Raw genomic sequence first — 57,149 nt, 5'->3', positions numbered from 1 at the left:
GGTCCGTACCGCAGCGCCAGCACACCGGCGAGGAGCAGCAGCGCGCCGCCCGCCGCCGACACGTACGGCCAGGCGCTGACCTGCACCGCCTCGACACCGGTGCGGGCGAGGCCGCTCGCCTTGGCCGCCTTCTCCTCCAGCGCGCCGCGCTCGCCCGCGCCGAGGAGCGCGGCGGCGAGAGTGCCGGTGCCGCAGAGCGTGAGCAGCGCGGCGACGAGTACGCGGCCGGCGCGCCCGACCGCGAACACCGCGACGAGAGCGGCCAGTCCGACGAGCGCGAGGGCGCTGGGCAGCCCGGTGACGTCGCCGCCCTTGGCCTTCACGGGAAGCCCGCCCTGCGCGAAGGACGCCGTGGCGTGACTCCACACCTGACCGCTGGCGAGGAGTGCGAGCGCGGCGCCCAGCGCACCGCACAGCAGCGCGAGGGCGAGGGCGCGGCGCGCTGCTCGTGCGCCGGCCGGCGCGGCGGGAGCGTGCACAGAGGTGTCCGGTGCTGCGGGAGCCGACTGCCCGGTGCGGCTTTCGTGGTCCTGTGCGGCGTCCGAGGAGCGTGCCTTTGGTACGGAAGTCACCCGTCCACGCTACCGCCGAGCCTTTCGGCGGAGGCGACCGCCCTGAGGACCGCGGCCGCCTTGTTCCGGCACTCGGTGTCCTCCGCGGCGGGGTCGGAATCGGCGACGACGCCGGCGCCCGCCTGTACGTATGCGGTGCCCTCGCGCAGCAGGGCGGTGCGGATGGCGATGGCCATGTCGGCGTCCCCGGCGAAGTCGAGGTAGCCGACGCACCCTCCGTAGACGCCGCGGCGGGTGGGCTCCAGCTCCTCGATGATCTGCAGGGCACGGGGCTTGGGCGCGCCCGAGAGCGTCCCTGCGGGGAAAGTGGCGGTGAGCGCGTCGAAGGCGGTGCGGCCGCGGGCGAGCCGGCCGGTCACGGTGGAGACGATGTGCATGACGTGGCTGTAGCGCTCGACGGACATGAAGTCGACGACCTCGACGCTGCCCGGCTCGCAGACCCGTCCCAGGTCGTTGCGTCCGAGGTCGACCAGCATCAGATGCTCCGCGCGCTCCTTGGCGTCGGCCAGCAGTTCGTCGGCGAGCGCCGTGTCCTCCTGCGGGGTGTGGCCGCGGGGGCGGGTGCCGGCGATGGGGTGCATCATCGCCTGCCCGTCCTCCACCTTCACCAGTGCCTCGGGGCTGGAGCCGACGACGTCGAAGCCGCCGTTTCCGTCCGCGGCACCGGCCGGGCCGCCGAAGCGGAAGAGGTACATGTACGGGCTGGGGTTGGTGGCGCGCAGCACCCGGTAGACGTCGAGGGCGCTCGCGGAGCACCCGGTCTCGAACCGCTGCGAGGGCACGACCTGGAAGGCCTCGCCCGCGCGGATGCGTTCCTTGATGTCCTCCACCCAGGCCCGGTAGGTCGCGCCGCCCGAGCGCGCCGTGAACTCCGGCAGCCGGGAGGGAGGCAGGACGACGGGGGCAGCCGGCGCGGGCCGGGCCAGGTCGGCGGCCATCGTCTCCAGCCGGGACACCGCGTCGGCGTAGGCCTCGTCGACGCCGGTGTCAAGGTCGTTGTGGTTGATGGCGTTGGCGATCAGCAGCACCGTGCCGTCCCGGTGGTCGAGGACGGCCAGGTCGGAGGCGAGCATCATGGTCAGCTCGGGCAGTGCCAGGTCGTCGGCGGTGGTGTCGCTGTCGCCGACCTTCTCCAGCCGCCGCACGATGTCGTATCCGAGGTAGCCGACCATGCCGCCGGTGAACGGCGGCAGTTCCGAGTCCTCGTGGAGGTCGCGCGGGGTGTGCAGGGCCTCGACCGTCTCGCGCAGCGCCCGCAGCGGGTCGCCCCCGACCGGAACCCCGACTGGCGGTGCGCCGAGCCACTGCGCCGATCCGTCGCGCACGGTGAGGGTCGCCGCGCTGCGTACGCCGATGAAGGAGTAGCGCGACCAAGTACGCCCGTTCTCGGCCGACTCCAGCAGGAAGGTGCCGGGCCGCTCGGCGGCGAGCTTGCGGTACAGCCCGATGGGGGTGTCGCCGTCGACGAGCAGGCGCCGCGTCACGGGGATGACGCGGCGGTCCTTCGCGAGCGTACGGAAGGTGTCGAGGTCCGGGGTCGTCATGGTCGGTGACCTTACTGGCCGTCACCGCTCGCCGGCGTGCGGCCCGCCTCGGGTCGCGGCCCCGCCGGAGCCGTGGCGGCCGGCAGCACATCCGCGTCGAAGCAGGTGCGGTCACCGGTGTGGCAGGCGGCGCCGACCTGGTCGACCTTGACGAGCACGGTGTCGCCGTCGCAGTCCAGCGCCACGGACCGTACGTGCTGGACGTGGCCGGAGGTGTCGCCCTTGACCCAGTACGCCTGGCGGCTGCGGCTGAAGTAGGTGGCGCGGCCGGTGGTGAGGGTGCGGTGCAGGGCCTCGTCGTCCATCCAGCCGAGCATCAGCACCTCGCCCGTGTCGTGCTGCTGGGCGACGGCGGGGAACAGGCCGTCCGCGTTGCGCTTGAGGCGTGCGGCGATCTCGGGATCGAGCGACCCCGCGGAGGAACGTGCGGGCATGGGGACCATTCTCGCGCATGCCGCGCGGGCGTGCACGTGGTGGCGGTGATGCACGTGGTGCAGGAGGTGCACTGGTGCACGTGTGCCGCGCACGGTGCTGCCGCAGGTGCACGGATCCGGTCGCGCTGAGCATTACCGGCGGCCGGTATAGAGGGAATCTATGGCGATTCTTTGATTTTTCTATTCGACAGCGTGAGCTTCTCTCGCTCATTGTGTGGCAGAGAGTCCGGCGAATGGAAATGGGGTACTCCCCCTGGCAATGCCGGGGGGACCCCCACCCACGCCGGAGGCGTAGGGGGAGGGAGGAGTGGCAGATGACACCGATGCTGACGCCCGGCGAAACGGACCCCTGGGCCAAACCCGTCAAGGCGCCGCTTCCACGGAAGGATCTCAAGGGGCTGCAGCGGCGGCGCAACGGCCCGGCGCTGCGCTACATGGCGGGCCACCTTGCGGCCGGTGCCGCCACCACGGCCCTGATCGCGTGGAGTTGGGGCACCTGGTGGATGCTTCCGGCGATGTTCGCGCAGGGAGTCGTCGTGGTGTTCCTGTTCGCGCCGATGCACGAGTGCACACACGGCACCGCTTTCCGTACACGCCGCCTGAACAGCACGGTGGCGACATTCTGCGGCGTCCTGATGATGCGGCCCGCGCTTTATTTCCGCTACCGTCACGCCGCACACCATTCCTACACACAGGACCCGGAACGCGACCCGGACCAGGTGCCCATGCCGGACGGCATTTCCGGGTATCTCGGCGAGGTTTTCGGAATGGAATTCTGGCCGAAAGTCGTGGGCACGCTCTACCGGGGCTGCACCGGGCGCTTCAACGACCGGGAGCGGTTCTTCCTCCCCGAGTCCGAACGCCGCCGTGTGGTGTGGGAGGCCCGGCTGATGGTCGGCCTGTACGTGCTCGTCGGCGCCGTCGGCGCCGTCACCGGGACGTGGGCCGCGCTGCTCGCGTTCTGGCTGGTCCCGCGCGTCATCGCGGAGCCCGCACTCCGCCTCGTACGCATGGCCGAGCACACCGGCATGGCCGAGGGTGCGGATCCGCTGACCAATACGCGGACCACGCTCACCAATCCGGTGATCCGCTTCCTGTACTGGAACATGCCGTACCACGCGGAGCACCATCTGGCGCCCTCCGTACCGTTCCACGCGCTGCGGCGGCTGCACCAGGCGCTTCCCGACGCGCCTGCCGAGCGGCAGTACGTGGTGAGCAAGGGGTATGTACGGGCCCACCGCGACATCGTCGGCAACCTCGGCAACGGGTCCGGATCGACGGTGCCGACCAGTACGTCCGCTGCGGTGACCGGCTAGAGGGCCGGCCCGCGCGGGCACTTCACGCGGCGCGGCGGCCAGGCCTCGCCGCCGCGCCGCTTCCCCTCCGCTGATCTCCGTGATGCAAAGGAGCATCCGTTGTCCGGACACCTCTCGCTCGGCATCGACATAGGCACCACCAACGTCAAGGCGTGCATCCTCGACACGGCGGAGGGCACCGTCGTGGCCTCCGCCGCGGCGGAGCACCCGCTGTACCACCCGCACCCGGGGTGGGCGGAGCAGGACCCCGACGACTACTGGCGGGCGGTCTCCTCCTGCATAGCCCGCTGCGTCAGCCAGTACCCGGGTCCGGCCTCGGACGTGGCGGGGGTGTCGATCTCGGGGCTGGTCGGCGTGACGCTGCCCGTGGACCGGGACGGACGGCCGCTGCGGCGCGCCATGATCTGGATGGACAGCCGCTCGCACCGCGAGTGCGACGAGATCCGCGAGCAGGTTGGCGAGGACCGGATCAAGGCCGTCAACGGCAACCGCGTCGCATCCTGGTTCATCGAGCCGAAGGCGATGTGGCTGCGTACGCACGAGCCGGAGGTCTTCGCCGCGACCCACAAGCTCCTCTCCCCCGCCGGCTACTGCACGATGCGGCTGACCGGCGAGTACGCCATGAACCACGGCGACGCCGGGCTGTTCTACCCGTACGAGCACCGCCACGCGCGCTGGGACCACTCCCTGACCGAAGCGCTCGGCCTCTCCCCGGACATCTATCCGGACATCCACACCTCCGACACGGTCATCGGCGCCGTCACCCCGCAGGCGGCCCGCGAGACGGGCCTGCGGGAAGGCACCGCGGTAGTGGCCGGCGGCACCGACATCGGGGCGGCCGCGCTGGGGGCGGGCGCGACGGAGACCGGGCAGGCGTACTACTCGATGGGCACCGGCTCCAACTGGGGCGTGCTCGTGCCGCGGGACGAGCTGCCCGAGGAGTACCGCATCCTCAAGTGGCCCCATGTGCTGGACGGGATGACGCTGTTCGACGCGCCGATGGCCTTCACCGGGGCCTCCCTGAAGTGGTTCCGCGACAAGTTCGCCGACCCCGAGAGCGCGCTGGCGGAACGCATGGGCCGCAACGTCTTCGACCTCGTCACCGCGCAGGCCGAACGCATCTCACCCGGCGCCGACGGGCTGATGTACCTGCCCTACCTCGGCAACTCCCTCTCGCCGCGCTGGAACGGGCAGGCGTGCGGCGTGTTCTTCGGGATGCAGCCGTTCACGAGCCGCGCCCACGTGATCAGGGCGCTGATCGAAGGCGTCGCCTACGACCTCTACTCCAACGTGCGCATCGCGGAGGACGGCGGCGCCCACTTCCCCGAACTCGTTCTCAACGGAGGCCCGGCCAAGAGCCCGCTGTGGAACCAGATCACCGCCAACGTCACCAACCGGCGGCTGCTGATCCCCGACGTGGACGAGGCGGCGCCGCTGGGCGACGCCGTGATCGCCGCCTCGGGCGCCGGGCTCTACGCGAACATGCGCGAGCCGATGAAGGACCTCGCCCCGGTGCGCGGCGTGGTGCAACCCGATCCCGAACTGCACGCCATGTACGTCGACTTCTTCGAGCTGTGGTCGCAGCTCTACGACGACCTCAAGCCGAGCATGAGCCGCCACAACGCCCTGGTGAACCGCTACAGCGACCCGGAGCCCAGCGCCATCAGCGGTGCGGGCGGCAGCACTTGAAGTCCGTGGCCGCACACTGCCCGCCCCGCCCCCTGCCGGGGCGGGCTGCCACGGTCCGTACGACGCCGGACCGGCGAGGAGTGAGATGAGCGAGATGAGCGACACCGAAGAGGGCTGGTGCGCCCTGACCGACGCGTCCGAGGTCGAAGAGGACGACGTCGTCTGCGTGAATCTGCGCGGTCATGCGTACGCGGTCTTCAACATCGGCGGCGACTACTACGTCACCGACGACTGCTGCACCCACCAGGAAGCATCCCTGTCCGAGGGCTACGTACAGGACGACACCGTCGAATGCCCCCGCCACCAGGGCGTGTTCCACATACCGACCGGAAAGGCCATGGGCCCTCCGCTGACGCGGCCCTTGCGCGTCCATCAGGCACGGGTCGACGATGGAAAGGTCTGGGTCCGCGTCTCGGAGTACGTTTCGGAGTAGGGGTGACGGAGCTGATGCCCGAGGCCGTCCCCGTCCCCGTCTCCGTCCCCGCCGGCACGACGTCTGCCGGTCCTTCGAAGACAGCCGGAACGCGCCCGGACGCGCTGCCGTACGTGTCCTTCAACCAGCTCCGCTCCTTCCACGCGGTGGCCGTCGCCGGAAGCATCACGGCGGCGGCCTCGCTGCTGCACGTCAGCCAGCCGACGGTGACGATCCAGCTGCGCCAGCTCGAAGCCCACTACGGCGTCGAGCTGGTGCGCCGCACGCCTCGCAGGGTCCGTCTCACCGAGCTCGGGGAGTCGCTCTTCACCATCACCAGGCAGCTCTTCGCCCTGGAGGGCGAGGCGGTGGAGCTGCTGAACTCGGCGGGCAGCACCCTGCGGGGCCGGCTCCGGGTGGGCGGTGTGGCGCCGTACTTCGTGATGCGCCTGCTGTCCGCGTTCAACCGGGCCCACCCGGGCGTGACGCTCTCGCTGCTGCTGGACAACTCCGCCACCGTCATCAGAAGACTCAACGAGCAGGAGATCGACGTCGGCATCGTCGGCCAGACGACGCTGGACAGCCGGCTGCACGCCCTGCCCTACAGCAGACAGGACGTGGTGCTCTTCTGCCGCGACGACCACCCGTGGGCCGCCCGTGACGGCGTGCGGCTCGCCGAACTCGCCGACACGGCACTGGTGTTGCGTGAGAAGGGCTCCACCTGCCGCCTCACCCTGGAGCAGGCGCTGCAGGAGCGCGGCATCGTCCCGCGGGTCGCTCTCGAGGTGTGCCGTGAGGGCGTACGGGAGGCGGTCGTCGCCGGATTCGGCGTGGGCATCACCACCGACATCGAGTACGTCCCGGACCGCCGCACCCGTATGCTGCGCATCCTCGACGCCGACATCTTCACCGAGGCCTTCGCCGTGTGCCTGCGCGAGCGCCGCGCGGTCTCGGTGACCCGCGCCTTCATGACGACGGCCGAGGAGTTCTTCGACCGCGACCGCGAGGAACGCGGCCGCGCGGAGTGCAGTCGCGAGGGCACAGGCGGCGAGTAGACCGTCCGCCGGGGGCCCTGGGGCCCCCGGGGCACCGGGGCCGCCGGGGCGACGCCTGCCGCGCGGGCCCGAAATCAGCGCTCCGGCGGGCGTCCCGCCGTACCCTTGGCGGCATGTCGACCCATGCCAAGCGTGAACGTCTCATCCTGGCGGACCTGTTGGAGAGCGGCGGACCGGAGGCTCCGACCCTCTGCGACGGCTGGAAGGCCCGCGACCTCGCCGCGCACGTCGTGGTGCGCGAACGGCGGGCGGACGCCGCCGGCGGGCTCGTGCTCAAGGCACTCGCCCCCCGACTCGACCGAGTCCAGGGCGAGTTCATCTCCAAGCCGTACGAGGAGCTGATCCAGCTCATCCGCACCGGGCCGCCACGGATGTCCCCGTACGCGCTCAAGCAGGTCGACGAGGCCGCGAACACCGTCGAGTTCTACATCCACGCGGAGGACCTGCGCCGCGCCGTCCCCCAGTGGACGCCGCGGGAGCTGGACTCCGTCTTCCAGGACGCGCTGTGGAAGCGGATGGAGAGCATGGCCCGCGTCTTCGGCCGCAAGTCGCCGGTGGGACTGGTGCTGCGCCGCCCCAACGGCCAGACGGTCGTGGCCCGCAAGGGCACTCCGGTCGTCACGGTCACCGGCGAGCCGAACGAGCTGGTGCTGTACGTCTCGGGACGCCAGCGCGTCGCACAGGTCGAGGAGGAAGGCGAGAAGGAGGCCGTCGCGCGGGCGCACGACGCGGACCTCGGCATCTGAGACCGCCGGGAGTGCCCGAACGCCTACTGTGCGACTGACCTTTCGATGATCCGCTGAAGCTCCCGCGCGGCCCGCGGCGGCGACACGTCGCCCCGGTGCGCGACCGAAATCGTGCGGTGCAGGCCGGGCTTGGCGAAGTGCGTCGTACGCAGGCCGGAGCGGTCGGCGACCATGCGCGGGACGACGGCGAGTCCCAGCCCCGCACGCACGAAGCCGAGTACCGCGTCCATCTCGCCGCCCTCGACGGTGAAGGCCGGTTCGAAACCCTCCGCACGGCAGACCGCGATGGTGAACTCCCGAAGGTCGTAGCCGCGCCGGAACATCGCCAGTGGCCGGTCCCGCAGATCGGCGACCCGGAGGGCGCGGCGCCGCACCGGCGGGGGTTCGTCCGGGGCGGAGACGGCGACCAGCTCTTCGTGCAGCAGCTCGGTGGTCGTCAGCGCCGGAGCCTGCACCGGGAGCGGGGTGATGATCAGGGCCAGGTCGAGTTCGCCGTCGGCCAGCACCCGTACGAGGTCCTGCGAGGCGTCCTCGTGCACGTGCAGCTCCACGCGCGGATAGCGGGCGTGGAAGTCGCGCAGCACGTCCGGGACGAGGCTGGCGCAAAGGCTCGGCGGCGCCCCCAACCGCACCCGGCCGCCGCGCAGTTGAGCCACCTCCTGCACCTCGCGGTGTGCGGTCTCGGCGTCGGCGATGATGCGCCGGGCCAGCGGCAGCAGGGCCTCGCCGGCGTCGGTGAGGCCGATGTGCCCGCGTGCCCGGTGGAACAGCTCGGCGCCCAACTCGCGTTCGAGGGCCCGGATCTGCTGCGAGAGCGAGGGCTGTGCGACGTGCACGGCCTCGGCGGCACGCGTGAAGTGCCGGGTGTCGGCGACGGCCGTGAAGTAGCGGAGCTGATGGAGCTGCATGCGCCGAGGATAGGGCACGATAGCCATTGCCTATCGAATGAAGCCGTATCATGTCTTGGACTTATCGGGAAGGCATCCTTACGGTCGGTTGTCATGGCACAAGCGACAGGGACCAGCCCGGGGGCGCGGAGCACCGGCGGCAGCCGAGGGGGACGGGCGTCGACGGCGCTCGGGCTGGTGTGGGGATCGACCATCGGCAAGAAGTCCGTGATGGCGGTCAGCGGCCTGATCATGCTGATGTACCTGGTCGTGCACATGCTCGGCAATCTCAAGATCTTCTTCGGGGCCGCCGAATTCGACGGCTACGCGCACTGGCTGCGCACCATCGGTGAGCCGCTGCTGCACCAGGGGTGGTTCCTGTGGATCGTCCGCCTGGTGCTGGTGGCGGCCCTCGTCGCGCATGTCGTGGCTGCCTGGCAGCTCAGCCGGCGCGATCTCGCGGCGCGCCCCGAGTCGTACGTGCACAAGCGGCGCCGCGCGAGCTACGCGACCCGCACGATGCGCTGGGGCGGGGTCGTCCTCGGCCTGTTCGTCGTCTGGCATCTGCTCGACCTGACCACGCTGACCGTCAACGAACACGCCGCGCCCGGACACCCGTACGCGAACGTGGTGGCGACCTTCTCCACCTGGTATGGCAACGCCGTCTACATCGTGGCGATGCTCGCGCTGGGCCTGCACATCCGGCACGGGTTCTGGAGCGCCGCCCAGACGCTGGGAGCGGGCCGGGCACGCCGCGACCGGACGCTGAAGGCCGCGGCGAACGGGCTGGCGCTGCTGCTGACGATCGGCTTCATCTCCGTGCCCGTGGGCGTCATGACCGGATTGGTGGGCTGACCGACATGACCGGTACGAACAGCGCGAGCATCGCAAGCAGCTCATTCGACCGCCCCAGCCCGGGCCGCCACGACCCCGGCCACCACGACCCGGGCCGTCACGACCCCGGTCTCGGCCACCTCGGCTACGCCGACTACCGCACAGGAGAACCGCTCTCCGACACCAGGGCGCCCTCCGGCCCGATCGCGGACCGCTGGGACACCCGCCGCTTCGCCGCGAGGCTGGTCAACCCTGCCAACCGGCGCAAGTACACGGTCATCGTGGTCGGCACCGGTCTCGCGGGCGGCTCCGCGGGCGCGACACTGGCCGAACAGGGCTACCACGTCGTGCAGTTCTGCAATCAGGACTCGCCGCGCCGCGCGCACTCCGTCGCCGCGCAGGGCGGCATCAACGCCGCGAAGAACTACCGCAACGACGGCGACTCGACCCGGCGGCTCTTCTACGACACCGTCAAGGGCGGCGACTTCCGTGCCCGGGAGTCCAACGTGCACCGGCTGGCGCAGATCTCCGCCGAGATCATCGACCAGTGCGTGGCCCAGGGGGTGCCCTTCGCACGCGAGTACAGCGGGCTGCTCGACACCCGCTCGTTCGGCGGCGTGCAGGTCTCCCGTACGTTCTACGCCCGCGGCCAGACCGGGCAGCAGCTGCTGCTCGGGGCCTACCAGGCGCTCTCCCGGCAGATCGCCAACGGCAACGTGGAGATGCATCCGCGCACTGAGATGCTCGACCTCGTCGTGATCGACGGCCGCGCCCGCGGCATCGTGGTCCGCGACCTGGTCACCGGCAGCCTCGACACGTACTTCGGCGACGCCGTGGTGCTGGCGACCGGCGGCTACGGCAATGTCTTCCACCTCTCCACCAACGCGAAGAACTCCAACGCCACGGCGATCTGGCGCGCGCACCGGCGCGGCGCGTACTTCGCCAACCCCTGCTTCACGCAGATCCATCCGACCTGCATCCCGCGTTCCGGCGATCATCAGTCCAAACTGACGCTGATGAGCGAGTCGTTGCGCAACGACGGCCGCATCTGGGTGCCGGCGGCGCGCGGCGACACCCGCCCGCCCGAGCGGATCCCGCCGGAGGAGCGGGACTACTTCCTGGAGCGGACCTACCCCGCCTTCGGCAATCTCGTGCCTCGCGACATCGCCTCCCGGGCGGCCAAGAACGTCTGCGACGAGGGCCGGGGCGTCGGCCCCGGCGGCCAGGGCGTCTACCTCGACTTCGCCGACGCCGTCGCCCGCATGGGACGCGCGGCCGTCGAGGAGAGGTACGGCAACCTCTTCGAGATGTACGAACGGATCACCGCCGACGACCCGTACACGACGCCCATGCGGATCTATCCCGCCATCCACTACACGATGGGCGGCCTCTGGGTCGACTACGACCTGCAGACCACCGTCCCCGGCCTGTTCGCGATCGGCGAGGCCAACTTCTCCGACCACGGCGCCAACCGGCTAGGCGCCTCCGCCCTGATGCAGGGTCTCGCGGACGGCTACTTCGTGCTGCCCGCGACCCTGGGCGACTACCTGGCGCGGCACCCGCACGACGAGGTGCCCGCAGGCCACCCCGCCACGGCCGAAGCGGTCGCCGGCGTCTCCGCGCGCCTCGACGCGCTGCTGGCCGTGGGCGGCGACCGCAGCCCCGAGTCCTTCCACAAGGAGCTGGGCCGGCTCCTCTGGGACGAGTGCGGCATGGCCCGTACGGACGCCGGGCTGCGCAAGGCGCTGGAGCGCATCCCGTCGCTGCGCGAGGAGTTCTGGCGCCGCGTCCGCGTGCCGGGCACCGGCGAGCAGCTCAACCAGTCCCTGGAAAAGGCGAACCGGGTATCGGACCACCTCGAACTCGCCGAGCTGATGTGCCTGGACGCCCTGCACCGCACCGAGTCCTGCGGCGGCCACTTCCGCGAGGAGAGCCAGACCCCTGGCGGCGAGGCCCGTCGCGACGACGAGGAGTTCGGCTACGCCGCCGCCTGGGAGCACACCGGCACCGGCACCGCGCCGGTGCTGCACAAGGAACACCTGGACTTCGAGTACGCACATCCCACTCAGCGGAGCTACGCATGAGGTTCACGCTCAACATCTGGCGCCAGGAGGGACCCGGCTCCCCCGGCGGAATGCGCACGTACCACGTGGACGGCGTCTCGCCCGGGATGTCGTTCCTGGAGATGCTCGACACCCTCAACGAGGAGCTGACCCTCAGCGGTGCGGAGCCGGTCGCATTCGACCACGACTGCCGTGAAGGCATCTGCGGCGCCTGCGGCATGGTCATCAACGGCCAGGCGCACGGGCCGGAGCGCACCACCGCCTGCCAGCTGCACATGCGGCAGTTCGCGGACGGCGACACCATCGACATCGAACCCTGGCGTGCCGCGGCCTTCCCGGTGGTGAAGGATCTTGTGGTGGACCGCGGAGCCATGGACCGGATCATGGGCGCGGGCGGCTACATCAGCGCGCAGACGGGCTCCGCTCCCGACGCTCATGCCACACCCGTACCGAAACCCGCGGCCGACCGAGCCTTCGAGCACGCCGAATGCATCGGCTGCGGCGCCTGCGTGGCCGCCTGCCCGAACGGCTCGGCGATGCTGTTCACCTCCGCCAAGGTCAACCACCTGGCGGCGCTGCCGCAGGGCGCACCCGAACGGGAGTCGAGGGTGCTGGAGATGGTGGAGCGGATGGACGACGAAGGCTTCGGCGGCTGCACGCTGGCAGGTGAGTGCGCGACGGCCTGCCCGAAGGGCATCCCGCTGTTCTCGATCTCGGCGATGAACCGGGAGTATCTGCGGGCGGCGCGCGGCAGAACCCGTTGACGCGCAGCAGCACCCGTCGACCCGCAGGCGCCGGGCCCGCGGCGGCGGAACTCAGACCGCGGCCGTGCCGATCAGGCCTTCGCGGGTGACGAGGGCAGCGAGCTGCTCCTCGGTCGACTCCTCGGTGCCCGGCGGGCGTTGAGGAAGCACCATGTAGCGGCTCTCCGCGCTGGAGTCCCACACCGTGACTTCCTGCCCGTCCGGGATGTCGAGCCCGAACCCGGCCAGCACGGCGCGGGGTTCGCGCACCACGCGCGACCGGTACGCCTCGCTCTTGTACCAGGAGGGCGAAGGACCGAGGAGCGCCACCGGATAGCACGAACACAGCGTGCACACCAGCACGTTGTGACGCTCCGCGGTGTTGGCGACGACTTTAAGACGCTGCTCCTGCAGACCGCCCGCCATGGAGAGACCGACCTCGGGCAGGGCGGCGTTCGCGTCTTCGAGCAGCCGCTCGCGGAAGCCGGCGTCCGTCCATGCACGGGCGGCGACGCGGGCCCCGTTGAGCGGTGAGGCGTTGCGCAGTACGGCGCCGAGGATGGCGTCGAGTTCGTCGTCCGTCACACGCCCGGCGGCGACGAGCCGCTCCTCCAGACGGCGCACGCGCGCCGCGACCGGGTTGCCGGTGTGCGTTCCGCTCACGATGCGGCCTCCTCGGAAGGCTCCAGATACGACTGCCACAGGTCCAGCGTCACCTCGTGATCGCCCTCGCCCCACAGGTCGCGGGCGGCGAAGGCCACCGTGTACACGGGTTCGACACGCGGCTCGGCGCGGCCCCGGGCGACATCGTCGGCGAGCGGCCAGCTTCCGGTGACGGCGAGGATCCGTCCCGTGCGGCCGCGTGCATAGCGCGGCAGCCGCGTGTGCCCGTCCGGGTCGACGGCGCGGGTACGGACCGGGTCGCCGGGGGCGAAGAGCGCTGACGCGGGCTCACTCATCGCTTCCCACGCCGCGTTCCGCGGTGAGCTCTTCGATCGCGTGGAGCCAGCGTTCGTAGTACGAGGCCGCCAAGTACTCCTGCGGCGGCATGCGTTCGATGGCGTCCCGGAATTCGTCGAGGGTGTAGACGCCGCGCCGTACCAGCGCGGTGTTCAGCGCGTAGACCCGTGCCTCCCAGTCCGCGTGGAAGACCGGCTCGTTCTCCTCCCGCACGACGGGGCCGAAGCCCGTCTGCCCGCCGACGTCGTTCACCCTGCTCATGCGCCGCAGCCTATGCGCCCCGGCGGGGCGCCGGGAACCGCCCGGGGATGTCCCGGCGCGCCCTGCCGTGTGCCTGCTGCCTGACGCCGACGTACGGGAGACGGTGCGGGCGGCTCCTTTCAACATCCCCGTTGCCTTGAGCATCGAATTCGGCGCCGGCTCGACGGGGCCGAATTTCGCGCGGTTTTGTCGGGCTGGTCGAGAACGTAGTCCGGCGATGGAAAAGACCGGTGAGCGCACGAGGCGTCATATGTCCGGCCAGGTCCGTCACTAGGAGCGGTACGGTGCAATCCCCAGGTCAAGTTCTCCTGCCAACTGTCTTGAATTCAAAGACTGCTGACGTATCTTGACTTACCACCCTTGCCCTCCTGCGGACCGGCTCGTGACGTGCTTGCCCCGTCTCCCGACCGGCGAACTCGCTCCTGCTTGAGGATCTGATGATGCGCATCTCGGACGTAGCGATCTGGCTCGCGCCGTTCCTGGCGGTGGCCGCCGCCGTGGCCGTCGGCGCGGCAATCCGGCACCGCAGGAACGCCGCCCGGAGTGCGGAGCGGGCTCAGGCCCTCGAAAAACACGTCCGCATGCTCGAACAGGAGACGCTGTACCTCGTGCAGCAGCGCCTCAAGGCAATGGCGGAGGCCCAATGGCGGGGACCGCGCTCAGGCGTCCCTGGCCCCTTGTACGAATCCCTTGCCGGTACGGAGTTCGCAGAGGCCCACGACTCCTTGCTGGAGATGTTCAGCCACGCGACGGAGCGAGCCGAGCAGGGTGCCGAAGGACTGCTGCTGGCCGTCGCCAGGAAGCTTCAAGGGCTGGCGAACGGGCAGCAGTTGAAGATCAACGAAATGACGGGGCGGCACGACGACTCCGTCTTCCTCGAAGACCTGATGCAGCTCGACCACACGAACGCCCAGATCCTGCGCCGTGCGGTCGGCATGGCGGTGGTCTGCCGGGCATGGCCGGGCCGTCAGCACAACGCGACACCGCTCCACGACATCGTCCGCGGCGCCATCGGGCGAATACTGGACTACAAGCGCGTCCACATCGTCCGGATCGAGGACACCCGGGCCGTGACGGGCCGTGTGGTCGAACCGCTGGTCATGACGATCGCCGAGCTGCTGGAGAACGCAACCCGCTCCTCGCACCCGCAGACCCCCGTACAAGTGCACGTCCAACTCACCCACAGCGGGCTGGCGTTCGTGATCGAGGACGCCGGAGTGGGCCTGAACGCGGCGGAGCAGGAGAAGGCCACGCGGCTGCTGAACGACGACTCCCTGAGCATCGCGAAGCTGGGAGACCCCCCGCGCTTCGGGCTCGCCGCCTGCGGTGCGCTGGCCCGGCGCTACGGATTCACGGTCTCCGTCGACACCGCCTCGGCGTTCGGCGGGGTGCGCGCGGTGGTCAATCTTCCCAGGACCCTGCTGACGGACCCCGTACGGCCCTCCGCCGCGCCGGCCGCGTCGGCGCCTCCCCGCGAGACGGTCCCGGACCAGGCCCCGGACAGGGCCGCGGACAAACCGCAGGAACCTGCTCTGGAGACCGTCCCGGAGACTGCCGCGCCCACCCGCGACGACGAACCCACCCACGACGACGAACCCGCGGCACCCCTCACGACCACCGCCAACGGGCTGCCCAAGCGGACCCGGAAGCAGGCCGCCCCGAGCGCCGGCCCGGCCGGGCAGCCACTCCCGGCTCCGAGGCCGGCCGCGGAGCGCACACCCCGCGAAGCGGCGGCATCGATCGGTGCGTTCCAGCGAGCAGGCAAGGCGGCCGACCGCCTCCGTCCGTCCACTGAAGGGACCCCCGAGTCATGAACCAGAACCGGGACGCATGGATGCTCAACCAGGTGCTGGACCAGCCCGAGGTCCACGACGCGATCCTCATCACCGCCGACGGCCTGGTGAAGGCGTTCTCCCCGGGGCTGGACCAGGACCAGGCCGACAGCATCGCCGCCGCTCTCGCGGGTGTTCAGTCCACCAGCAGTGCGACCGCGATGTTCTGCCGCGCCCCGGCCGACTCGTGGCGGCAGAGCATGGTCGAGTTCGACGGCGGATTCGTCGTCACCATCCGCGCGCACGACTCGACGTTCCTGTCCGTTGCGACCTCCGGGGCCGCGGACGTGGGGCAGGTCGCGTACCGGATGCACGAGGTCGTGGCCCAGCTCGGACGGGAGATGGGCACCGGACTCCGCGAGGACGTCGGCAGCAGCACATGACGCACCGACACAGGCATGACCTGGTGAGATCGTTCGTGCTGACCGGCGGGCGCGCCCAGCCCACCGGGACCGCCGACGAGCTGGACGTGATCACGATGGTCACCGCGGTGCCGGGTCGGCCCCGGACCGGACTGCAGCCCGAACATCTGCGGGCGATCGACCTGTGCCGCGGCGGCTATCTGACCGTCATCGAGGTCGCCGGGCATCTCGGGCAGCCGCTCACCATCACCCGCATCCTGCTCGGCGATCTGATCGACTCCGGTCTGCTGTCGGTCAAGAGGGACCAGAGCGATCAGACGGGTTCCGGGAGCGGGCAGGCCGCCGGCACGCCCACGGGCCCCGACCATCTGCGAACCCTGGAGAGGATGCTGCATGGGCTCCAGGCTCTCTGACGGCGTCTATGTCCGCGACAGCGTGCAGATCACTGCCAAGCTCATGGTCGTGGGCCCGTTCGGCGTCGGAAAGACGACCCTCATCGGAGCGGTCAGCGAGATCGAGCCGCTGCGCACCGAGGAACTCATGACGCAGAACGGCGCCGGGGTGGACGACCTGACGGGAGTGCCGGACAAGCACTCCACCACCGTGGCCCTCGACTTCGGCCGGCTCACGCTCGCCGAGGACCTCGCGCTGTACCTGTTCGGCACGCCGGGCCAGCAGCGCTTCACACATATCTGGGAAGACCTCTCCCGCGGCGCCTACGGGGCCCTCGTGCTCGCCGACTCCCGGTCCCTGGACCAGTCGTTCGAGGCCCTGAGCCTGGTGGAGAAGAGCGGGCTGCCGCACATCGTCGCCCTCAACACCTTCCCCGGCACCCCGGACTACCCCGACGCCGAACTCCGCGAAGCCTTCGATCTCGATCCCGGTACACCGCTGATCACATGTGACGCACGGGACCGACCGTCCGCGAAGGCCGCACTGATCGCGCTCGTCCAGCACCTGTACGCCGGCCACCAGGAGTCGTCGTGACCTCCTCGCCCCTTTTCGAAACGGACGCAGCGGCGTCCGGCTGCCCCGCTCACCGGAGCCCTGCCGCGTCCACGGCAGGACTGCCGAAGCTGTACGACGACGACTTCGCCGCGGATCCCAACGCCCTCTACGAGCGCCTGCGTTCACAGGGCGGCCCCGCGCAGTGGGTGGAGCTGGCGCCCGGTGTCGCGTCCATCCTCGTCACCGGCTACCAGGCGGCTCTGGAAGTGCTCCGCAGCCCCTACTTCAGCAAGGACGCCAACCGCTGGAAGGCGCTGGCAGACGGAAGCGTGCCCAGCGACAGCCCGATCCTTCCCATCATGGGGCCGCGCAAGAGCCTGTGGTTCGCGGACGGACAGGACCATCTGCGGCTGCGGACCCCGGTCGACCGCGCTCTGGGCGGGATCGACCCCCACCAGCTGCGGGCCTGCGTCCAGCGCAGCGCGACCCTGCTGATCGACGAGTTCGCCTCCGACGGCACAGCCGACCTCGTCTCCCAGTACGCGGCACGGATCCCGGTCATGGTCCTCACCCAGCTCTTCGGCTGCCCCGACCATCTCAACGGCCGCATCTCCACCGCGTTCCTGCAGATGGTCAACGCCGTCGAACCGGCCGCGGCCCAGGAAGGCGTCCAGGACCTGGTGGCATGCCTGACCGAACTGATCGCGATCAAGCACCGGGCTCCCGGCGACGACGTGACGACGCGGCTGCTGCAGCACTCCGCCGACGTCACCCAGGAAGAACTCATCGACCAGCTCGTGGTGATCACCGGAGCGGGCCAGGTGCCCGGCACCGCCTGGATCTCCACCGCCACGATGATGCTCCTCTCCGACGACCGCTTCGCCGGCGATCTGACGGGCGGGAACCTCACCGTCACCGACGCACTCAACGAGGTGCTGTGGCTGCACGCACCGCACTCCAACTACTCGTTCGTGTACGCCATCGAGGACTACGTCCTGCGCGACCCGGACGACGGATCGGAGACCCTCATACCCTCCGGCGTCCCGGTGACGATCAGCCACGCCGCCGCCAACCTGGACCCGGCTCTGCCGACCAGCCAGGAACAACGGGCCGCCAACACCGCGCATCTCGCCTTCAGCGCGGGCCCGCACGCCTGCCCCGCTCAGGACACCGCCGGCGTCATCGCCGAAGTGGCCGTCGACACGCTTCTCGACCGGCTGCCCGAGATGGAGCTCGCCGTTCCCGCCGGCGAACTCACCTGGCGGCCCGGCCCGTTCATCCGCGCACTGACCGCTCTGCCCGTACGGTTCGCCCCGTCACCGGCGACGCGGACCGCGCCGTACGGACCGGGAACGCCGTCCGGATCCGCGACGCCCTCCGAACCGCCGGGCACGGCGCCCGGCCCGGCCGAGGGGAACGCCACCAGGTCCTCACCGCAGACGCCCGGTTCGACGGGGCCGGCGGGGCCGGCGGGGCCGGCGGCTTCCGAGGCCGGGAGCGGACGGCGCCGATGGGGCTTCGCGGCCCGGCGCGGCGGCCGGTGATCCGCCCCGCCGCACCGCGCGGACAGGTCCGGCCCGCTGCGCATACACCGGACGCACGCGTGCGCCCGGCGCTCAGCGCACGGGAGCGCCCGCCTCGCGCAGCGTGTCCTTGACCTGGCCGATCCGCAGATCGCCGAAGTGGAAGACGGACGCGGCCAGCACCGCGTCCGCGCCCGCGGCGACCGCCGCGGGGAAGTGCTCCAGGCGGCCGGCGCCGCCCGAGGCGATGACGGGGACCGACACGTGCCTGCCCACGGCGTCGATCATCTCGGTGTCGTAGCCGTCCTTGGTGCCGTCGGCGTCCATGGAGTTCAGCAGGATCTCCCCCGCGCCCAACTCCGCGGCCCGCTGCGCCCATTCGACCGCGTCGATGCCGGTGCCGCGCCGGCCGCCGTGCGTGGTGACCTCGAAGCCGGACGGCGTGGCCACGCCCGCGGTGTCCGCGTCACCTGCGGGATCCGTCCCGCCATGCCCGGCCCGTACGCCCGGCCCGTCCGCCCCGCCCGGGACAGCACCACGGCAGCGCCGCGCGTCCACCGAGAGCACCAGCACCTGGCTGCCGAAGCGTTCGGCGATCTCCCGGATCAGCTCGGGCCGGGCGATCGCCGCCGTGTTCACGCCGACCTTGTCCGCGCCCGCGCGCAGCAGCCTGTTCACGTCGTCCCCGCTGCGTACACCGCCGCCGACCGTCAGCGGGATGAAGACCTGCTCGGCGGTGCGCCGCACCACGTCGTACGTCGTCTCGCGGTCTGAGGAGGAGGCGGTGATGTCGAGGAAGGTCAGCTCGTCGGCGCCCTCCTCGTCGTAGATCTTGGCCATCTCGACGGGGTCGCCCGCGTCCCGCAGGTTCTTGAAGTTCACGCCTTTGACGACCCGTCCGCCGTCCACGTCCAGGCAGGGAATCACTCGTACGGCCACGGACATGCTGTGCTTGCTCCTTGCGGGGACGGTGCGTCGAAGAGGTACGGCGGCGGCCCGCAGGGGCCGCCGGTGGGCAACGGCCGTGTCACGTACGGCTGTTGCCGCGGAAGGCTTCCAGCTCCACCTCCACCAGGACCCTGGAGTCCACGAAGCCGGAGACGACCACGACGGTGGCGGCGGGAGAGACGTCGCCGAAGATCTCGCGGTGGGCCCGCGCCACGTCCTCAACGTCACGCCCGTGCGTGAGATACATCCGCGTGCGGATCACGGACGACGCGTCGAGCCCGAAGGGCCCGAGAGCCTCCAGGGCGTTGCCGAAGGCCGCTTTCGTCTGCCCGTACGGTGAACCCTCCCCGAGCAGCTTGCCGTCCGACAGCGGCATCGTGCCCGCCACCAGCACCCGGTCGCCCGCCGCGACGGCGCGTGCGAAGCCGATCGTCTCCTCCCAGGTGCTGCCGGAGCGGTCCCGCTGCACGTCGAGGTCACGCCGTTCGGACGGGGTCATGACGACACGGCCTCCAAAGCCTCTTCAAGTGTGAACGCCTCGGCGTAGAGGGCCTTCCCCACGATGGCGCCCTCGACGCCTTCCGGTACCAGCGTGGCGATAGCGCGCAGATCGTCAAGGGAGGAGACGCCGCCGGACGCGACGACGGGACGGTCCGTGACGGCGCAGACGTTGCGCAGCAGTTCGAGGTTGGGGCCCTTGAGGGTGCCGTCCTTGTTGATGTCGGTCACGACGTAGCGGGCGCAGCCCTCCGAGTCGAGCCGGGCGAGCGTCTCGTAGAGGTCGCCGCCGTCGCGCGTCCAGCCGCGGCCGCGCAGCGTCGTACCCCGTACGTCCAGACCCACGGCGATCTTGTCGCCGTGCTCGGCGATGACCTTGGCGACCCACTCGGGGGTCTCCAGCGCCGCCGTGCCCAGGTTGACGCGGCGGCAGCCGGTGGCGAGGGCGGCGGCGAGACTGCCGTCGTCGCGGATGCCGCCGGACAGCTCGACGTCGATGTCCATGGCGCGGGCCACCTCGGCGATGCGCGCGCGGTTGTCACCCGTGCCGAACGCGGCGTCGAGGTCGACCAGGTGCAGCCAACGGGCGCCCGCGCGCTGCCAGTTGAGGGCCGCGTCCAGCGGGTCGCCGTAGGCGGTCTCGGACCCCGACTCGCCGTGCACGAGGCGCACGGCCTGACCGTCGCGTACGTCGACGGCGGGGAGGAGCTCCAGCGTGCGGGCGATGGGGGCGGACTGTCCGGACGGCGCGGACGGAGGCGTGGACGGGGGCGTGGACACAGGCTCTCTCGGCTCTCTGGTGGGGCGGAACGGTGTCGTGGAGAGGTTCACAGGGTCACGGTTCACGGGCTCACAGGGTCGCAGCCCAGTTGGACAGCAGCCGGGCGCCGGCGTCACCGGACTTCTCCGGGTGGAACTGGGTCGCCCACAGCGGGCCGTTCTCCACCGCGGCGACGAACGGCGCACCGTGCTCGGTCCAGCTGACCTTGGGCGGGGTCATCGCCGGGTTCGTGACCGTCAGTTCCCAGTCGTGCACGGCGTAGGAGTGGACGAAGTAGTAGCGGTCGGCGTCCGAGTGCCCGTCGAAGAGGCGTGAACCCTCAGCGGGCGTGACGGTGTTCCAGCCCATGTGGGGCACCGCGTGGTCGGCGTCCGCCTTCAACGGCCCCACCGTGCCTGGCCATTCGCCCATGCCTTCGGCCTCGACGCCGTGCTCGATGCCGCGCGAGAAGAGGATCTGCATGCCTACGCAGATGCCCAGTACAGGACGCCCGCCCGCGAGCCGTCGCTCGATGATCCAGTCGCCGCGGGCCGCACGAAGTCCCTCCATGCAGGCCGCGAACGCGCCGACACCGGGCACCAGCAGCCCGTCGGCCGCCATGGCCGCGTCGTAGTCGCGGGTGATCTCCACGTCCGCGCCCGTGCGTGCGATGGCGCGCTCGGCCGAACGCACGTTGCCGAAGCCGTAGTCGAAGACGACGACCTTCTTGCCCTGCGCCCTCTCGCTCTGCGTGCTCACGTCCACACCTCCAGCCGCAGGATCCCGGCGAGCAGCGCGAGCCCGGAGCCCGTGCCGAGCACCGCGACCACGCCCTTGGGCAGCTTCTGCTTCCAGAAGGAGACTGCACCGCCGAGCAGGAAGAGACCGACGAAGATGAGAAGCGCCGACAGACCCGTCACAGCGCGCCCTTCGTCGACGGGATGCCGCTCTGCCGCGGGTCGATCTCGCTCGCGTAGCGCAGCGCCCGTGCCAGCGCCTTGAACTGGCACTCCACGATGTGGTGCGCGTTGCGCCCGTACGGCACGTGTACGTGCAGCGCGACCTGCGCCTGCGCCACGAAGGACTCCAGGATGTGCCGCGTCATCGTCGTGTCGTATTCGCCGATCATCGGCGCCATGCCCTCGGGCTCGCTGTGCACGAGGTACGGGCGCCCCGACAGGTCGACCGTCACCTGAGCCAGCGACTCGTCCAGCGGTACGGACGCGTTCGCGAAGCGCACGATGCCGCTCTTGTCGCCGAGGGCCTGCTTGAAGGCCGCGCCGAGCGCGAGCGAGGTGTCCTCGATGGTGTGGTGGCTGTCGATGTGCAGATCGCCCTCGGTCTTGACCGACAGGTCGAAGAGGCCGTGGCGGCCGAGCTGGTCGAGCATGTGGTCGTAGAAGCCGACGCCCGTGGAGATGTCGGCCTTGCCGGTGCCGTCGAGATTGATCTCGACGAGGACCGAGGTCTCCTTGGTGCTGCGCTCAACGCGGCCCACACGAGCCAGAGTCATCGGGTCTCCTTTGTCACTGCACGTACCGCGTCGAGGAACGCGTCGTTCTCTTCGGGCGTGCCCGCGGTCGCCCGCAGCCGGCCCGGCACTCCGTTGTCGCGTACGAGCACGCCGTGCTCCAGCAGGGCGCGCCACGTCGCGTGCGCGTCGTCGAAGACCCCGAACTGGACGAAGTTCGCGTCGGATTCGGTGACTTCGAGGCCGAGGGCGCGCAGCTCCCGCACCAGCCGGTCCCGCTCGTCCTTGAGCCGCTCGACGTATCCGAGCAGCGTATCGGTGTGTTCGAGGGCGGCCAGCGCGGTGGCCTGCGTGACCGCCGAGAGGTGGTACGGCAGCCGGACCAGCTGCACTGCGTCCACGACGGCCGGGTCCGCGGCGAGATAGCCGAGCCGCAGCCCCGCCGCCCCGAACGCCTTCGACATCGTACGGCTGACGACGAGGTTCGGGCGGCCCTCGATCAGCGGCAGCAGCGACGGGCGGTGCGAGAACTCGCCGTACGCCTCGTCCACGACCACCATCGACGGGCCGGCCGCCTGCGCCGCCTCGTACAGCTCGGTCACGGTCTCGCGGTCGACGGCCGTGCCCGTGGGGTTGTTCGGGGAGCAGACGAAGACGACCTCGGGGCGGTGCTCCGCGATGGCGCGCACCGCGGCACCGGTGTCGATGGTGAAGTCCTCGCGGCGCGGCCCGGACAGCCAGCCGGTGCCGGTGCCGCGGGAGATGAGGCCGTGCATCGAGTACGAGGGCTCGAACCCGATGGCGGTGCGGCCCGGCCCGCCGAAGGTCTGCAGCACCTGCTGGATGACCTCGTTCGACCCGTTGGCCGCCCAGACCTGGTCCCGGGAGACCTCGAAGCCGGCGGTACGGGTCAGATAGGCGGCCAGAGCGGTGCGCAGCTCGACGGCGTCCCGGTCCGGGTAGCGGTTGAGCGTTCGGGCGGCGTCGGTCACGCGCTCCGCGATGCGCTGCACCAGCGCCTCGGGCAGCGGGTACGGGTTCTCGTTCGTGTTGAGCCGCACGGGCACGTCGAGCTGCGGGGCGCCGTACGGGGTCTTTCCGCGCAACTCGTCCCGGACGGGGAGCTGTTCGATGCCGGTCACTTGCTCTGCGGCACCTTTCCGTTCTCGAACCTGGCCTTGACCGCCGTCCCGTGTGCGGGCAGGTCCTCGGCCTCCGCGAGCGTGACGACGTGGTGCGTGACGTCCGCGAGGGCGTCGCGCGAGTAGTCCACGACGTGGATGCCGCGGAGGAAGGACTGCACGGACAGGCCGGAGGAGTGGCAGGCACAACCGCCCGTCGGCAGCACGTGGTTGGAGCCGGCGCAGTAGTCACCGAGCGAGACGGGGGCGTACGGCCCGACGAAGACCGCTCCCGCGTTGCGCACCCGGGAGGCCCACTCCGCCGCGTCGGCGGTCTGGATCTCCAGGTGCTCCGCCGCGTAGGCGTTGACGACCGCGAGGCCGTCCTCCAGGGAGTCGACGAGCACGATGCCCGACTGCCGTCCGGCCAGCGCCTCGCTGATCCGCTCGCGGTGCCGGGCGACGGCGACCTGCTCCTTCAGCTCGCCCTCGACCGCCTCGGCCAGCTCTGCGGACGGGGTGACCAGCACCGCCGCCGCGACCGTGTCGTGCTCGGCCTGGCTGACCAGGTCGGCGGCGACGTGCACCGGGTCGGCCGTGTCGTCGGCGAGTACGGCGATCTCGGTGGGCCCTGCCTCGGAGTCGATGCCGATACGGCCTTTGAGCAGGCGCTTCGCGGCGGCGACGTAGATGTTGCCCGGGCCGGTCACCATCTGCGCCGGCCGGCACTCGCCGGTGCCGTAGGCGAACATCGCGACGGCCTGCGCGCCGCCCGCCGCATACACCTCGTACACACCCAGCAGCGCGCAGGCGGCCAGGACCGTCGGGTGCGGCAGGCCGCCGGACTCGGGCTGCGGCGGGGAGGTGACGGCGAGGGAGCCGACCCCGGCCTCCTGCGCGGGCACGACGTTCATCACGACCGACGACGGGTAGACAGCCCGGCCGCCCGGCACATACAGCCCGACCCGCTCGACCGGCACCCAGCGCTCGGTGACCGTGCCGCCGGGCACGACGCTCACCGTCGAATCGTTGCGCCGCTGCTCGCGGTGGACGATGCGGGCGCGGCGCACCGACTCCTCCAGTGCCGCCCGTACGTCCGGGTCCAGCTCGGCCAGCGCCTGGTCCAGGGCCTCCCGCGGGACGCGGACGCGCTCCAGCGTGACGCCGTCGAACCGCTGCGCGTACTCGAGGAGCGCCGCGGTGCCGCGATGCCGGACGTCGTCACAGATCGGCCGCACCTTCTCCAGGGCGGCCTCGACGTCGAGCTCGGCGCGGGGCAGCAGATCACGGTCGATCCCGCCGTCAGCGGAGACGGCGGAACCGCGCAGGTCGATTCGGGAGATCACGGCTCCAGTCTCTCAGACGGCGTCCGCCCACCGGTCGCGCGTATCAGTGAGTGATACTCACCCCGGCAGACGATCGTCGCCTCTGGCGTTCATACGGTCACTCAGCGGGAAAGAAGCGGACGGACGCCGGGCGCAGCCCGCCCGGCGAGGCCAGACCGAGGGCAGCCCGAGGGCACGACCGGCCCCGCGGCAGAGGAAGAGGGGGATGTGGACCGGTGAGCGAGCCGCTGGAATCGAGGGAACCGCCGTCCTGGCTGACGAGGGCGGAGTGGGGCATGTGGCAGGCCTTCCTCAACGGCAGCGATTACGACCTGCGCAGCGGCGAAGCGGAACTCGACGACCCCAACGGCGACCACGACTGGGGGCCGGAGCGCACCGTGCGCGCCCGTGTCATCGCTCTGCTTCTGCTGCACGGCCCGCCGCCGCTGCTGGGGCGGGTGGCCTCGCTGCACATCTCCGGGGCGAGGATCACGGACGTGCTCGATCTCTCGGGCGGCGTCATCGAGCCGTACTTCGAGCTGCGGCAGTGCCGCTTCGAGCGGGAGGTGCGGATATCGGAGGCGCGGATTCACACCGCCCGTCTCGTCGACTGCTACATACCGCGCCTGGAGGCCGCCCGGCTGAGCACCGACGGCGATCTGCACCTGCCGCGCTGCTCGATACCCGAGGGCATCAAACTCACCGACGCCTCCATCGGCACCGACCTGATGCTCAACGAGGCGACGGTCGGCAGCGGCCGCCGCATACGCGCGATCGCCGCGGACGGCATCACCGTCTCCCAGGAGCTGCAGGCGAGCCTGCTGGTCACCGACGGCGAGGTGAGTCTGCGCGGGGCGACGATCGGCAGCTCGCTCCACATGTTCGGGTCGGTGCTGCGCAACACCAAGGGCCGCTACGCCCTGCACGCCCCGCAGATGACCGTCGAGCACGTCGCCAGCTTCGCCGACGCCAACCGGGGCCGCTCCTCACAGCTCCAGGGCAGCACCACACCGGCGGACGGAACTCCGGTCCCCTTCATCTCGGAGGGCGGCGGCCGCTGGCGTACGAAGCACTTCGAGTGCACGGGCGGAGTGGTGCTGGACGACGGCCGGTTCAACTCCTCGCTCGTCATCGAGAACGCCCGCTTCGAGCTCAAGCGGGACCAGGAGCTGTCCCTTCGCCGCATCCAGACGCCCGAGTTGAACTTCACGCCGCGCGCTCCCGAGCGCGGCCTGATCGTGCTCTCCGGTGCCACCGTCGAGAAGCTGCTGGACCGCGTGGGCAGCTGGCCAAGGGACCAGCGGCTGTGGATGGCGGGCTTCACCTACCAGCAGGCCATCCCCAAGGAGGGCCACTTCAACGTCCGCGAACGGCTGCGGTGGCTGGCGGCGGCCACACCTGAGTATTCGCCGCTGCCGTACGAGCAGTTGGCGCTGATGTACCGCAACAGCGGCGAGGACACCAACGCCCGCGCGGTGCTGCTGGCCAAGCAGCGGCGCCGCCGGGAGACGCTTCCGCTGGTGGGCAAGGTCTGGGGCTACTTACAGGACTGGACGGTCGCCTACGGATACCGCCCGGCACAGGCCGCGCTGTGGATGGCGATGCTGTGGGCGGCGAGTGCCATGTATTTCCGGGCGTATCCGCCGGACCCGCTCAAGGACGGTGAGTCGCCGCACTGGAACGCCACGCTGTACGCGCTCGACCTGCTGCTTCCCGTCATCAGCCTGGGACAGGACAACGCGTGGGATCCCAAGGACTGCCACCAGTGGGTGGCGGCCGGCCTGATCCTGCTGGGCTGGATCCTCGCCACGACCGTCGCGACGGGCGCCACGCGGCTGCTTCGCCGTCAGTGAACCGCCGGACGCTCTCCTGCCGGGAGCAGCACTCGTGATCGACCGGACGCACCCGGCACGCCCTGAAGGCTTTAGGCTTACTCGTTGTGACAGCCGCGCTTCCGCTCTTCCCGCTCAACTCGGTGCTGTTCCCCGGCCTGGTGCTGCCGCTGAACATCTTCGAGCAGCGTTACCGCGCGCTGATGCGGGACCTGCTGAAGATCCCCGAGGACACGCCCCGCCGCTTCGGTGTCGTCGCCATCCGCGACGGCCGGGAGACCGCGCAGACGTTCAAGGGCCTGCCGGACAGCGCACCGCCGCACGGCGCCGAGCCGACCGCCGGCTTCGGGCCCGACCTGATGGCGTCCTTCTACTCCGTCGGCTGCATCGCCGACGCCTCGACGATCCGCGAACGCACGGGCGCGGCAGGCGGGATCACGCCGGGCGGCCCGGGCGCGACGGGAACGCCAGGCGGGTCGGGCGGCACGGGGGCCGGCACCGACGACGCGTCGGTGGAGGAGGACGAGGCGTCCGCGGACGGTCCGGGCTACGAGGTCCTCGCCACCGGCACCACGCGCTTCCGGCTGCACTCCGTGGACGCGAGCGGCCCGTATCTCATGGGCGAGATCGAGGAGTTGCCGGAGGAGGAGGGCGACGGGGCCGGGGCGCTCGCCTCGGGGGTGCTGCGTGCCTTCCGCGGCTACCAGAAGCGGCTCGCGAGCGCCCGGGAGAGGACGCTGGCCGCCGGGCAGGAGCTGCCCGACGACCCGTCGGTGGTCTCGTACCTCGTCGCGGCCGCGACGATCCTGGACACCCCCACGAAGCAGCGTCTGCTTCAGGCTCCTGACACGGCGACACGGCTCGCGGACGAGCTGAAGCTCCTCCGCCGGGAGACGGCCGTGATCGGGAAGCTGCCCTCGCTCCCGGCGGCGGATCTCACGCGCGATCCGACGAACCCGAACTGAGCAGGCGTCAGGCAGCGCCGGACGACGGCGCGCCGGACGCCACGGGTACGGGCGCGCGCACAGCGGACGGCAGGCAGGCAGCAGGACAGCAGGCAGGGCAGCGCGATGGCGAAGAAGAAGCAGCGGCAACAGCGGCAACAGCAGGCGGCCACTCCGGCGACGCTCGCCGCCGCACGCGCGGGCGTGGACTTCTCCACGCACTCCTACGAGCACGACCCGTCCGCCGCCTCCTACGGCGCGGAGGCCGCCGAAGCTCTGGGCATCGCTCCCGAGCGGGTCTTCAAGACCCTCGTGGCCGAGGTCGACGGCGCGATGACGGTCGCGATCGTGCCGGTCTCCGCCTCGCTCGACCTGAAGGCCCTGGCGTCGGCGGCGGGCGGCAAGCGTGCGGTGATGGCCGACCCTCAGTCCGTCGAACGCAGTACGGGCTATGTGCTCGGCGGAATCTCACCGCTGGGACAGCGCAGGCGCCTGCCCACCGTGCTCGACACCTCCGCCCACGCGCACGCCACCGTCTGCGTCTCCGCGGGCCGCCGCGGTCTGGAGATCGAACTCGCGCCCGGCGACCTCGCCGGCCTCACCGGCGCGGCAAGCGCGGCCATCGCCCGTACGAGTGACACGTCCTGAGCACCCCGGTCGGCTGTGCACCGGGTCGGCCGACCCGGCGGCCGCAGCCGCCGACGCTCACCAGTGCTGTGGAGCCCCGCCGTCCTTGGGCGGCAGCGGCGGCGGCACGGGTTCCGGATCGCGGTGCCCGAAGACCGCCATGAGCGCCAGGTGCGTACCGAGCGCGAAGAACGGCCAGACCACCAGCGTGCCCATGGCCTGCAGCTTCAGCGGCCCGTCGAAGGTCTTGTTCGCGCCGGCCGCCTTCGCTGACGCGGCCAGATCACTGCCCGGGCCCAGCCAGACCCCGAGCTGCCAGGCCAGTACGGAACCGAGCAGCGCCCCCACCGCGAGCCCGACGACGATGCCGATTCCGCCGCCTCGGCTGCGCAGGAACGCCACTACGCCCGTCACCACGCCGAATCCGACGGCCAGCAGCACGAACGTGCCGTCCGCCCCGATCGCCTCCTCGCCCTCCGGGTCCTTGAGGAAGACGCCGTCGTCGACGCTGACGAGCGGGACGCGCGGCGCCAGCCACAGCCACAGCAGCCCGAGCCCCACTCCGAGCACGAGCACGGCGAGCGCCCACAGGGCGCCGGTCCGGACCTCACTGCGCACGTCGGTGCCCGGCTCGTCCGGAGCGTCCGGGGCACCCGGTTCGTCCGGGTCGTCCAGGCCGTCGGGATGGGCCGGGCCCTGGGCTCCGTAAGCCGGGTATGCCGGGTAAGCGGGGTAGGCGGGGTACGAACCGGGGTGGCCGTACGCGTCGGAGGCCTCGTGTTCGTTGCCGTAGGACCCGGCGGAGCCGTGACCCCCGGACTCGCCGGAAGCACCGTACGGCGCACCGGAGTGATCGCCGCCCGCGGGATCGCCGCGCCGGTGCGAGCCCGGCCGTCCGCCGCCGTGCCGGCCGCCGCGGCCGAGGTACGGGCGGGAGGAGCGACGCGAGTGGTCGGGGTCGGGTGAGGAAGGCGTTGGTGCGGTCACGACGCCATCGTGCCAGTCCCGGGCACCAGTTCGGGCGGCGGGCGGCAGATGGCTGTGTGCGGTACGGGCCGCGCGTACGGGCGTTGCCTCCCGGCGCCCGCTCGGTTTCCGCTCAGTGCCTGCTCAGCGGACCGCGGCCCGCCGGTACGCCCATGTCGCCAGCGCCAGCGACACCACGCCCACGGCAGCGCAGACGCCCAGGTCCAGCGCCACGTGCCCCCAGTCGGGCCGCGTCTGGAAGGCACGGGCCAGCGCCTCGACCCCGTACGTCGAAGGCAGCAGGTCCCGCAGCAGACCCACCGGCTGCGGCAGGTGCCCACCCGGCAGTACGCCCAGCAGCAGCGCGGCGGACATGCCCAGCTGGCCGCAGAGCGTGGCGATCTCGGGCTTGGGCGCGAGGAGCCCCAGCGCCGCACCGAGTCCGGCCAGAGCGGCGCCCGCCAGCGGGACGACGGCGACGAGCACCCACAGCCCGCTCAGCGGCAGCTGGTACAGGACGCCGCCCGTGACAGCGGTGACGAGGACGCCCGGCACCGTGAAGGACGCGTACGCTCCCGCGGCGCCCAGCACGACGGCGGCGGCGGGCACCGGAAGCGTCGCATAGTGGTCGAGGCCCCCTCCGGCTCGCAGCTGTCCGAAGTACTGGGCCAGCAGATTCAGCGCCACGAACGCGACGACGAGCACGGCGGAACCGGCGACCACGGCCCGCGACTCGGCGCCGCCGTCGACGACCCCCCTCATCAGAACCATGATCCCGAGCGACTGGAACGTCGCCACGAACAGCAGCGGGATGCGGGCGACGCGTGCACGCGAGAGCTGCGCGCGGTAGACGGCCGCCAGCGCGGGCCAGAGGCGTGCGCGGGGCGCGAGAGGAGCCGGGGCCCCGGCGGCGGCAGCGGCTGCCGCATCCGTTGCCGCCGTTGCCATATCCGTTGCCGCGTCCGCCAACGCGGCCGGCACGCCCCGGCCGCCCTGGGGGCGGTCGTCGCCGCTCTGCGCGCTCTCTCCGGTGCCGTTCTTTCCGGCCTCTGCGGCCTGCACGCCCTGCGCCCCTTGCGCCGCCTGCGCCGAAGCGACCGTACTCATACCTTCACCAGACCTTCCCCGCTGCCGCCCAGCGCGAGATACACGTCCTCGAGACTGGGCGTCGCCAGCGAGAAGTCGTCGAGCGCCGCGAACGCCCTGCCGGCGGTGACGGCGTCGACCGCCGCGCGGGCCTCCTCGGGTGCCAGGCGCAGCGTCCACCTGCGTCCCGAGACGGTCGCGTGCCGGGCCAGGCCGGCGACCTGCGGCACATCGAGGGGCGCGCGGTCGCGCCAGACCAGGTCCAGCCGAACGTCCCCGCCGACCATGGCCTTCAGGCCTCCGGGGGTGTCGCAGGCGATGACGCGGCCGCGGTCCAGGACCGCCACCCGGTCGAGCACCGTCTCGGCCTCCATGACGTTGTGCGTCACCAGCACCACCGTCGCGCCGCGCTCGGCGCGCCTGCGTTCGAGGGCCGACCAGACAGCGCGCCGCGCGACCGGGTCCATGCCGGTCGTCGGCTCGTCCAGTACGAGCAGTGGCCGCTCCCCCACCAGCGCCGACGCGACGCACGCCAGCCGCCGCTGCCCGCCCGAGAGCTTCCTCAGCGGACGGCCCGCGAGGGCGGTCAGGCCCAGCTCGTCCAGCACGTCGTCGCGCTCGCGGCGCGCAGCCGCGGCGTCCAGGCCGCGCAGCCGCCCGGTCGTCTCCGCGGCAAGGGCGACGGTCAGTTCGTCGAGAGCGCCGGATTCCTGGCCGAGGTAGGCGAGGATCCGCGCGGCACGCTCCGGATGCCGGACCAGATCGTGCCCGAGGACCTCGACCGTGCCGGAGTCGGGCCGCATCAGGCCGGTGAGCTGCCGCACGACCGTGGACTTGCCGGCTCCGTTCGGGCCGAGCAGTCCGAAGATCTCGCCCTGCCGCACGTCGAGGGTGACTCCGTCGCACGCCCGTACGCCCGCCGCACCCGGCACATCGGTGCTCCGGGGAGCGCCGCGCAGGAAGCTCAGGGCCGGTCCGGGGCGCCGGCGTCCGCTCGCCGGGTACGTCTTGACCAGGCCGGCTATGCGCACAGCGGCCCGCGTCGGCGTCCGTACGCTCTCCGCCGTCTGCTGCCGTGTGCCGGTTCCCACGAGCGACGAGCCTACGCTCCGGCGCCGGCGCTGTTTCCGGAAGGGTCGTTCCGGGACGGATACGGGGCTTCCGGCCCTGGCCCGGACCGGGCTACTGCTCCGCTACGGAGGTGTCCTCTTCGGGGACGGTCTGGCCGGTCTGCCCTGTCTGCCCGGCCACAGGAGCGTCGACCTCGCGCCAGAAGCCCGCGCGGATCGCGTAGCGGTCGTGCTCGTCGATCTGATCGTCCTTGTGCGCGAGCAGCCCGAACCGTGCCGCGTAACGGAGCAGCTCCCCGTCGATGCGGTGCGGGATGCGCGGGTACTCGCGGGCCAGGATCTGCACGTGCCCGGGTGAGGAGAGCCGCTCCTGCCAGCGGCGGGCGAAGACCTGACCGACCTCGAACGGATCACCGCTGACCGCGGTGATGTCCTCCTCGCGGTCGGCCCAGCGCTGCTCGGCCGTCGTCAGCTGGGCCAGCATCGGCAGGGCGGCGACCTCCTGGGACTCGCCGGGCGTACCGCGCTCGACCCAGCCCCGCTCGGACGACCAGCGCAGCGTCGCTCCCGGCGGGGTGCCGTGGCCGGGCTGCGGGGGCGCGGGCCGACCGAGGCCGGCGAGGTCCTTGGGTGTCGGTACGCCCGTCGTGCTCCGGCTGGAGTCGGCAGGCTCCCCGTCCTCGCCGTCCGCCGGTGCCACGGCTGCGGCCGCTTCCTCCGCCGTCTCGGACGGGGCCGGCGCCGAAGCCGCGGACGGCGATGCGGGCGCCACGGGATGCACCGGCGGCACTGGCGGCACCGGCGCGCTTCCGTTCTTGGCCGATTCGGGCAGCGGTGCGGAGAGGATCGCGGCGATCTCCGGGCGGGATGCGGACCGGGGGTGGTAGGCCCCCGACGGTTCCGTGGCGCGTACGGCCTCCGTGATCCAGCTGCGGTCCAGGACACGCCGCTCGTCGGCCTCGGCCACGAGATCCTCGGACTGGTTGTAGTCGCCGTCCGCGGCCTGTACGGCCCACAGATGCACCGCGACGCCGTGTTCCTTCGCCGACATCAGGCCCGGGAGCAGGTCCCCGTCCCCGGTGACGAGGACGATGTCGGAACAGGCGCGGTTACGGGCCAGCTCGGTGAGCTCGGCGTGCATCGCCGCGTCGACGCCCTTCTGGGCCCAGCGGCCGTCGCTTCTGGTCAGCGCCCCGAGACGGACGGTGACCCGGGGCATCACACGGAGCCGGCGGTGCTCGGGCTGCGGCACCCGGTCCGGGGCGCCGTCGAACCAGTAGATACGCAGAAGATCGCATCCGGTGTCGGCTTCGGCCCGCTCGCGGAGTCCGCGGATCAGGGCGGCGTGATCCACGCTGATCTGGGAGCGCATCGGCTCTCCCGCCAGCAGACTCGCGGCGGCGCCCAACAGATATCCGGCATCCACCAGAACGACGCAGCGGTCCACGGTCCACCCACTCTCGGTCACCGACCGCGCCACGGGGGCATGGTCGTGTGTTTCGCCTTCGAGTCTGCCCGACCGTACAGGGCTTGTCGGCGGTGCACGATCATCGGCGTGGCGGCACACATGTGGTGGACGCGCAACAGCGCGAAGAACCGCCTCACTCACGGTGATTGTCCGACATGCGCGCTTCATACCCCCGTGCCAGGCTGAATTCGGCCCAAAGTTCAACGGTCCCCAGGAGGCGATCATGGCCAAGGGCAGGAATCAGGAACGCAGTCAGAAGAAAGCCGGCAACGGCGAGCGCGACCAGAGCAGGACCGAAAGCGGCTCTGCGGAAACCCCGTCGCGCCCGGCGTCGGGCAGAAGCGTCAGCCCTGCCGACGTCGCCCGCAAACACCAGCGGCGCTTCGGACACAACTGACCCTGCCTGGCGCAGAGGTCGACAACAATCCGTTTGATTCACCTGTGCCCTTGGGCACCGCACGTCGGCGCTTACCAAGGAGAGGGCGGCCCCAGCCCCGGGGCCGCCCTCTCCTTCGGCACATGTTCCTTCCGCACAGGTCCCCGGCACGGAAGGGGTGTTGGCGCTGCGAAGCGGCGATTTCAGCCCGGCCGTGCGCCCACGTCGTACGGCGGCGGTCAGCCCGCCATGCAGGAGGGGCCCAGCAGTTCCTTGAGGTCGCCGAAGAGAGCCGGCGCGGGCGTGACCCGGTGCTTGTCCAGCCGCAGGACCGTGGTCTTGCGGGCTCCCTGCAGCCGCACCCGTACCTCGCTCGATCCCCTGTGGTGGGTGAGGACTTCGCCGAGCTTCTCCACGAGCGGCGGTGTGATCTTCACCGTGGGGATGGTGATGGTCACGGGAGCACTGGCCGACGCCTCGCTCAGATCGGGGATCATCAGCTCCATCGCGACCAGACGCGGCACGTCCTCACGCTTGTCCAGACGCCCCTTGACGAAGACGACGGCGTCCTCGACGAGTTGGGTGGAGACGAGCTGGTACGTCGCCGGGAAGAACATGCAGTCGATGGAGCCGGCCAGATCCTCCACGGTGGCGATCGCCCACGCGTTGCCCTGCTTGGTCATCTTGCGCTGCAGCCCGGAGATGATGCCCCCGATGGTGACGATCGCGCCGTCCGAGTGCTCACCGCCGGTGAGCTGGGCGATGGCCGCGTCCGCCTTGTCGTTCAGCACGTGCTCCAGGCCGAAGAGGGGGTGGTCGGAGACGTAGAGGCCGAGCATCTCCCGCTCCTGGGCGAGGAGATACGTCTTCTCCCATTCCTCCTCGGAGAAGGTCACATCGAGGCCGAAGCCGGGCGTGTCCTCGCCCTCGTCGCCGCCGAGGTCCCCGAAGAGGTCGAACTGGCCCTCGGCCTCCTTGCGTTTGACCTGCACGACATTGTCGATCATCGGCTCGAACTGGGCGGTCAGGCCCTTGCGCGTATGACCCATCTCGTCGAACGCGCCCGCCTTGATGAGGGATTCGACGGTGCGCTTGTTGCACACGACGGCCTCGACCTTGTCGAGGAAGTCCGGGAACGAGCTGTACTTCCCCTTCGCCTTGCGGCACTTGACGATCGAATCGACCACGTTCTGGCCGACGTTCCGCACGGCCGTGAGGCCGAAGACGATCGTCTGGTCGTCCCGCGAGGTGAAGTTGGCCTCCGACTCGTTGACGTCCGGCGGCAGCACCTTGATGCCCATCTTGCGGCACTCGTTGAGATAGACCGCCGACTTGTCCTTGTCGTCGCGCACCGAGGTGAGCAGCGCCGACATGTACTCCGCGGGGTAGTTGGCCTTGAGGTATGCCGTCCAGTAGGTGACCAGGCCGTACGCGGAGGAGTGCGCCTTGTTGAAGGCGTATCCGGCGAAGGGCACCAGGACGTCCCAGACGGCCTGGACGGCCTGGTCCGAATAGCCGTTGTCTCGCATGCCCTTCTGGAAGTTCACGAACTCCTTGTCGAGAACCTCCTTCTTCTTCTTGCCCATGGCGCGGCGCAGCAGGTCGGCCTGCCCCAGTGAGTAACCGGCGAGCACCTGCGCGGCCTTCTGCACCTGCTCCTGATAGACGATCAGGCCGTGGGTGATGTCGAGGACCTCTTTGAGCGGCTCCTCCAGCTCCGGGTGGATCGGGGTGATCTCCTGCTGGCCGTTCTTGCGCAGCGCGTAGTTGATGTGGCTGTTCATGCCCATGGGGCCGGGCCGGTACAGCGCCGAGACGGCGGAGATGTCCTCGAAGTTGTCGGGCTTCATCATGCGCAGCAGGGAGCGCATGGGACCGCCGTCGAACTGGAAGACGCCGAGAGTGTCGCCCCGGCAGAGCAGTTCGAAGGTCTTGGCGTCGTCCAGCGGCAGATCGAGCAGCCTGAGGTCGACGTCCTTGTTCTTGCGGATCATCTTGACCGCGTCGTCCATGATCGTGAGGTTGCGCAGGCCGAGGAAGTCCATCTTCAGCAGGCCCAGCGCCTCACAGCTCGGGTAGTCCCACTGCGTGACGACGACGCCGTCGTTCTTCGGCGAGAAGACCGGCACGTGGTCGATCAGCTTCTCGCTGGACATGATCACGCCCGCGGCGTGCACGCCCATCTGCCGCACCAGGCCCTCGATGCCGCGGGCGGCGTCGATCACCTTCGTCACGTCCGGCTCGTTCTCGTACATCGAGCGGATCTCGCCCGCTTCGCTGTAGCGCGGGTGGTCCTTGTCGGTGATGCCGGAGAGCGGGAGGCCCTTGCCGAGGACGTCGGCAGGCATGGCCTTGGTGATCCGGTCGCCCATCGCATACGGGTAACCCAGCACGCGCGCCGAGTCCTTGATGGCGTTCTTCGCCTTGATCGTGCCGTAGGTGCCGATCATGGCGACCTTGTCCGCGCCGTACTTCTCCGTGACGTACCGGATGACGTCGCCGCGCCTGCGCTCGTCGAAGTCGATGTCGACGTCGGGCATGGTGAGGCGCTCGGGATTGAGGAACCGCTCGAAGATCAGTCCGTGGGTCACCGGATCGAGGTCGGTGATGCCCAGGGCGTAGGAGGCGATCGAGCCGGCGGCCGAGCCGCGGCCGGGGCCGACCGCGATGCCGTTGTCCTTGGCCCAGTTGATGAAGTCGGCGACGACGAGGAAGTAGCCCGGGAAGCCCATCGAGATGATGACGTCCATCTCGTACTCCACGAGCTCCTGGCGGTCCTGCGGGACGCCCGCCGGGTAGCGGACGGCCATCCCCCGCTTGACCTCCTCCTTGAACCAGGAGACCTCGTCGTACCCCTCGGGCACGTCGAAGCGGGGCATCAGGTTCCTGGTCTCGAACATCCCCGTGGTGTCGACGCGTTCGGCGATCAGCAGCTGTGTGTTGCGGCAGCCCTGCTGCCAGGCCTCCGAGGAGTCGATGGCATACATCTCCTCGGCCGACTTGATGTAGTAACCCGCGCCGTCGAAGCTGAAGCGGTCGGGGTCGGAGAGGTTGCTGCCGGTCTGGATGCACAGCAGGGTGTCGTGGGCCGCGGACTCGTGTTCGTAGGTGTAGTGCGAGTCGTTGGTGACGACGAACGGGGCGTCGATCCTCTTCGCGACCTCTTCCAGCCCGGCGCGCGCCCGCCTGTCGATCTCGATGTTGTGGTCCATCAGCTCGACGAAGAAGTTCTCCTTGCCGAAGATGTCCTGGAACTCTCCGGCGGCCTGGACGGCCTCCTCCAGCTGCCCGAGGCGGATCTTCGTGCTCACCTCCCCGGAGGGGCAGCCGGTCGTGGCCATCATCCCCTTCGCGTACTCGGCGAGCAGCTCTCGGTCCATCCGGGGCTTGCGGAAGAAGCCCTCCAGGCCGGCACGGGACTGGGCGCGGTAGAGGTTGTGCAGGCCCTCCTTGTCGCGGGCCCACATCGTCATGTGCGTGTACGCACCGTTACCGGAGACGTCGTCACGTTTCTGGTGCGGGGTGCCCCACTTGACCGGGCGCAGGTTCCGGCGGTGGTCCGGGGCGACGTACGCCTCGATGCCCATGATCGGGGTGATGCCGGCGTCCTTGGCCTGGTGGAAGAAGTCGTACGCCCCGTGGAGATTGCCGTGGTCCGTCATCGCGACATGCGACATGCCCATCTCGCCGCAGGCCTTGAACATGTCCTTCAGCCGCGCTGCGCCGTCCAGCAGCGAATACTGAGTGTGCACGTGCAGATGTGTGAACGGCTGGTCGGTCACGGCGCGGAACACCTCCGGGCAGGATGCTGCTGGAACGGCTCCGGAGTCTACGGGCCGCCACCGACAACCGCGGCCGACGGGCGCGGGGCCCAACTCGCCCGCGCCGCCGAGGCGTACGGGCTGCGCGCCGGCACCGGACGCCACGGCCCGCCGTCCCGCACGGCGGCCCGTACGAGAGGATCCCGGTGGACGTCCCGGCACTCCCCGCCCGGCGTCCCGCACCGTCGGCACCCCGGAAGGGCGGCACTCATGGCAACGCAGCAGACCGGCGCGGCGGAAGCCCGCGCCGAGCGGATCCTGGACGTCTTCGACAGCGCCTTCGGGGAGCTGCTGGCGGCGGACCCGGCCGCGTTCCAGGTCAAGTTCCGCAAGATGGCCGCGTCCGCGTTCGCCTTCTACCGCGGCACCGCCTGTCTCTTCTACGCCGACGCCACCGAGGGCTCCGCGAGCGGCGGCGAAGGGGCGGGACGCACCGGCCCGTTCCTCGACGAGCACACCGGCAGGGTCTGGATCCACGGCGATCTGCACGCCGAGAACTTCGGCACGTACATGGACGCCAACGGCCGGCTCACCTTCAACGTCAACGACTTCGACGAGGCCTTCATCGGCCCGTTCACCTGGGACCTGCAGCGCTTCGCCGCCTCCGTGGCGCTGCTCGGCTACGGCAAGGCTCTCAGCGACGGGCAGATCACCGGTCTGGTGCGCACGTACGCGGACGCGTACCGGGAGCGCATCCGCGCGCTCGCGGCAGACGGCGGCGACGCCGCGCGGGGCGCGCAGACGAGCGCGCAGGGTGGGATGCCGGGGCGGGGCGCGCAGGCCGGTGCCGACGCGGGGACCGCCCCCTCCCTCACCCTCGACACCGCACGGGGCCCCGTACTGGCGGCGCTGCGCTCGGCGCGTGCCAACACCCGCTTCGGGCTGCTGGAAAGCATGACGGAGATCCGCGAGTGGGAGCGCCGCTTCACCCCCGGCGGCGGTGCGGTCGAGCTCGACCAGGCGACCCGCGCGGAGGTGCTGGACGCCTTCGGCGGCTACATCGCCACTCTGCCCGGGAGCACCCGCCTGCGTACCGACGCCTACCGCGTCAAGGACGTGGTCGGGCGCCGGGGGGTGGGCATCGGCAGCGCGGGCCTGCCCTCGTACAACATCCTCCTCGAAGGCCACAGCGACGCCCTCGAGAACGATCTCGTGATCTACATGAAGCAGGCACAGACCCCCGCCGTCGCCCGGCACATCACCGATCCCGCGATCCACGGCTACTTCCGGCACGAGGGCCACCGCACCGTGATCTCCCAGCGCGCCCTGCAGGCGCACGCCGACCCGTGGCTGGGCTGGACGGAGCTGCGCGGTACGGGCCAGCTCGTCGCCGAGGTCTCGCCGTACGCCGTCGACCTGGACTGGTCGGATCTGGACGACCTCGACGAGATCACCCAGGTCGTCGGCGACCTCGGCCGGGCCACCGCCACCATGCACGCCGCGGCGGACGACGAGAGCGGCCAAACCCTCGTGCCGTTCTCCACGGAGCGCGCCATCGACGCAGCGATCGCCGGGGACGAGGAGGGCTTCCCGCAGATGCTGGCCGACTTCGCACACGACTACGGTTCGAGGACTCGCCGCGACCACCAGATCTTCGTGGACCTCTTCCGCAACGGCCGCATCCCCGGCCTGTAGACGCGGCGGCGGGCGAGGCGGCACGGGCGGCGGCGCGCAGCCGGGACCGCGGGGCGCGGCAGGCGGCGCCGGCGAGCGTCCGCGGACCGGCGCGACCGGCCGTTACCGGCCGCGAGCGACGGTGAGCGGTCATGAACGGTCATGAGCACCGCAATTCACTGCCCGCCTTTGCTGCAATTCACGGCCCGCTTTTAGAGACCCCTTACGCCTCCGCATGGCACACTTCCCGGCGATGGACATGGATGCGGCAGGCATACGGACAGCACGGGCGGTCGTCTTCACCGTGCTGTGCGTCACGCTGTCCGCCGGGTCCCACGTACTCCTCTCCGGCGTGCCTCTCCCCCTCGGTCCGCTGCTGGCGGTCACGGGCGTGATCTTCCTGCTGGCCTTCGCCCTCGCCGACCGCGAGCGCGGTTACGGGCGCATCGCCGCCGTCCTGATCCCGCTGGAGCTGCTGGCCGACACCGTCTTCACCGCCGGTCAGCACACCTGTTACGGACAGGCGGGCGGCCCCGTCACCGGCCCGCTGCGCACAGTCGGCGTCGATCTGCTGTGCGGCGGCAGCGGCGTCGGCACCCCGCTGGCCCACCTCGCCGCGCAGGGCGGAGGGCGCGACGCAGCCGAGGCGCTCTCCCAGGGCAACGGGAACGGCACCGTGGAGGCGCTCGGTCCGGTCGGCCCGCTGGAGGCCGCGCCGTCGGCCACGCCGTTCGTGCTCCTCGCGGCACACATCGCCGTCGGGCTGCTGGCCGCCGCCTGGCTCCGGCGCGGTGAGGCGGCGCTGGCCGGGCTGCTGCGCGCCGCTTCGGTGACGGCGTTCCGGCCGCTGCGGCTGGCGGTCGCCGCCGGGTGCCGCAGCCGCGATTCCGGCAGGCCCGTACCGGCCCCCCGGTCGCTGCCGGTCCTGGGCCCGCGCACGCTTCCGCTGCTCACCCACTCCGTGCACCGACGAGGACCGCCACCGCTCGTGCTCGCTGCCTGAGGCCTCGACCCTGAAGCCCGAACAGGCGCAGCGGCCCCGTGTTCCCGTGTGAACCGGCGACCCGTGTGAACCGGCCACCCGTGTGAGCCGGCCGCGCGAGCCGAGCCGTCACGAGACCGTCCATCGTCGTCCCCCGCGCACACCGCGTACGCAGACCACGGAGAAGGAACCCATGAGCAAGCGCAACAGCCAGGAAGCCAAGCGCGCCGCCCGCGAGCGGCTGCGCGTCGAACGTGAACGGCAGGCCAAGAAGGACAAGATGCGCCGGCAGGCGCTCGTCGGCGTCGCGGTCCTCGGCGTCCTCGCCGTGGCCGGCGGCATCTTCTTCGCCGTGACCAAACTGACCGCACCCTCCGGCTGGGAGGCGGCCAAGGAGCAGAAGCTCGTCAAGCCCGCCAACTCCTCGGGCAAGGACGGCGAGTACATCCTCGTCGGCAACGAGAGCGCGAAGAAGAGCGTCGACGTCTTCGAGGACCTGCGCTGCCCGGCCTGCGCCCAGTTCGAGCAGGGAGCGGGCAAGCTCCTCGTCAACGGCGCCGAGGACGGCAAGTACAAGCTCAAGGTGCACCTGGGCGACCTGATCGACGGCAACCTCGGCGGTGAGGGCTCGAAGAACGCCATCAGCGCACTGGGCGCCGCGCTCAACGTGAGCAAGGACGCCTACCGCGACTACCACGAGAAGCTGTACTCGCCGCAGTTCCACCCGCAGGAGACCCAGGACAAGTTCGCCGACGACGACTATCTGCTCAAGGTCGCCGACTCCGTACCGGCGCTGAAGGGCGACGCCGGCTTCAAGAAGGCCGTCGAGGACGGCAAGTACGACAGGTGGGCGCTCGACATGGTCGCGGACTTCAAGAAGAACAAGGTCAAGGGCACGCCCACCATCCGCATCGACGGCAAGGACGTCGACCAGCGCCAGCTCCCGGGCGAACTGAAGAAGCTGGGCGTGAAGATCCCGGGCGGCGCCCAGCCCCCGCAGCAGTAACGGCGGCCCGGCGCCGGTGACTTGGCGCCGGGGCTTCTGAGGGCGGTCCGGCCGTTCGGCCGGGCCCGGCGGGCGGTTCATGTCGGCCCGTCGCGGCCGGCGCCGCTCCGTACGTACCGTCCTGCGGCCGAACATGCCCCGACGGGCAGTTGAACTCTTGCGAGTGACCTGCCCGTCGGGGCTACTTGTGCGTAACATCAAGGTCCGTGACGAACACACATCGTGAACCTCCCACCTCAGTTCCGGCGGAGAGACCCTCGCCCGGACTCCCCAGACGCCGCACCGTCGTTGCGGCCACCGCCGCCTCCGCGGCCCTGCTCCCCCTCACCGGCGGCACGGCGAACGCCCGCGCCGCCGCGGCCCCCCAGTTCCTGCACGGCGTCGCCTCCGGCGACCCGCTGCCCGACGGCGTCCTGCTGTGGACACGCGTCACGCCCACCCCGGACGCCGTGCCCGGATCGGGCAAGGGCGGCCCCACGACCGTCACTTGGGAAGTCGCGGCGGACGAGGGCTTCCGCAAGATCGTCGCCCACGGCACCGCCGAGGCAGCCGCCGCCACCGACCACACCGTCAAGGCGGACGTACGCGGACTCGCGGCGGACACCGCCTACTGGTTCCGCTTCAGCACCGGAGGCGTGAACTCCCCCGCCGGACGCACCCGTACGGCACCGGCCGAGGACGCAGACGCCGCCAACCTCCGCCTGGGCGTGGTCTCCTGCGCGCAGTACGAGGCCGGCTACTACGCCTCGTACAGGCATCTGGCCGGACGCGCGGATCTGCACGCCGTCCTCCATCTCGGCGATTACATCTACGAATACGGGCACGAGGAGTACCCCCTGGAGGGGCGCGCCGTCCGTGCCGTCCAGCCCGAGCACGAGACGGTCACCCTCGCCGACTACCGCGTCCGGCACGGCCACCACAAGCTCGATCCCGACCTGCAGGCCATGCACACTGCCCACCCGCTCATCGCGATCTGGGACGACCACGAGATCGCCAACGACACCTGGTCCGGCGGCGCGGAGAATCACACACCGGGCGAAGAGGGCGAGTGGGCGGACCGCCGACGGGCCGCGACACAGGCCTACTTCGAGTGGATGCCGGTACGGCCCTCGACGGAGGGCAACACCTACCGCCGCATCCGTTTCGGCCGGCTCGCCGATCTGCACCTGCTCGATCTGCGTTCGTTCCGCGATGAGCAGGCGAGCATCGGCGACGGCGACGTGATCGACGACCCCGACCGCAGCATCACGGGCCGCAAGCAGCTGGACTGGCTCAAGTCCGGGCTCTCCTCCTCGACGGCGCGCTGGCGCATGGTCGGCACCTCGGTGATGATCGCCCCCATGGCCTTCGGCTCCGTCCCGGCCCATCTCCTCGGCCCGCTCGCGGAGTTGCTCGGCATCCCGAAGGAGGGCCTGGCCCTCAACGTCGACCAGTGGGACGGCTACACCGACGACCGGCGCGAGCTGCTGACGCACCTGCGCGACCAGCGCATCGACAACACCGTCTTCCTGACGGGCGACATCCACATGGCCTTCGCCAACGAGGTCCCCGTCAAAGCGGCGACGTATCCCGAGGACGCGCCGGTGGCCACGGAGTTCGTCGTCACGTCCGTCACGTCGGACAACCTCGACGACGTCCTCAACGCCGCACCCGACACCGTCTCGTCGGTCGCGGAGGCGGCCGTCAGGGCCGCCAACGGCCATGTGCGGTGGCTCGACATGGACTCGCACGGCTACGGCGTCCTCGACATCGACGCCGAGCGGGCGCAGATGGACTACTTCATCCTCTCCGACAAGGAGGACCGCGGCGCCACCAGCGAGGTCCGCCGCTCCTACCGCACCCTCTCCGGCACCCAGCGCCTGGAGAGGGCGGACGGCCCGCTGAGCGCCTGACCGGCCGCCGGCCGACGCCCCCCCGGTACGCCACGGACCGGGCCCCGCCGCACCACGCCGGCGGGCCCGGTCCCCCGCCGGTGCCCCGTGAGTCAGCCCACGCTGTCGAGGAAGCCCAGCACCGTGCGCCAGGTGCGCTCGGCCGCCTCCGGTTCGTGATCGTCCAGATCCTCGTCGGTGAAGAGATGGCCCGCTCCCGCGTACCGGAAGATCTCGACGTCCGCACCCGCCCGCCGCATCTGCAGATACCACGCGTTCAGCCAGTCGTCCGGCTCGAACGCGTCCGGTTCGGCGACGTGCAGCTGTACGGGGAGATCGTCCACGGCCGCGTCCTCGGCAAGGTCCGAGGTGCCGTGCAGAAGCAGCAGCGCACGGGCGCGGTCGTCGGCGAGGGCAAGGTTCTGGGCGATCGAACCGCCGAGGGAGAAGCCCGCGTAGACCAGGCCGCGTTCGGAGAGCGGGGCCGTCACGGTCACGGCCCGCATCAGCAGCTCGTCCCTGCCGATCTCGTCCTTCAGCACCATCCCCTCTTCGACGGTGCCGGCAGTACGCCCGTCGAAGAGGTCGGGCGTGTGCACCTCGTGCCCGGCGGCCCGCAGCCGGTCCGCCGCCTTGTGCACGGCGGGTCGCAGTCCGTAGGCGGAGTGGAACAGCACGACGGTGGCCAAAATGTCACTTCCCTCACATAGCGCCGGTGGGCCCGTTCCGGGCCGGGCCCCCGCACATGGTGGCAGGTACGGTCGGCAGAGCCCGTCAATCCCCGAGGAGTCACCCGCCATGGAGAACGTGCTACGGCCGCTCATCGTGTTCGGCGGTGCGATCGTGCTCGCGTTCGTCGTCGCCTGGGCCGTCGACCGGCTGCTGCGCCGCATCGACGCCCGCCATCCGGAGACCCCGCTGTGGGGGCTGCTGCGGCGCGGGCGCGTGCCCCTTCAGGCCGTCGTCTTCGTGGCTCTGCTCAACATCTTCTACGACCAGGCCGAGATCGCCCGCAGCTATCGCCCGACCGTCAACCTGTGGCTGCACATCATCCTCATCGCGGCCACGGCGTGGCTGATCCTGAGGATCCTCGCCGGCATCGTGGAGACGACCACCGTGCGGTACGCGGGCGTGGCGCACGACCCGGCGCGCGCCAGGCGTGTGAAGACCCAGCTCACGCTGATCCAGCGGCTGGTCACCACGGTCGTGGTCGTCATCGCCGCCTCCGCCATCCTCCTTCAGTTCGACGCCATGAAGACGCTGGGCACATCGATGCTCGCCTCCGCGGGTGTGCTGGGGATCGTCGCCGGTATCGCCGCCCAGGCCACCCTGGGCAATCTCTTCGCGGGGCTTTCGATCGCCTTCGGCGACATGGTGCGCATCGGCGACGAGGTCGTGGTGGACGGCGAGTTCGGGACCGTCGACGAGATCACCGTCTCCTATCTGGTGATCCGCACATGGGACGAGCGGCGAGTGACGATGCCCGTCTCGTACTTCACCAGCAAGCCGTTCGAGAACTGGTCCCGCGGCGGCCCGCAGATGACCGGCACCGTCTTCCTCCAGCTCGATCACTCCGCCCCGGTCGCGGAGCTGCGCAAGCGGACGGAGGAGCTGGTGCGGGCGAACGACTACTGGGACGGCCGTAACTGGAGCCTCGTCGTCACCGACACGACACCCAGCACGATCGAGGTGCGCGCCGCGGTCTCGGCGCGTACGTCCGACGACCTGTGGACGCTCCGCTGCGACCTGCGCGAGCAGCTGCTCGACTGGCTTCAGCGCGAGCACCCCTACGCGTTTCCCGGCATCCGTGTCTCCTCCGCGGGCAGCGCTGCCGCCGATGCCGGCGTGCACTCCAACGGGCACGCTGAGAACAGCAATCACCGGGAGAACAGGCTCTCCTGAGGGAGCTTCGCCGCCTCAGAGCTTCACATTTCCGGAGCTTCACGCCGTCGGAGCGTCAGACGCGGAAACTGCGCAGATCAAGCTGGTGCAGCACGCGGTCGCACACCTCCGGGTCGACGCCCGCCTCGCTGCGCGCGGCGAGGATCTCGTGCCGGGCGGCGGACAGCAGCTCGCCGTTGAGCCGGTGGACCTTCTTCATCCGGGCCGTCCGCTTCGAGTGCGCCTCGCGCCGTTCCTCGTCCACGATGTCCGGCGATATGCGCGCACCCACGTCGTGGGCACGCCGCAGCAGCGCCTCGGAGACCTCCTCGGGAAGATCCTCGACCGCTTCGATCTCCCGCAGCCGCCCTCGCGCCGCCTTCGCGCACCGCAGCGCGAGCTGCCGCTCCAACTCCCGCTCGGCGGCGCTGTCCGCGCGTACGTGCAGCAGTCTCACGAGCCACGGCAGGGTCAGACCCTGGATCACGAGCGTGGCCAGCACGACGGCGAAGGCTATGAAGAGAATGGCGTCCCGTTCGGGGAAGCTCCCGCCGCCCTCGATGGTCAGCGGCACGGCGAGCGCCAGCGCCACCGATGCCACGCCCCGCATCCCGGCCCACCAGACGACCGTCGTCTCACGCCAGTTGAGCGGGATGTCCTCGTCCAGGTCCTTGCGCCGGTGCAGCCGCTTCGCCAGCCACGCCGCCGGCAGCAGCCACAGCAGCCGCAGCACGACCACGGCCGCGATCACGGCGAGCGCCGCCGGGAGCAGTTCGCCCCAGCGTCCGCTCACGGGGCCCACGACCACGGCCAGTTCGAGCCCGATGAGCCCGAACGCGACTCCCGTGACGAGTGTGTCGACGATCGACCAGAAGCTCTGCCCGACCAGCCGCCCCTGCACGTCGTCCGCGTCCACGGCCCGCCCGGAGGAGAGATAGAGCGCGGTCATCAGTACGGCCAGCACACCGGAACCGTGCAGTTCCTCGGCCAGTACGTACGAGGCGAAGGGCACCAGCAGCGTCAGCCCCGTCTGCAGCGTCGCGTCCGCGAGGAACCCGGAAAGCTTGTTCGCGGCCCACCCCAGCGCCAGTCCGACCACGACGGCGACGACCGCGGAGAGAACCAGCTCCCCCGCGGCGCCGGGAAGCGAGAACGTACCGGTGACGGCTGCCGCGACGGCGACGTGGTAGAGCGTGATCGCCGTGACGTCGTTGAAGAGGCCCTCGCCCTCCAGGATGGACACCAGCCGCCGCGGCAGCCCCAGCTGCCCCGCGACGGTCGTCGCGGCGACAGGATCGGGCGGCGCGACCAGCGCGCCCAGCGCGACGGCGGCGGCTATGCCGAGCCCCGGCACCAGCGCGTGGGCCACCGCTGCGACCACCGCGGTCGTCACGAAGACCAGCGCCACCGCCAGCAGAAAGATCGGCCGCTTGTTCGCGGCGAACTGACGCCAGGACGTACGGTGCACGGCCGCGTACAGCAGCGGCGGCAGCACCAGCGGCAGGATGAACTCCGGCGGGATCTGGACGTCCGGCACGAACGGCAGCAGCGCAAGGACACCGCCAAGCAGCGTCATCAGCACCGGCCCCGGCACGCCGACCCGGTCCCCGAGCGGGACCGTGAGGACGGCCCCGAGCAGCAAGGCGAAGAGCAGTGCGAGCTGGTCCACGTCTACGTGCTCTCCGCCCGCACCAGATCCAGCGCCCGCTGAAGATCCTCCGGGTAGTCGCTCTCGTACTCCGCCCACCGCCCGTCGGAAGGGTGCTCGAAGGAGAGCCGCACGGCATGCAGCCACTGCCGCTCCAGCCGCAGCCGCTTGGCGAGCGTCGGGTCGGCACCGTAGGTGAGGTCGCCGACGCACGGGTGGCGGTGCGCGGACATGTGCACGCGGATCTGGTGCGTACGCCCGGTCTCCAGCTTGATGTCGAGCAGGCTGGCCGCGCGGAACGCCTCGATGAGGTCGTAGTGCGTGACGGACGGCTTGCCCTCGGCGGTGACCGCCCACTTGTAGTCGTGCTGGGGATGCCGCCCGACCGGGGCGTCGATCGTGCCGCTCAGCGGATCCGGATGCCCCTGTACGAGCGCGTGATACCGCTTGTCGACGGTCCGCTCCCGGAACTGCTGCTTGAGCAGCGCGTACGCGCGCTCGGACTTGGCGACGACCATCAGCCCGGACGTGCCCACGTCCAGCCGGTGCACGATCCCCTGCCGCTCGGCGGCACCCGAGGTCGCGATCGAGTATCCGCCTGCGGCGAGCCCGCCGATCACGGTGGGGCCGCTCCACCCCGGGCTGGGATGCGCCGCGACGCCTACCGGCTTGTCGACCACCACGACGTCGGCGTCGTCGTGGACGACGGTCATGCCCTCCACGGGCTCGGCCACGATCCGTACCGGCTCGGGCGGAGGCGGCAGCTCCACCTCCAGCCACGCCCCGCCGTGCACCCGGTCCGACTTGCCGGCCTCGGCGCCGTCCAGCAACACCTTGCCGTTGGCGGCCAGTTCGGCGGCCTTGGTGCGGGAAAAGCCGAACATCCGGGAGATGGCGGCGTCGACGCGCTCGCCCTCCAGGCCGTCCGGCACGGGCAGGGTGCGGATTTCGGGGATCGTGCTCACCCGATCGAGTATGCCGGACGCCCGGGTGCTCTCCGTCGCCGCGTGCTGCCGGCCGGTCAGTCCCGGTGGACGGTCCCGTCCGGGTCGAGGCCGCGGAAGGAGAGGATCACGATCAGGATGCCCCCGCACACGATCGCCGAGTCCGCGAGGTTGAAGACCGCGAAGTGCGTGGGCGCGATGAAGTCGACGACGGCACCCTGGAAGACGCCGGGCGAGCGGAACACGCGGTCGGTGAGATTCCCGAACGCGCCGCCCAGCAACAGGCCGAGCGCGATCGCCCAGGGAGCGCTGTAGAGCCGCCTCGCGATCCGCGCGATGACCACGATCACCACGGCGGCGATCGCCGTGAGCACGATGGTCAGGGCCTCGCCGATGCCGAAGGCCGCGCCCCTGTTCCGTACGACGTCCAGCTGGAGCACCGTGCCGATCACCTGGATCGGGGCGTGCTGCTCAAGGACGGCGACCACGACCAGCTTGCTGATCAGGTCGAGCGCGTAGGCGATGGCGGCCACCGTGATCAGCACACCGACCCGCCGCCTGCCACGTGAGGCGGTTGCTACCTCTTCCTGCACACCTTCGCCGCGAGCTCCGTCGGCGGGCTCATCCGTGGTCCCGTCAGGAGTACCGATAGTCCGCTCCACCTCTGTCACCCGACGAGGGTACGACATATGAGGACGGCCGACGCCCCCTTCACCCCCCTCCCGCCCCTCCTGCGGCAACTAGCGCCGCTCCTGCTGCTGCTTGCACTCCACACACAGCGTCGCCCGCGGGAACGCCTGCATCCGGGCTTTGCCGATCGGATTGCCGCAGTTCTCGCAGAGGCCGTACGTACCGGCGTCGAGCCGCTCGATGGCCCGTTCGGTCTGGTAGAGCATCTCGCGGGCGTTGGCCGCGAGCGCCATCTCGTGCTCGCGGGTGATGTTCTTGGTGCCGGTGTCGGCGTCGTCGTCCCCGGCTCCGTCACCGGAGTCGCGCATCAGCCCGTCCAGCGCTTCCCCGGAGGCGACGAGCTCGTCACGCAGCCGCTGCGCCTCGCTCTGCAGTTCGCTGCGGGCATCCTCCACCTCTTGCTGCGTCCACGGCTCCTCACCGGCCCGTACGGCGAGTTCGCCCGGTTCCGCCGGGGCGGCGACCGCGCGTGCTGTGGGAACCTTCTCGGCCTTCGCCACCGGAGTCTTCTTCGCCACCTTGTCGGCTCCTGTCGTCTGCTTCTTCGCCGTGGTCTTGTGAGCGGCGCGCCCCGGCGCCGCCGTCTTCTTCGCCGGGGTCTTCTTCGCCGCCGTCTTCTTCGGTGCGGTCTTCTTCGCTGCCGTCTTCTTGGCGGCCGTCTTCTTCGCCGCCGCCTTCTTCGCCGCGGTCTTCTTCGCCGCGCTCTTCTTCGATGCGGTCTTCTTCGCGGGCGCCTCCCCCTCCGCCGTCCTCCCGGTCTCCCCTGCTGTGACCTTCTGCGCGGTCTTCTTCGGTGCGGCCTTCTTTGCCGTCTTCTTGGCCGCCGTCTTCTTCGCCGTCTTCTTCGGTGCGGTCTTGCCGGCCGCAGAGGTCTTCTTCGTGGCCGCGGCCTTCTTCGTGGACTTGTCAGCAGCTGCCGGGGAACTCGCGGCAGATCCTCTCGCCACCATGGCCGTGGCCCCTTCACATATTGTGATCTTGCTCGCGAAACGTGACCGGAACGATAAATCGACTCCGAACGCTCGACAACGGGGGCACGCCGGTCTCCAATCCGTTGTGCCCCGCCCGGCCCTGCGAAAACCGCCCCGCCACAGCCCGCGGAGCCCCGTACACTGGGCTGAGCGACAGGCGATGAAGGGGACGAGTAGCGTCGGGTACGCAGCCACGAGCGACCTGGGGACGGTGTGAGCCCAGGGGTCTGCACGGCGTGAACATCACCCCGGAGCCGCCGGAAGAAAGCACCGGTTGCGACCGGCGCGAGTAGAACCGGCAGTGCACCTCAAATGAGGGGGCAGTGGACCCACGGTCCGCTGCCAAGGAGGGTGGTACCGCGGGTCCGCCGCCGTTCAGGCAGGCGATCTCGTCCCTCCGACGGAAGCTGAGATGTCCGCCGGAGGAAGTTCCGATGCCGCAGTACCGCCAGGTGCCAGCCCAGGTAGACCTGCCCGCCCTTGAGCACGCCGTGCTCGACTTCTGGCGGGACCAGAAGGTCTTCGCCCGTACCCTCGAACAGTCCGAGGGGCGCCCCGAGTGGGTCTTCTACGAAGGTCCGCCGACCGCCAACGGTATGCCGGGCGCGCACCACATCGAGGCCCGCGTCTTCAAGGACGTCTTCCCGCGCTTCCGCACCATGCGCGGATACCACGTCGCGCGCAAGGCCGGCTGGGACTGCCACGGCCTCCCGGTCGAGCTGGCCGTCGAGCGCGAGATGGGCTTCAACGGCAAGCAGGACATCGAGAATTACGGCATCGCGGAGTTCAACGCCCGCTGCCGGGAGTCCGTCACACGGCACACCGACGCCTTCGCCGAGCTGACGACGCGCATGGGCTACTGGGTCGACATGGACGACGCGTACCGCACCATGGACCCGGAGTACGTGCAGTCGGTCTGGTGGTCCCTGAAGCAGATCTTCGAGAAGGGGCTGCTCGTACAGGACCACCGCGTCGCTCCCTGGTGCCCGCGGTGCGGCACCGGGCTGTCGGACCACGAACTGGCCCAGGGATACGAGACGATCGTCGACCCGTCGGTCTACGTACGCTTCCCGCTGACGTCGGGACCGCTGGCCGGAGAGGCGTCGCTCCTGGTGTGGACGACCACTCCCTGGACGCTGGTGTCCAACACCGCGGTCGCGGCCCACCCGGAGGTCACCTACGTCGTCGCGACGAACGGCCTGGAGAAGATCGTCGTCGCCGAACCGCTGCTCGGCAAGGCGCTGGGCGAAGACTGGGAGGCGACCGGACAGCACTTCACCGGCGCCGAGATGGAGCGCTGGAGCTACGAACGCCCGTTCAACATCGTGGAGATGGAGGGCGCGCACTTCGTCGTCAACGCCGAGTACGTGACCACCGAGGACGGCACCGGCCTGGTCCACCAGGCCCCCGCCTTCGGCGAGGACGACATGCGCACCTGCCGCGCCTACGGCCTGCCGGTGGTCAATCCGGTCCGTCCGGACGGCACCTTCGAGGCCGGACTGCACCTGGTGGAGGGGCAGTTCTTCAAGAAGGCCGACGAGGCCCTCGTCGCCGATCTCGACGCCCGCAACCTGCTGCTGCGGCACATGCCGTACGAGCACAGCTATCCGCACTGCTGGCGCTGCCACACGGCCCTGCTCTACTACGCACAGCCGTCCTGGTACATCCGCACGACCCGGATCAAGGACGCGCTGCTGGAGCAGAACGAACTCACCAACTGGTATCCGGAGTCGGTCAAGCACGGCCGCTACGGCGACTGGCTCGACAACAACATCGACTGGGCGCTCAGCCGCAACCGCTACTGGGGCACGCCGCTCCCCGTCTGGCACTGCGAGGAAGGCCACTTGACGTGCGTCGGCTCACTGGCGGAGCTGACGAAACTGACGGGACGCGACCAGTCGGCGCTCGACCCGCACCGCCCGTACATCGACGAGGTCACCTTCGGCTGCCCCGCCGAGGGCTGCGCGCTGGAGGCGACGCGCGTCCCCGAAGTCATCGACGCCTGGTACGACTCGGGCTCGATGCCCTTCGCGCAGTGGGGATACCCGTACAAGAACAAGGAGTTGTTCGAGAAGCGCTATCCGGCGCAGTTCATCTCCGAAGCGATCGACCAGACCCGCGGCTGGTTCTACACGCTGATGGCCGTCGGCACCCTGGTCTTCGAGAAGTCCTCGTACGAGAACGTGGTCTGCCTCGGCCACATCCTCGCCGAGGACGGCCGCAAGATGTCCAAGCACCTTGGCAACATCCTGGAGCCGATCCCACTGATGGATCAGCACGGGGCGGACGCGGTGCGCTGGTTCATGGCTGCCGGCGGCTCGCCGTGGGCGGCCCGGCGCGTGGGGCACGGCACGATCCAGGAAGTCGTACGCAAGACGCTGCTGACGTTCTGGAACACCGTGGCCTTCCAGGCCCTGTACGCCCGCACGTCCGGCTGGTCGCCGTCCGAATCGGACCCGGCGCCCGACACCAGGCCGCTGCTGGACCGCTGGCTGCTGAGCGAACTCCACGCGCTGGTCGACCAGGTGACGGTCGCCATGGAGGGTTACGACACCCAGCGCGCCGGCAAGCTGCTCTCGACCTTCGTCGACGACCTGTCCAACTGGTACGTACGCCGCTCCCGGCGCCGCTTCTGGCAGGGCGACCCGGCAGCGATGCGCACCCTCCACGACACCCTGGAGCGGGTGACGCGTCTGATGGCCCCCATCGTGCCGTTCGTCACCGAGCGCGTGTGGCAGGACCTGATCGTCCCGGTCACGCCCGGGGCGCCGGACTCGGTGCACCTTGCCGACTGGCCCGAGGCGGACCTGGACAAGGTCGATCCGGAGCTGTCCCAGGACATGCTTCTGGTGCGCCGGCTGGTCGAGTTGGGGCGTGCGACCCGCGCGGAGTCGGGCGTCAAGACACGTCAGCCCCTCTCCCGGGCGCTCGTCGCCGCGCACGGCTTCGAGACGCTCTCGCCCGACCTGCGCAACCAGATCACCGAGGAGCTCAACGTCACCGCGCTCGCCTCCCTTTCGGAGGTCGGCGGCTCGCTGGTGGACACCACGGCCAAGGGCAACTTCCGTGCCCTGGGCCGCCGTTTCGGCAAGGGCACCCAGGGCGTGGCCCAGGCGATCGCCAGCGCGGACGCCGCTGCCCTCTCCTCGGCCCTCCGCGAGGGCACAGCCGTGGTCGAGGTGGACGGGGAGCACGTGCCGCTCTCGCCGGAGGAAGTGATCATCACCGAGACCCCGCGTGAGGGCTGGTCCGTCGCGTCCGACTCGGGAGCCACGGTCGCCCTCGACCTGGAGATCTCGCCCGACCTGCGCCGCGCGGGCCTCGCGCGGGACGCGATCCGCCTCATCCAGGAGGCCCGCAAGAACTCGGGCCTCGACGTCGCGGACCGCATCGAGCTGCGCTGGTCCTCGACGGACGAGGAGGTCGAGAGGGCACTCGTGGACCACTCCGCGCTGATCTCCGACGAAGTCCTAGCGACGGAGTTCACCCCCGCCGGTACCGACGAGAGCACTGGGGAGCCCTCCTTCGGCGCACCCTTCGAGGACGAGTCGCTCTCCCTCACCTTCCGTCTCCGCAAGGTCTGACGGAACGCCCCGTACGGGGCTCGGCGAGGCCGCGGAGGCCGTCCGCACAGCGGGCGCTCCGCGGCCTCGCCGCCGCTTGGGCACGGCCTTCGTGGGGACCTCGCTGCAGCGCTGCCGAAAAGCCTCTGAGCGTCCGGCTGACGGAGTGAGAGCACGCCTGCGGAGCTCGGAGGGTAGAAACCGGCGCGCGGCCCCCTGAGAGCGCTGTGCGCCCCCAACGGGACAACAACCGGCCGACCACCGGCAGCAGGTCCCACGCGCCCCGCACACGGGCAAGGGCCGGGCCCGGAAGCGAGTGGCTTCCGGGCCCGGCCCTTGCCTTATGCCGGCGAATCCGCCGTCAGTCGATCAGTTGTCGTCCTCGTCGATCAGGAAGCCCCGCATCGGTGACGGAGCCTGCTGCGGCGCGGGGCCGCCCTGGGGACGTACGGGCGCCATCGGCTGCGTCATCGCCGGGGACATCTGCTGCTGTCCTCCGCCGTAACTCGGGCCGCCCTGCGGAGGACCGCCGTGACCGCCCATGCTGTGGCCGTTGCCCCCCATGGACTGGTGGCCTCCCATGCTGCCGACTCCCGCGCCGGCGGGTGCTCCCGCCATCGACGGGGACGGCGGGAGAGAAGCCGTGGCGGGCGTACGCGGCGGAGCCAGCGAGTCGTCCGCCTGGTTCTCCAGCTGACGCAGCTGGCTCTCCAGGTACGACTTCAGACGCGTGCGGTACTCCCGCTCGAAGCCACGCAGGTCCTCGACCTTGCGCTCCAGCGTCGCCCTGGCGGACTCGAGAGAGCCCATCGCGACGCGGTGCTTCTCCTGGGCGTCCCGCTCAAGGGCGTCCGCCTTGGCGCGGGCGTCACGCTCAAGACCCTCGGCACGGCTGCGCGCCTCACCGACGATCTTGTTCGCCTCGGAACGGGCTTCGGCAATGGCCTGGTCGGCGGTCTGCTGTGCGAGCGACAGCACACGAGCGGCGCTGTCGTTGTTCTGCCCGCCGCCGCCACCTGGCATCTGCGGGCCACCGGGACCCATCGGACCGCCGGGGCCACCCTGGGGTCCGCCGGGACCCATGGGGCCACCGGGACCGCCCTGAGGACCGCCGGGTCCGGCAGGAAGCTGCGGCTGCCCGCCGGGGAGCTGGGGCGGACCGCCCATGCCCTGCTGCGGGCCGTGGCCCGGGTGCTGACCCGGGTGCTGGCCGGGGTGCTGCCCAGGACCGCCGTGCTGACCCGGCGGCACCGGCTGCGGACCTGATATGGCGGCGGGCACGGGGCCCCCGCCTTGCCGGTCCTGCGGCTCAGGCTTGCGCATCCCGCCCTGCTGCTGGTTCTGCGCGGCGGCACGGGTCGCTGCGGCGAGCTTCGCGCGCAGGTCCTCGTTCTCGCGCAGCAGGCGCGTCAGCTCGGCTTCGACCTCGTCCAGGAAGGCATCGACTTCGTCCTCGTCGTAACCTTCTCGGAGGCGGACGGTCGTGAACTGCTTGTTCCGCACGTCCTCGGGGGTCAGTGGCATCTCTTCACCTCAACGTAACTCGTCGGCATGTCGGCAAGACCATTTCGATCGTTCACAGCCTGGCCACGACGTTGATCAGGATGTAGACGATGATCATCAGTACGAAGAAGGACAGGTCGAGCGCCACGCCCCCGAAGCGCAACGGCGGGATGAACCGCCGCAGCAACTTGAGTGGCGGATCAGTGACAGTGTAGGTCGCTTCGAGAACGACCACCATCGCCTTGCCGGGCTGCCATGAGCGGGCGAACTGGAAGACGTAGTCCATCACCAGTCGGAAGATCAACACGAGCAGGAAGCAGTACAGCGCGACTTGGACCACCTCGAGTGCGGTACTCACTGCGCTTCCCTCTCCCCTCGCCTCGTTGGGCGCTCTCGCGTGACCTTACGGCCCGTTCCGTTGATCCTTGCGTCTTCAGCTCTGGTTGAAGAACCCGCCCTCTGCGATGCGGGCCTTGTCCTCCGCCGTGACATCGACGTTAGCAGGAGACAGCAGGAACACCTTCTGCGTCACTCTTTCAATACTCCCGTGGAGACCGAAGACCAGACCGGCTGCGAAGTCGACAAGTCTCTTCGCGTCCGTATCATCCATCTCCGTCAAGTTCATGATCACGGGGGTACCCTCGCGGAAGTGTTCCCCGATGGTACGGGCCTCGTTGTACGTACGGGGGTGCAACGTGGTGATCCGGTACGGCTCCCGTTCGGACACGACTTTGGGCATGATCACCGGGGCGCTCTTCTCCAGACTCTGGCGTTCAGGTGTGATGGATGCCACGGGGGCAATTCTCCCGGATCGTCCGTTTTCGACGATCGCCGGGGGAGACGGCTGCTCCCTCTCCCGCTGGGCGGGAGGATGCATCACGCGCACCGGCTCGGCCGGTTCGTCCTTCTGCAGGGAGTCGTGCGACTGCAGCGGCTCGTGCCGCCGGCGGTCCCTCTCGGGCTCCGGTTCGGGTTCGAACTCGTCGTCGGGATCGAAACCCGGGCCGTCGTACCCATCGTCCTCCACGAGGCCGAGGTAGACCGCCATCTTGCGCATAGCGCCGGCCATTCTCTGCGTCCTCCGCTCTGTGGTGGGCCCCCGCCTTCGGTGGGGAGACCCGTGGCTCCGTCACCGGTGGCCTGGATCCCGGCGGGTCTGTCCGCCTGCTGTCTTCCAAGGGGAAATGACCATATTTTGTGCCGTGGTCCGACTTGTTGGCGACGTTACCCGAGCCGGGGTCGCTCTCCGAGTACCGCACTGCCGACGCGCACATGTGTCGCCCCCGCGGCCACGGCCTCTTCGAGATCCGAGCTCATCCCTGCTGACACCATGGTTGCAGCAGGATGCCTTGTACACAGGCCGGTTGAGATTTCCCGCAGCCGTTCGAAGGCGGCCGACGGGCGTCCCGCGTAAGGCCCGGTCAGCGGTGCGACGGTCATCACCCCTGCCAGCCGCAGGCCTTGGGCGGCTTCCACGGCGTCGCCGAGCCCCGCCACGGACTCCGGTGCGGCACCGCCCCGTCCCCCGGCGGTTTCTGACTCCGCGTCGAGTGCGACCTGGACGAGGCAGTCCAGGTCGCGGCCGTGATATCCCGCAGCGCTGCTCAGGGCGTTGACGAGCCGGGTGCGGTCGACGGAGTGGATCACATCGGCATAACCCGCAACGGAGCGGACCTTGTTGGTCTGGAGCTGTCCCACGAAGTGCCATGTCACAGGGGTGCCGGCGCACTCGCCGGCCTTCGCCGCCGCTTCCTGGTCCCGGTTCTCGGCGACGTGCCTGACACCCAGCTCCGCCAACAGCCGTACGTCCCGGGCGGGATAGGTCTTCGTGACGACGATCAGAGTGACCTCGTCACGACTGCGCCCGGCCGCGGCGCAAGCGCCCTCGATGCGCTCCTCCACCCGTGCGAGGTTCTCTGCGAGTTCGGCCTGACGGGCCGTGAGGTCCGTCACGGTTCAGTTCGCCTCCAACCAGACATAGCTCGCGAGGCGACCGGTAGTCTTTTCACGTCGGTACGAAAAGTGATCAGCCGACTCCATGGTGCACACGTCGGACTGTTCCAGAGTTGTGACACCGCAGGCTGCGAGCTGCGCCCGTACACCGGCCGCCACATCGACCGACGGGGTGCCCCAACTCGTCGTGGCGTAAGCCTCGGGGACCGCTTCGGCGACGGTCTCGCGCATCTCGTCGGGCACCTCGTAGCAGTGGCCGCACACGGCCGGCCCGGTACGGGCGACGATTCGCTCCGGAGCCGCTCCGCGGCCCCGCATCCGCTCGACGAGCGCGGGCACGACACCGGCGACCAGGCCGGGCCGCCCGGCGTGCGCCGCGCCCGCGACGCGTGCGACGGGATCGGCCAGCAGCACCGGCGTGCAGTCGGCGGTGAGCACCGCGAGGGCGAGCGCGGGACGCTGGGTGACGATGCCGTCGAGCGGGGGTGCCTCGTCCCCGAACGGGCCGTTGACCAGAGCGACATCGCGCCCATGCACCTGGTGCATCCAGACGACTCGGTCCGGGGCGAGTCCGAGCGAGGCGGCGGCACGCGAACGGTTCTCTCGTACGTGCACGGCGTCGTCGCCGACCCTGCCACCGAGATTGAGCGACTCATACGGAGCGGCGCTCACCCCGCCCCACCTGTCGGTGAATGCGAAGTGCGCGCCGCTCGTGGAGTCGTGCGTGCCTATCACTTCAGGAAGTCCGGCACATCCAGTTCCTCGGCTTGGCTGTCCTGGTACGGGCGGGCCGGCGGGACCGTCGGAGGAAGCGAGTCGCGGCCCGCGCCGGGCGATTCGCCCACCGGCTCGGGCTCGCTCTCGCGCGGGGTGACGCTGCCGAGGCCGCCGAACGAGGGACGGTCGCCGTCGGGGTCGCTGCTGCCGAAGGAGCCTGCCGACGAAGCCGACTCGTCCTTCGAGGAGTGTGAACCCAGCGCCTTGTCACGGGTCTTGGACGGGGGCTGTCCGCCGTCGAAGCCCGCCGCGATGACCGTCACCCTCACCTCGTCGCCGAGCGCGTCGTCGATCACCGCACCGAAGATGATGTTGGCTTCGGGGTGCGCCGCCTCGCTGACCAGTTGCGCGGCCTCGTTGATCTCGAACAGGCCGAGGTCGGAGCCGCCCGAGATGGACAGCAGCACGCCTCTGGCACCGTCGATCGACGCCTCCAGCAGCGGCGAGGAGATCGCCATCTCCGCCGCGGCCACCGCGCGGTCGTCCCCGCGGGCCGAACCGATGCCCATCAGGGCCGAACCCGCCTCCGACATCACGGACTTGACGTCTGCGAAGTCGAGGTTGATCAGCCCCGGGGTGGTGATGAGGTCGGTGATGCCCTGCACACCCGAGAGCAGCACCTGGTCCGCGGACTTGAACGCGTCGAGCACGCTGACCTGGCGGTCCGAGATGGACAGCAGGCGGTCGTTGGGAATGACGATGAGGGTGTCGACCTCGTCCCGCAGGCCCGCGATGCCGTCCTCGGCCTGATTGGCGCGGCGGCGGCCCTCGAAGGTGAAGGGGCGGGTGACGACGCCGATCGTCAGGGCGCCCAGCGAGCGGGCGATGTTGGCGACGACGGGAGCGCCGCCGGTGCCGGTGCCACCTCCCTCGCCGGCGGTGACGAAGACCATGTCGGCCCCCTTGAGGACCTCCTCGATCTCCTCGCGGTGGTCCTCGGCTGCCTTGCGGCCCACGTCGGGGTTGGCGCCTGCTCCCAGACCGCGTGTCAGTTCACGGCCCACATCGAGCTTGACATCGGCATCGCTCATCAACAGGGCCTGCGCGTCGGTGTTGATCGCGATGAACTCGACGCCCTTGAGACCGACCTCGATCATCCGGTTGATGGCGTTCACGCCACCGCCGCCAATGCCGACGACCTTGATGACTGCGAGGTAGTTCTGCGGTGCTGCCACGTCGAAGGCCTCTCGCCTCGAGTTACGTATCCCTGTCGGGCGGTCCACGTCGACCCGAACCCTAAGTCTGAAGTTTA

Annotated in this window: 54 protein-coding genes (1 of these 54 running past the window's edge); 23 read left to right on the top strand and 31 right to left on the bottom strand. The window is 70.6% G+C overall.

Annotation, left to right across the window (positions count from 1 at the left end; genetic code table 11):
- The 3 genes in view from ACSMXX_RS25675 to hisI are tightly spaced (at most 11 nt apart) and all read right to left on the bottom strand, a layout consistent with a single transcriptional unit that may run on beyond the window.
- Positions 1-572 carry the 5' portion of a TIGR02234 family membrane protein gene (locus tag ACSMXX_RS25675; protein ID WP_473181054.1) on the bottom strand. 217 nt of this gene lie to the left of the window's left edge, so the window shows 572 of its 789 coding nt (coding positions 1-572); it begins with the start codon at positions 570-572; its stop codon lies beyond the left edge, outside the window.
- On the bottom strand, positions 569-2,116 hold the full coding sequence (locus tag ACSMXX_RS25670) for an anthranilate synthase component I (protein WP_473181053.1): 1,548 nt from the start codon (positions 2,114-2,116) through the stop codon (positions 569-571). The genes ACSMXX_RS25675 and ACSMXX_RS25670 overlap by 4 nt, the downstream gene beginning before the upstream one ends.
- An 11-nt stretch (positions 2,117-2,127) precedes the next feature.
- Entirely contained in the window at positions 2,128-2,550 is a 423-nt protein-coding gene (gene hisI / locus ACSMXX_RS25665) for a phosphoribosyl-AMP cyclohydrolase (RefSeq protein ID WP_473181052.1), read from the bottom strand.
- Between the two features lie 314 nt (positions 2,551-2,864).
- On the opposite strand from hisI, the gene ACSMXX_RS25660 reads away from it, so the two are divergent.
- From ACSMXX_RS25660 to ACSMXX_RS25640, 5 genes are all read left to right on the top strand, one after another.
- The gene (locus ACSMXX_RS25660) at positions 2,865-3,866 is read left to right on the top strand and encodes a fatty acid desaturase (protein WP_473181051.1); all 1,002 of its coding nucleotides are present in this window, start codon (positions 2,865-2,867) and stop codon (positions 3,864-3,866) included.
- A gap of 99 nt (positions 3,867-3,965) precedes the next feature.
- A complete protein-coding gene (locus ACSMXX_RS25655) occupies positions 3,966-5,555 on the top strand; it encodes a xylulokinase (RefSeq protein WP_473181050.1) in 1,590 nt (529 codons plus the stop codon).
- Between the two features lie 85 nt (positions 5,556-5,640).
- Positions 5,641-5,988 carry a non-heme iron oxygenase ferredoxin subunit gene (locus ACSMXX_RS25650; protein WP_473181049.1) on the top strand — a complete coding sequence of 116 codons (348 nt, stop codon included), beginning with the start codon at positions 5,641-5,643 and terminating at the stop codon, positions 5,986-5,988.
- A gap of 2 nt (positions 5,989-5,990) precedes the next feature.
- Positions 5,991-7,022: a LysR substrate-binding domain-containing protein gene (locus ACSMXX_RS25645; RefSeq protein ID WP_473181048.1), complete on the top strand. Its 1,032-nt coding sequence runs from the start codon at positions 5,991-5,993 to the stop codon at positions 7,020-7,022.
- 113 nt (positions 7,023-7,135) lie between these two features.
- Positions 7,136-7,768 (top strand): TIGR03085 family metal-binding protein, encoded by a 633-nt coding sequence (locus tag ACSMXX_RS25640; RefSeq protein WP_473181047.1) that lies wholly within the window; start codon positions 7,136-7,138, stop codon positions 7,766-7,768.
- A 23-nt stretch (positions 7,769-7,791) separates the two neighbouring features.
- Here ACSMXX_RS25640 and ACSMXX_RS25635 read toward each other — a convergent pair whose 3' ends face one another.
- Entirely contained in the window at positions 7,792-8,676 is an 885-nt protein-coding gene (locus tag ACSMXX_RS25635) for a LysR family transcriptional regulator (RefSeq protein WP_473181046.1), read from the bottom strand.
- 93 nt (positions 8,677-8,769) lie between these two features.
- On the opposite strand from ACSMXX_RS25635, the gene ACSMXX_RS25630 reads away from it, so the two are divergent.
- The 3 genes from ACSMXX_RS25630 to ACSMXX_RS25620 are packed head-to-tail and all read left to right on the top strand — an operon-like array spanning position 8,770 to position 12,316.
- A complete protein-coding gene (locus ACSMXX_RS25630) occupies positions 8,770-9,510 on the top strand; it encodes a succinate dehydrogenase (RefSeq protein ID WP_473181045.1) in 741 nt (246 codons plus the stop codon).
- 5 nt (positions 9,511-9,515) lie between these two features.
- Positions 9,516-11,573 carry a fumarate reductase/succinate dehydrogenase flavoprotein subunit gene (locus tag ACSMXX_RS25625; RefSeq protein WP_473181044.1) on the top strand — a complete coding sequence of 686 codons (2,058 nt, stop codon included), beginning with the start codon at positions 9,516-9,518 and terminating at the stop codon, positions 11,571-11,573.
- Positions 11,570-12,316, top strand: a complete 747-nt coding sequence (locus tag ACSMXX_RS25620) for a succinate dehydrogenase/fumarate reductase iron-sulfur subunit (RefSeq protein WP_473181043.1) — start codon at positions 11,570-11,572, stop codon at positions 12,314-12,316. Before ACSMXX_RS25625 ends, ACSMXX_RS25620 begins: the two co-directional genes overlap by 4 nt.
- A gap of 51 nt (positions 12,317-12,367) precedes the next feature.
- On the opposite strand, the gene ACSMXX_RS25615 is transcribed toward ACSMXX_RS25620, so the two are convergent.
- The 3 genes from ACSMXX_RS25615 to ACSMXX_RS25605 are packed head-to-tail and all read right to left on the bottom strand — an operon-like array spanning position 12,368 to position 13,516.
- On the bottom strand, positions 12,368-12,958 hold the full coding sequence (locus tag ACSMXX_RS25615) for a nitrile hydratase subunit alpha (RefSeq protein WP_473181042.1): 591 nt from the start codon (positions 12,956-12,958) through the stop codon (positions 12,368-12,370).
- Complete coding sequence (locus tag ACSMXX_RS25610) at positions 12,955-13,254, bottom strand: SH3-like domain-containing protein (protein ID WP_473181041.1); 300 nt, start codon at positions 13,252-13,254, stop codon at positions 12,955-12,957. The genes ACSMXX_RS25615 and ACSMXX_RS25610 overlap by 4 nt, the downstream gene beginning before the upstream one ends.
- Complete coding sequence (locus ACSMXX_RS25605; RefSeq protein WP_473181040.1) at positions 13,247-13,516, bottom strand: hypothetical protein; 270 nt, start codon at positions 13,514-13,516, stop codon at positions 13,247-13,249. Before ACSMXX_RS25605 ends, ACSMXX_RS25610 begins: the two co-directional genes overlap by 8 nt.
- A gap of 437 nt (positions 13,517-13,953) precedes the next feature.
- On the opposite strand from ACSMXX_RS25605, the gene ACSMXX_RS25600 reads away from it, so the two are divergent.
- Genes ACSMXX_RS25600 through ACSMXX_RS25580 form a run of 5 tightly spaced genes read left to right on the top strand, consistent with a single transcriptional unit; the run spans position 13,954 to position 18,202 of the window.
- Complete coding sequence (locus tag ACSMXX_RS25600) at positions 13,954-15,330, top strand: ATP-binding protein (RefSeq protein ID WP_473181039.1); 1,377 nt, start codon at positions 13,954-13,956, stop codon at positions 15,328-15,330.
- A complete protein-coding gene (locus ACSMXX_RS25595; RefSeq protein WP_070012028.1) occupies positions 15,327-15,731 on the top strand; it encodes a roadblock/LC7 domain-containing protein in 405 nt (134 codons plus the stop codon). Before ACSMXX_RS25600 ends, ACSMXX_RS25595 begins: the two co-directional genes overlap by 4 nt.
- A gap of 23 nt (positions 15,732-15,754) precedes the next feature.
- Positions 15,755-16,123, top strand: a complete 369-nt coding sequence (locus ACSMXX_RS25590; protein ID WP_473181038.1) for a DUF742 domain-containing protein — start codon at positions 15,755-15,757, stop codon at positions 16,121-16,123.
- Entirely contained in the window at positions 16,104-16,697 is a 594-nt protein-coding gene (locus tag ACSMXX_RS25585; protein ID WP_473181037.1) for a GTP-binding protein, read from the top strand. The genes ACSMXX_RS25590 and ACSMXX_RS25585 overlap by 20 nt, the downstream gene beginning before the upstream one ends.
- Positions 16,694-18,202, top strand: coding sequence for a cytochrome P450 family protein (locus ACSMXX_RS25580; protein ID WP_473181036.1), 1,509 nt, complete (start codon positions 16,694-16,696; stop codon positions 18,200-18,202). Before ACSMXX_RS25585 ends, ACSMXX_RS25580 begins: the two co-directional genes overlap by 4 nt.
- 72 nt (positions 18,203-18,274) lie before the next feature.
- On the opposite strand, the gene hisF is transcribed toward ACSMXX_RS25580, so the two are convergent.
- The 8 genes from hisF to hisD all read right to left on the bottom strand — a co-directional run bounded on the left by hisF (position 18,275) and on the right by hisD (position 24,325).
- On the bottom strand, positions 18,275-19,126 hold the full coding sequence (gene hisF, locus ACSMXX_RS25575) for an imidazole glycerol phosphate synthase subunit HisF (RefSeq protein ID WP_473181035.1): 852 nt from the start codon (positions 19,124-19,126) through the stop codon (positions 18,275-18,277).
- Between the two features lie 82 nt (positions 19,127-19,208).
- On the bottom strand, positions 19,209-19,628 hold the full coding sequence (locus ACSMXX_RS25570) for a RidA family protein (protein ID WP_473181034.1): 420 nt from the start codon (positions 19,626-19,628) through the stop codon (positions 19,209-19,211).
- A complete protein-coding gene (priA, locus tag ACSMXX_RS25565) occupies positions 19,625-20,353 on the bottom strand; it encodes a bifunctional 1-(5-phosphoribosyl)-5-((5-phosphoribosylamino)methylideneamino)imidazole-4-carboxamide isomerase/phosphoribosylanthranilate isomerase PriA (RefSeq protein ID WP_473184966.1) in 729 nt (242 codons plus the stop codon). The genes ACSMXX_RS25570 and priA overlap by 4 nt, the downstream gene beginning before the upstream one ends.
- Before the next feature lie 124 nt (positions 20,354-20,477).
- A complete protein-coding gene (hisH, locus tag ACSMXX_RS25560; protein ID WP_473181033.1) occupies positions 20,478-21,146 on the bottom strand; it encodes an imidazole glycerol phosphate synthase subunit HisH in 669 nt (222 codons plus the stop codon).
- The gene (locus ACSMXX_RS25555; protein ID WP_473181032.1) at positions 21,143-21,307 is read right to left on the bottom strand and encodes a hypothetical protein; all 165 of its coding nucleotides are present in this window, start codon (positions 21,305-21,307) and stop codon (positions 21,143-21,145) included. The genes hisH and ACSMXX_RS25555 overlap by 4 nt, the downstream gene beginning before the upstream one ends.
- Entirely contained in the window at positions 21,304-21,894 is a 591-nt protein-coding gene (gene hisB / locus ACSMXX_RS25550) for an imidazoleglycerol-phosphate dehydratase HisB (protein ID WP_197354928.1), read from the bottom strand. Before hisB ends, ACSMXX_RS25555 begins: the two co-directional genes overlap by 4 nt.
- A 2-nt stretch (positions 21,895-21,896) precedes the next feature.
- The gene (locus tag ACSMXX_RS25545; protein ID WP_473181031.1) at positions 21,897-23,000 is read right to left on the bottom strand and encodes a histidinol-phosphate transaminase; all 1,104 of its coding nucleotides are present in this window, start codon (positions 22,998-23,000) and stop codon (positions 21,897-21,899) included.
- Positions 22,997-24,325: a histidinol dehydrogenase gene (hisD, locus tag ACSMXX_RS25540; protein WP_473181030.1), complete on the bottom strand. Its 1,329-nt coding sequence runs from the start codon at positions 24,323-24,325 to the stop codon at positions 22,997-22,999. Before hisD ends, ACSMXX_RS25545 begins: the two co-directional genes overlap by 4 nt.
- Before the next feature lie 215 nt (positions 24,326-24,540).
- Here hisD and ACSMXX_RS25535 point away from each other — a divergent pair, with 215 nt between their 5' ends.
- From ACSMXX_RS25535 to ybaK, 3 genes are all read left to right on the top strand, one after another.
- A complete protein-coding gene (locus ACSMXX_RS25535) occupies positions 24,541-26,157 on the top strand; it encodes an oxidoreductase (RefSeq protein WP_473181029.1) in 1,617 nt (538 codons plus the stop codon).
- An 86-nt stretch (positions 26,158-26,243) separates the two neighbouring features.
- Positions 26,244-27,101 (top strand): LON peptidase substrate-binding domain-containing protein, encoded by an 858-nt coding sequence (locus tag ACSMXX_RS25530; protein WP_473181028.1) that lies wholly within the window; start codon positions 26,244-26,246, stop codon positions 27,099-27,101.
- Positions 27,102-27,206: 105 nt separating this feature from the next.
- On the top strand, positions 27,207-27,728 hold the full coding sequence (ybaK, locus tag ACSMXX_RS25525) for a Cys-tRNA(Pro) deacylase (protein WP_473181027.1): 522 nt from the start codon (positions 27,207-27,209) through the stop codon (positions 27,726-27,728).
- Positions 27,729-27,785: 57 nt separating this feature from the next.
- On the opposite strand, the gene ACSMXX_RS25520 is transcribed toward ybaK, so the two are convergent.
- From ACSMXX_RS25520 to ACSMXX_RS25505, 4 genes are all read right to left on the bottom strand, one after another.
- The gene (locus ACSMXX_RS25520) at positions 27,786-28,694 is read right to left on the bottom strand and encodes a hypothetical protein (RefSeq protein WP_473181026.1); all 909 of its coding nucleotides are present in this window, start codon (positions 28,692-28,694) and stop codon (positions 27,786-27,788) included.
- 123 nt (positions 28,695-28,817) lie between these two features.
- Complete coding sequence (locus tag ACSMXX_RS25515) at positions 28,818-29,621, bottom strand: ABC transporter permease (RefSeq protein ID WP_473184965.1); 804 nt, start codon at positions 29,619-29,621, stop codon at positions 28,818-28,820.
- A 155-nt stretch (positions 29,622-29,776) separates the two neighbouring features.
- Positions 29,777-30,790 (bottom strand): ABC transporter ATP-binding protein, encoded by a 1,014-nt coding sequence (locus tag ACSMXX_RS25510; RefSeq protein WP_473184964.1) that lies wholly within the window; start codon positions 30,788-30,790, stop codon positions 29,777-29,779.
- Positions 30,791-30,941: 151 nt separating this feature from the next.
- Positions 30,942-32,276: an NYN domain-containing protein gene (locus tag ACSMXX_RS25505; protein WP_473184963.1), complete on the bottom strand. Its 1,335-nt coding sequence runs from the start codon at positions 32,274-32,276 to the stop codon at positions 30,942-30,944.
- Positions 32,277-32,520: 244 nt separating this feature from the next.
- Between ACSMXX_RS25505 and ACSMXX_RS25500 the strand changes: the two genes are divergently transcribed.
- Entirely contained in the window at positions 32,521-32,694 is a 174-nt protein-coding gene (locus ACSMXX_RS25500) for a hypothetical protein (RefSeq protein WP_473181025.1), read from the top strand.
- Positions 32,695-32,912: 218 nt separating this feature from the next.
- On the opposite strand, the gene dnaE is transcribed toward ACSMXX_RS25500, so the two are convergent.
- Positions 32,913-36,455, bottom strand: a complete 3,543-nt coding sequence (gene dnaE, locus ACSMXX_RS25495) for a DNA polymerase III subunit alpha (RefSeq protein ID WP_473181024.1) — start codon at positions 36,453-36,455, stop codon at positions 32,913-32,915.
- Between the two features lie 249 nt (positions 36,456-36,704).
- Here dnaE and ACSMXX_RS25490 point away from each other — a divergent pair, with 249 nt between their 5' ends.
- From ACSMXX_RS25490 to ACSMXX_RS25475, 4 genes are all read left to right on the top strand, one after another.
- Entirely contained in the window at positions 36,705-38,129 is a 1,425-nt protein-coding gene (locus ACSMXX_RS25490; protein WP_473181023.1) for a DUF2252 domain-containing protein, read from the top strand.
- 232 nt (positions 38,130-38,361) lie between these two features.
- Positions 38,362-39,111, top strand: coding sequence for a hypothetical protein (locus ACSMXX_RS25485; RefSeq protein ID WP_473181022.1), 750 nt, complete (start codon positions 38,362-38,364; stop codon positions 39,109-39,111).
- A gap of 172 nt (positions 39,112-39,283) precedes the next feature.
- Positions 39,284-40,096, top strand: a complete 813-nt coding sequence (locus ACSMXX_RS25480; protein WP_473181021.1) for a thioredoxin domain-containing protein — start codon at positions 39,284-39,286, stop codon at positions 40,094-40,096.
- 206 nt (positions 40,097-40,302) lie between these two features.
- Positions 40,303-41,988 carry an alkaline phosphatase D family protein gene (locus ACSMXX_RS25475; RefSeq protein WP_473181020.1) on the top strand — a complete coding sequence of 562 codons (1,686 nt, stop codon included), beginning with the start codon at positions 40,303-40,305 and terminating at the stop codon, positions 41,986-41,988.
- Positions 41,989-42,080: 92 nt separating this feature from the next.
- Here the strand turns inward: ACSMXX_RS25475 and ACSMXX_RS25470 are convergent, their stop codons facing one another.
- Positions 42,081-42,656 carry a dienelactone hydrolase family protein gene (locus tag ACSMXX_RS25470; protein ID WP_473181019.1) on the bottom strand — a complete coding sequence of 192 codons (576 nt, stop codon included), beginning with the start codon at positions 42,654-42,656 and terminating at the stop codon, positions 42,081-42,083.
- 109 nt (positions 42,657-42,765) lie between these two features.
- On the opposite strand from ACSMXX_RS25470, the gene ACSMXX_RS25465 reads away from it, so the two are divergent.
- A complete protein-coding gene (locus tag ACSMXX_RS25465; protein WP_473181018.1) occupies positions 42,766-43,869 on the top strand; it encodes a mechanosensitive ion channel family protein in 1,104 nt (367 codons plus the stop codon).
- A gap of 55 nt (positions 43,870-43,924) precedes the next feature.
- Here ACSMXX_RS25465 and ACSMXX_RS25460 read toward each other — a convergent pair whose 3' ends face one another.
- From ACSMXX_RS25460 to ACSMXX_RS25445, 4 genes are all read right to left on the bottom strand, one after another.
- Entirely contained in the window at positions 43,925-45,517 is a 1,593-nt protein-coding gene (locus tag ACSMXX_RS25460) for a Na+/H+ antiporter (protein WP_473181017.1), read from the bottom strand.
- A 2-nt stretch (positions 45,518-45,519) separates the two neighbouring features.
- The gene (locus tag ACSMXX_RS25455; RefSeq protein WP_473181016.1) at positions 45,520-46,461 is read right to left on the bottom strand and encodes an RluA family pseudouridine synthase; all 942 of its coding nucleotides are present in this window, start codon (positions 46,459-46,461) and stop codon (positions 45,520-45,522) included.
- A gap of 56 nt (positions 46,462-46,517) precedes the next feature.
- Positions 46,518-47,111 (bottom strand): signal peptidase II, encoded by a 594-nt coding sequence (lspA, locus tag ACSMXX_RS25450; protein ID WP_473181015.1) that lies wholly within the window; start codon positions 47,109-47,111, stop codon positions 46,518-46,520.
- Between the two features lie 69 nt (positions 47,112-47,180).
- Positions 47,181-48,080, bottom strand: coding sequence for a TraR/DksA family transcriptional regulator (locus ACSMXX_RS25445; protein ID WP_473181014.1), 900 nt, complete (start codon positions 48,078-48,080; stop codon positions 47,181-47,183).
- A gap of 455 nt (positions 48,081-48,535) precedes the next feature.
- Between ACSMXX_RS25445 and ileS the strand changes: the two genes are divergently transcribed.
- On the top strand, positions 48,536-51,685 hold the full coding sequence (gene ileS / locus ACSMXX_RS25440) for an isoleucine--tRNA ligase (RefSeq protein ID WP_473181013.1): 3,150 nt from the start codon (positions 48,536-48,538) through the stop codon (positions 51,683-51,685).
- Between the two features lie 348 nt (positions 51,686-52,033).
- On the opposite strand, the gene ACSMXX_RS25435 is transcribed toward ileS, so the two are convergent.
- The 6 genes from ACSMXX_RS25435 to ftsZ all read right to left on the bottom strand — a co-directional run bounded on the left by ACSMXX_RS25435 (position 52,034) and on the right by ftsZ (position 57,072).
- On the bottom strand, positions 52,034-53,188 hold the full coding sequence (locus ACSMXX_RS25435) for a DivIVA domain-containing protein (RefSeq protein WP_473181012.1): 1,155 nt from the start codon (positions 53,186-53,188) through the stop codon (positions 52,034-52,036).
- 52 nt (positions 53,189-53,240) lie between these two features.
- Positions 53,241-53,525, bottom strand: a complete 285-nt coding sequence (locus ACSMXX_RS25430; RefSeq protein WP_028435711.1) for a YggT family protein — start codon at positions 53,523-53,525, stop codon at positions 53,241-53,243.
- Positions 53,526-53,600: 75 nt separating this feature from the next.
- Positions 53,601-54,236 (bottom strand): cell division protein SepF, encoded by a 636-nt coding sequence (locus ACSMXX_RS25425; RefSeq protein WP_473181011.1) that lies wholly within the window; start codon positions 54,234-54,236, stop codon positions 53,601-53,603.
- A gap of 155 nt (positions 54,237-54,391) precedes the next feature.
- Positions 54,392-55,120 carry a YggS family pyridoxal phosphate-dependent enzyme gene (locus tag ACSMXX_RS25420; RefSeq protein WP_473181010.1) on the bottom strand — a complete coding sequence of 243 codons (729 nt, stop codon included), beginning with the start codon at positions 55,118-55,120 and terminating at the stop codon, positions 54,392-54,394.
- A 3-nt stretch (positions 55,121-55,123) separates the two neighbouring features.
- On the bottom strand, positions 55,124-55,855 hold the full coding sequence (gene pgeF, locus ACSMXX_RS25415; RefSeq protein ID WP_473181009.1) for a peptidoglycan editing factor PgeF: 732 nt from the start codon (positions 55,853-55,855) through the stop codon (positions 55,124-55,126).
- Entirely contained in the window at positions 55,852-57,072 is a 1,221-nt protein-coding gene (ftsZ, locus tag ACSMXX_RS25410; RefSeq protein WP_473181008.1) for a cell division protein FtsZ, read from the bottom strand. The genes pgeF and ftsZ overlap by 4 nt, the downstream gene beginning before the upstream one ends.
- Positions 57,073-57,149: the final 77 nt, after the last annotated feature.

This window comes from Streptomyces sp. DSM 116795 (genome assembly GCF_055792905.1).
Note: the sequence above shows the minus strand (reverse complement) of the source record. Positions and strands in the feature narration are given on the sequence as shown.

Excerpts from the sequence above, each read along its gene's own strand:
- ybaK (WP_473181027.1), top strand. The coding sequence starts at position 27,207 with ATGGCGAAGAAGAAGCAGCGGCAACAGCGGCAACAGCAGGCGGCCACT.
- ACSMXX_RS25650 (WP_473181049.1), top strand. The coding sequence starts at position 5,641 with ATGAGCGAGATGAGCGACACCGAAGAGGGCTGGTGCGCCCTGACCGAC.
- ACSMXX_RS25435 (WP_473181012.1), bottom strand. The coding sequence starts at position 53,188 with ATGCCACTGACCCCCGAGGACGTGCGGAACAAGCAGTTCACGACCGTC.
- ACSMXX_RS25620 (WP_473181043.1), top strand. The coding sequence starts at position 11,570 with ATGAGGTTCACGCTCAACATCTGGCGCCAGGAGGGACCCGGCTCCCCC.
- hisI (WP_473181052.1), bottom strand. The coding sequence starts at position 2,550 with ATGCCCGCACGTTCCTCCGCGGGGTCGCTCGATCCCGAGATCGCCGCA.
- ACSMXX_RS25465 (WP_473181018.1), top strand. The coding sequence starts at position 42,766 with ATGGAGAACGTGCTACGGCCGCTCATCGTGTTCGGCGGTGCGATCGTG.
- ACSMXX_RS25635 (WP_473181046.1), bottom strand. The coding sequence starts at position 8,676 with ATGCAGCTCCATCAGCTCCGCTACTTCACGGCCGTCGCCGACACCCGG.
- ACSMXX_RS25490 (WP_473181023.1), top strand. The coding sequence starts at position 36,705 with ATGGCAACGCAGCAGACCGGCGCGGCGGAAGCCCGCGCCGAGCGGATC.
- ACSMXX_RS25480 (WP_473181021.1), top strand. The coding sequence starts at position 39,284 with ATGAGCAAGCGCAACAGCCAGGAAGCCAAGCGCGCCGCCCGCGAGCGG.
- ileS (WP_473181013.1), top strand. The coding sequence starts at position 48,536 with ATGCCGCAGTACCGCCAGGTGCCAGCCCAGGTAGACCTGCCCGCCCTT.
- ACSMXX_RS25640 (WP_473181047.1), top strand. The coding sequence starts at position 7,136 with ATGTCGACCCATGCCAAGCGTGAACGTCTCATCCTGGCGGACCTGTTG.
- ACSMXX_RS25500 (WP_473181025.1), top strand. The coding sequence starts at position 32,521 with ATGGCCAAGGGCAGGAATCAGGAACGCAGTCAGAAGAAAGCCGGCAAC.
- ACSMXX_RS25515 (WP_473184965.1), bottom strand. The coding sequence starts at position 29,621 with ATGGCAACGGCGGCAACGGATGCGGCAGCCGCTGCCGCCGCCGGGGCC.
- ACSMXX_RS25425 (WP_473181011.1), bottom strand. The coding sequence starts at position 54,236 with ATGGCCGGCGCTATGCGCAAGATGGCGGTCTACCTCGGCCTCGTGGAG.
- ACSMXX_RS25445 (WP_473181014.1), bottom strand. The coding sequence starts at position 48,080 with ATGGTGGCGAGAGGATCTGCCGCGAGTTCCCCGGCAGCTGCTGACAAG.
- ACSMXX_RS25485 (WP_473181022.1), top strand. The coding sequence starts at position 38,362 with ATGGACATGGATGCGGCAGGCATACGGACAGCACGGGCGGTCGTCTTC.
- ACSMXX_RS25600 (WP_473181039.1), top strand. The coding sequence starts at position 13,954 with ATGATGCGCATCTCGGACGTAGCGATCTGGCTCGCGCCGTTCCTGGCG.
- ACSMXX_RS25660 (WP_473181051.1), top strand. The coding sequence starts at position 2,865 with ATGACACCGATGCTGACGCCCGGCGAAACGGACCCCTGGGCCAAACCC.
- ACSMXX_RS25605 (WP_473181040.1), bottom strand. The coding sequence starts at position 13,516 with ATGAGCAGGGTGAACGACGTCGGCGGGCAGACGGGCTTCGGCCCCGTC.
- ACSMXX_RS25670 (WP_473181053.1), bottom strand. The coding sequence starts at position 2,116 with ATGACGACCCCGGACCTCGACACCTTCCGTACGCTCGCGAAGGACCGC.
- ACSMXX_RS25595 (WP_070012028.1), top strand. The coding sequence starts at position 15,327 with ATGAACCAGAACCGGGACGCATGGATGCTCAACCAGGTGCTGGACCAG.
- ACSMXX_RS25585 (WP_473181037.1), top strand. The coding sequence starts at position 16,104 with ATGGGCTCCAGGCTCTCTGACGGCGTCTATGTCCGCGACAGCGTGCAG.
- ACSMXX_RS25625 (WP_473181044.1), top strand. The coding sequence starts at position 9,516 with ATGACCGGTACGAACAGCGCGAGCATCGCAAGCAGCTCATTCGACCGC.
- hisF (WP_473181035.1), bottom strand. The coding sequence starts at position 19,126 with ATGTCCGTGGCCGTACGAGTGATTCCCTGCCTGGACGTGGACGGCGGA.
- ACSMXX_RS25570 (WP_473181034.1), bottom strand. The coding sequence starts at position 19,628 with ATGACCCCGTCCGAACGGCGTGACCTCGACGTGCAGCGGGACCGCTCC.
- ACSMXX_RS25630 (WP_473181045.1), top strand. The coding sequence starts at position 8,770 with ATGGCACAAGCGACAGGGACCAGCCCGGGGGCGCGGAGCACCGGCGGC.
- ACSMXX_RS25610 (WP_473181041.1), bottom strand. The coding sequence starts at position 13,254 with ATGAGTGAGCCCGCGTCAGCGCTCTTCGCCCCCGGCGACCCGGTCCGT.